Raw genomic sequence first — 55,998 nt, forward strand, 5'->3', positions numbered from 1 at the left:
ATCGGCCGTCACGTCCTGGCCCATCTCCTGCCCGCCCGGCGAGTCCGCACCAAAGACCGCATCGTCAAACGCGCGATCTCCAAATACAACGCACGTGGACCCGCCATCGACCGGACCACCTACAAAGCCACCATCAGCACCGCCATGATCCCGGCCAGTCCTTGACGCCGTTACCCCAGCCCTAACTGAACGGCGTTGCCCCTAGACGTCCAGGGCGGAGATACCCCCTCACGACCTGGACCGCGCGGCCGGGCGATGTCCCACTCCTCCGTCAGGGACATCGCCCGGCCCATGCGCTTCCGGCGACCGTCAGGACGCCTCTCCGGCCAGCCGCAGGGCCTCCTCGACCAGCGTCTCCACGATCCGCGACTCGGGGACGGTGCGGACCACCTCGCCCCTGACGAAGATCTGCCCCTTGCCGTTGCCCGAGGCCACCCCCAGGTCCGCCTCCCTGGCCTCGCCCGGCCCGTTGACCACGCAGCCCATCACCGCCACCCGCAGCGGATGGGGGAATCCGTCGAGCGCCGCGGTGACCCGTTCGGCCAGCCCGTACACGTCCACCTGGGCCCGTCCGCACGACGGGCAGGAGACGATCTCCAGCCTGCGCCGCCGCAGCCCCAGTGACTCCAGGATCCCGATCCCGACCTTGACCTCCTCCACCGGCGGCGCGGACAGCGAGACGCGGATCGTGTCGCCGATGCCCTCGTCGAGCAGGATCCCGAACGCCACCGCCGACTTGATCGTGCCCTGCATGAGCGGCCCGGCCTCGGTGACGCCGAGGTGCAGCGGGTAGTCGCAACTGCGGGCCAGCATCCGGTAGGCCGCCGTCATCACCTGCGGGTCGTGGTGCTTGACGGAGAGCTTGATGTCGCGGAAGCCGTGCTCCTCGAACAGCGAGCACTCCCACAACGCCGACTCCACCAGCGCGGCCGGCGTGGCCCTGCCGTGCTTGGCCAGCAGCCGGGGGTCGAGCGAACCGGCGTTCACCCCGATGCGGATCGACACCCCCGCGCCGGACGCGGCCCGCGTGATCTCGCCCACCTTGTCATCGAACTTCTTGATGTTCCCGGGATTGACCCGGACCGCCGCGCACCCCGCCTCGATGGCGGCGAAGACGTACCGCGGCTGGAAGTGGATGTCGGCGACGACCGGGATCTGCGACCTGCGCGCGATCTCCGGCAGCGCGTCGGCGTCGTCCTGGGTCGGCACCGCGACGCGGACGATCTGGCAGCCCGCCGCCGTCAGCTCGGCGATCTGCTGCAACGTGGCGTCGACGTCGGCCGTCACCGTCGTCGTCATCGACTGCACCGAGACGGGCGCGTCGCCCCCCACCGGCACGGACCCCACCATGACCTGCCTGGACGCCCTGCGCGCCCGATGTCGCACCGGCAGTCCGAGATCTACAGCGGCCACCTGTCCAGCTCCCTTCGAACGGTGTGCGCGATGCCCTGACCGGTGAGCCCGGCCTCGGCGAGCAACCCGGCCCGGCTCCCGTGCGCGACGAACTCGCGCGGCAGGCCGAGGTTGACGATGTGCTGCCGGGGCCCGCACTCCTGCCGGAGCAGGGCGCCGGCCCCGCAGGCGGCCAGGCCGTCCTCGACGGTCACCACCAGCCGGGCGGCCCCGGCCGGCCCGCGCAGACCGGCCGGGACCGGGATCACCCAGCGGGGGTCGACCACGGTCACGCCGATCCCGGCGGCCGACAACATGGCCGCCGCGCCCAGGCACGGCCCGGCCATCGGCCCGACCGCCACCAGCAGCACGTCGGGACCGCCCGCGAAGAGCACGTCGACGTCGCCGAGCCGCCCCACGCGCGGCAGCTCGGGACCGGCGGCCGCCTTGGGGAAGCGCAGCGCGGTGGGCCCGGGGCGCTCGACCGCCTCCTCCAGCAGCTCGCACAGCCGGCGGGCGTCGCGCGGCGCGGCCACCCGCATGCCGGGCACCATGGCCAGCGCCGCCAGGTCCCACATGCCGTGGTGGCTGGGCCCGTCGGGGCCGGTGAGCCCGGCCCGGTCGAGCACGAGCGTCACCGGCAGCCCGTGCAGGGCGACGTCCATCAGCACCTGGTCGAGAGCGCGCCCGAGGAACGTCGCGTAGACGGCGACCACGGGGTGCAGGCCCGCCATGGCCATGCCCGCCGCCGAGGCCAGCGCGTGCTGCTCGGCGATGCCGACGTCGAACATGCGGCCGGGGAAGCGCCGCCCGAAGCAGGCCAGCCCGGTCGGCCCCGGCATCGCGGCGGTGACGGCCACCAGGTCGTCGCGGCGCTCGCCGAGCACGCACAGGTGGCGGGCGAACGCGTCGGTCCAGGTGGCGGCGCCGGCCGCGAGGGGGCGGCCGGTGGCCGGATCGGTGGCCGGGATCGCGTGCAGGTGCTCGTCGTGGTCGCGCTCGGCCGGGTCGTAGCCGCGGCCCTTGCGGGTGACGCAGTGGACCACGACGGGGGCGCGCAGCTCGCGGGCGGCGCGCAGGACCGCTTCGAGCGCGGCGATGTCGTGGCCGTCGACCGGGCCCAGGTAGCGCAGGCCGAGCTGCTCGAAGACGGTCACGTCGGCGGCCGTGCGCAGGCGGGCGAGGTGGTCGGCTATGCCGCCGTGGGTGGGGGCGTAGGAGCGGCCGTTGTCGTTGAGCACGACGACGACCGGCCGGTGGCGGGCGGCGCCCAGGTTGTTGAGCGCCTCCCAGGCCGGCCCGCCGGTGAGCGCGCCGTCGCCGACCACGGCGACCACCGCCCGGCCGGCGTCGCCGGTCAGCAGGCGCGCCTTGGCCAGTCCGTCGGCGTAGGCGAGCGCGGCGGAGGCGTGGGAGTTGTCGACGTGGTCGTGCACGGACTCCTCCCGGCTCGGATAGCCGCTGAGGCCGCCGCGGCAGCGCAGGGCGTCGAAGGAGTCGCGCCGCCCGGTGAGGATCTTGTGGACGTACGCCTGGTGCCCGGTGTCGAAGACGATGGCGTCGCCGGGCGAGTCGAAGACGCGGTGGAGGGCGATCGTGAGCTCGACGACGCCGAGGTTGGAGCCGAGGTGCCCGCCGCGGGCGCTCACCTTCTCGACCAGGAAGTCGCGGATCTCGCGGGCGAGGCCGGGCAGCAGCTCGGCGGGCAGGGCGCGGAGGTCTTGGGGAGTGGAAACGTACGGCAACAGGGTCGTCATGACATCCCCTGACGGTGTTGCGATGAGCCAAAAGAAATAGTTGAAAGGCCCAAGACACTTTACACGCTCTGTATTCAAGTAGTAACTATTGGTAGTGCGTCCCGACCAGAAGGAGCCGAGCGGATGCCGGTGAGCTTCACTCAGCACTACCTCGGATCGCGGATCGAGCGACGCCTCGCCGACTTCCTTGAGACATGGCGTTCGCCCGTCTCCGATCCCGACGTGCAGACGGCCTACCGGCTGCTGACCGAGTTCATCCTCGGCGGCGGCAAACGCATCCGCCCCCTGCTGTGCTACTGGGGCTGGCGGGGCGCGGGCGGCGCCGACTGCGACGAGATCGTCAGCGCCGCGGCGGCCCTGGAGCTGTGCCACGCCGGGCTGCTCATCCACGACGACATCATGGACGGCAGCGAGCTGCGCCGGGGCCGGGCGACCATCCACCGCAACCTCGCCGACCTCCACGACGGCCCGTCCGCGGAGGCGTTCGGGCACGCGGGCGGCATCCTGCTCGGCACGCTCAGCCTGGCCTGGTCCGACACCCTGCTGTCGTCGTGCGGCGTCGAGCCCGTCCGCCTGCGGGCCGCCCACCACCTCTTCGACGCCATGCGCACCGAGGTCATCAGCGGCCAGTACCTCGACATCCTCGCCCAGCTCCGCGCCGGCGCGAGCGTGCCGGAGGCGCTCACGGTGATCCGCTACAAGACGGCCAAGTACACCGTCGAGCGGCCGTTGCAGATCGGCGGCGCCCTGGCCGGCGCCGCACCCGAGCTCCTCGACGCCTTCTCCCGGTTCGGCGTGCCGCTCGGCGAGGCGTTCCAGCTGCGCGACGACGTGCTGGGCACGTTCGGCTCGGCGGCCGAGACCGGCAAGTCGGCGCTCGACGACCTGCGCGAGGGCAAGCACACGGTGATGATCGCGCACGCCATGGCGCACGCCTCGCCCGCGCAGCTCGGCTACCTGCGCGCCTGGCACGGCAACCCGGCGCTCACCGAGGAGCAGGCCGCCGGGCTGCGCACCATCCTCATCGACACCGGCGCGCTCGACCAGGTCGAGTCGATGATCGACGAACGCGTGGGCGAGGCCACGGCCGCCCTGGCCCGGGCGCCGATCGGGCCCGAGGCCGGCAGTGCGCTGTCCGTCCTGGCCGACCAGCTCGCGCACCGTACCAAGTAGGGGGCTCTCCGATGGGACGCGTACTGCTCGCGGCCCCGCGCGGTTACTGCGCGGGCGTCGAACGGGCCATCTTCTCCGTGGAGGAGGCGCTGCGGCGCTTCGGGCCACCGGTCTACGTGCGCAAACAGATCGTGCACAACACGTTCGTGGTGGCCGACCTCACCGAGCGCGGGGCGGTCTTCGTCGACGAGCTCGACGAGGTGCCGGACGGCGCGCTGGTGATCTTCTCGGCCCACGGCGTCTCCCCCGCGGTCCGGCAGGAGGCCGGGGGCCGCGGCCTGCGCACGATCGACGCCACCTGCCCCCTGGTCACCAAGGTGCACAAGGAGGCGGTGCGGCTGGCCGAGGCCGGCCACGAGATCGTGCTCATCGGCCACGCCGAGCACGAGGAGGTCGAGGGCACCCTCGGCGAGGCGCCCGGCCGCATCCACGTCGTCGATCCGGCCAGGCCCCACGAGGTCACCGCGAGCGGCGCGGCGCGCATGACCTGGCTGTCGCAGACCACCCTCTCGGTCGACGAGACCATGGGCGCCGTCGCCGAGCTGCGCGACCGGTTCCCCCAGCTGGCCGACCCGCCGAGCGACGACATCTGCTACGCCAGCCAGAACCGCCAGGAGGCGATCACCCGCATCGCCCCCCGCTGCGACCTGGTCATCGTCGTCGGCTCGGCCAACTCCTCCAACTCCCGGCGGCTGGTCGAGGTCGCGCTGCACGCCGGCGCCCCCGCCGCCCACCTGGTCGACCGGGCCGGCGACGCCGACCCGCGATGGCTCGGCGGCGTCGGCACGGTCGGGGTCAGCTCCGGCGCGTCCGTACCCGACGTGCTGGTCGAGGACCTGCTCGGCTGGCTCGCCGGCCACGGCTACACCGACGTGGAGCCCGTGACCGTGACCGAGGAGACGCTCACCTTCTCCCTCCCCCTGGAACTCCGTTCCTCCCGCAACCCCGGCTAGACCCCACACCGAGATTGGCGGTGCACCATGACAGAAACCACCGACTCCAGCGCGCCCTTGAACGGCAACGGGCAGCTCAGCCTCAGTACCGAGGCCGCCAAACAGCTCGCGACCACCACCAAGACACCTCCGCAGATGCAGGAGATCACCTCCAGGTGGCTGCTGCGGCTGCTGCCGTGGGTGCAGTGCTCCGGTGGCGTGTTCCGGGTCAACAGGCGCCTGACGTACACGCTCGGCGACGGGCGCATCACGTTCTCCACGACCGGCTCCGACGTGCGGGTCATCCCGGCCGAGCTGACCGAGCTGCCCATGCTGCGCGGCTTCGACGACATGGAGGTGCTCGAAGCGCTGGCCGACCGCTTCCAGCAGCGCGAGATCGAGCCGGGCGAGGCCATCGTCAGGGAGGACGATCCGGCCGACCAGCTCGTGCTGATCGCCCACGGCCGGGTCGGCAAGGTCGGGCAGGGCGCCTACGGCGACGAGCAGAACCTCGGCGTCCTGGCCGACGGCGACCACTTCGGCGAGCAGGCGCTGACCGGCGGCGGCACCTACGACTTCACCGCCACGGCCAAGACGCACACCACCGTGCTCACCCTGTCCAGGCAGACCTTCGAGCAGCTGGCCGAGCAGTCCCCGGCGCTGCGCGAGCACATCCAGAGCCGGCAGGCGGCCGGCGACCACGCCCAGAACGCCTACGGCGAGGCCGCGATCGACATGGCCTCCGGCCACTCCGGCGAGGTCGCGCTGCCCGGCACGTTCGTGGACTACGAGCAGTCCCCCCGCGAGTACGAGCTGAGCGTCGCCCAGACGGTCCTGCGGGTGCACAGCCGGGTCTCCGACCTGTACAACCAGCCGATGAGCCAGCTCGACCAGCAGCTCCGCCTCACGATCGAGGCCCTGCGCGAGCGCCAGGAGCACGAGCTGATCAACAACCGGGAGTTCGGCCTGCTGCACAACGCCGACTTCAGCCAGCGCATCCGCACCCGTTCCGGCCCGCCCACGCCCGACGACCTCGACGACCTGCTGGCCGTCGTCTGGAAGGAGCCGGCCTTCTTCCTCGCGCACCCGCAGGCCATCGCCGCGTTCGGCAGGGAGTGCAGCAAGCGCGGCCTCTACCCGCAGGCCAGCGAGGTCAACGGCCACCGCATCCCGGCCTGGCGCGGCGTGCCGATCTTCCCGTGCAGCAAGATCCCGGTCACCGGCAAGCGCACCACGTCGTTCCTGCTCATGCGGACGGGCCAGGAGAACCAGGGCGTCGTCGGCCTGCACCAGACCGGCATCCCCGACGAGTACCAGCCGAGCCTGTCGGTGCGCTTCATGAACATCAACGAGAAGGCGATCATCTCCTACCTGGTCAGCGCCTACTACTCGGCCGCCGTCCTGGTGCCCGACGCGCTCGGCGTCCTGGAGGACGTCGAGCTCGGCAGGAACGGCTAGCAGCCCCTTCGTCCGTCCGGTCCAAGAATTGGTGGTGTTTGTGTTGACGGAGTCGGATCAGCGGCTGAGCCTGGATACCGCCGCGGCGCGGAAACTCGCCACGACGACCAAGACGCCTCCGCAGATGCAGGAGATCTCCTCCCGCTGGTTGCTGCGGATGCTTCCGTGGGTGGACACCGCCGGCACCTATCGGGTGAACCGGCGGCTCACCTACATGGTCGGCGGTGGCCGGGTGAGCTTCTCGCGCACCGGCGCCCGGGTGCGGGTGGTGCCGCCGAGCCTGACCGAGCTGCCGCCGCTGCACGGGCTCGACGACGACCGCCTGCTCGACACCCTCGCGGGGCTGTTCGAGCAGCGGGAGTACGCCCGCGGCGACACGATCGCGCGGGCCGGACGGCCGGCTGACGAGATCATCCTGGTCGCCGACGGCCGGGTCACCCGGTTCCAGCCGGGCGACTACGGCAACCGCCTGGTGCTCGGCACCCTCGGCGAGGGCGACCACGCCGGGACCGAGCCGCCGGGCGAGCGGGCCGTACGGCACGACACGCTGGAGGCCGGCACCAGGTGCACGGTGCTGGCCCTGCCGTGGGAGGAGCTGCGCGCGCTGGCCGAGAGCACGCCCGCCCTGCGCGACCGGCTCGACCGCCACCGCGCCCGGCGGGCGGCCCCCCAGACCAAGCACGGCGAGGCGGCCATCGAGCTGTCGGCCGGCCACCGGGGCGAGCACACGCTGCCGGGCACGTTCGTGGACTACGACCCGGGCCCGCGCGAGTACGAGCTGAGCGTCTCGCAGACCGTGCTGCGCGTGCACACCCGGGTCGCGGACCTGTTCGGCGACCCGATGGACCAGACCGAGCAGCAGCTCAGGCTCACCGTCCAGGCGGTGCGCGAGTCGCAGGAGCGCGAGCTGGTCAACAACCGCGACTTCGGCCTGCTGCACAACGTCGACCTGAGCCAGCGCATCCGCACGCTGACCGGTCCGCCCACCCCCGACGACCTGGACGACCTGGTCAGCCGGCGCAAGAAGTCGCGGTTCTTCCTGGCCCATCCGCGGGCCATCGCGGCCTTCGGCCGGCAGTGCAGCGCGCGGGGCGTCTATCCCGACACCGCCGAGATCGAGGGCGTGCCCGTGCAGTCGTGGCGAGGGGTGCCCATCCTGCCGTGCGACAAGATCCCGATCAGCCGGGCGGGCACCACCTCGATCCTGTGCATGCGCACCGGCGAGAAGGACCAGGGCGTCGTGGGCCTGTTCCAGACCGGCGTGCCCGACGAGCGGGAGCCGGGGCTCAGCGTGAAGCTCACCGGCATCGACCGGAAGGCCGTCATGTCGTACCTGGTCAGCGCCTACTACTCGTGCGCGGTGCTGGTGCCCGACGCGCTCGGGGTGCTGGAGGACGTGGAGGTAGCGAGCTGATGGCTCAGCCGTTCGAACTGCCCGACTTCTACATGCCGTACCCGGCGCGGCTCAACCCGCATCTGGAGGAGGCCCGTACGCACTCCAAGCTGTGGGCGCGCGAGATGGGCATGCTGGAGGGATCGGGCGTCTGGGAGGAGGCCGACCTCGACGGCCACGACTACTCCCTGATGTGCGCCTACACCCACCCCGACTGCGACGGCGCCGAGCTGTGCCTGATCACCGACTGGTACGTCTGGGTGTTCTTCTTCGACGACCACTTCCTCGACGTCTTCAAGCGCTCCGGCGACATCCAGGGCGGCAAGCGGCACCTCGACCGGCTTCCGCGGTTCATGCCGATGGGCGCCGACCTGTCCATGCCGGAGCCGGCCAACCCGGTCGAGGCGGGCCTGGCCGACCTGTGGCTGCGCACGGTGCCGGGCATGTCGGCCGACTGGCGGCGGCGGTTCGCCGAGAGCACCCGCCACCTGCTCAACGAGTCGATCTGGGAGCTGTCCAACATCAACGAGGGCCGGATCGCCAACCCGGTCGAGTACATCGAGATGCGCCGCAAGGTGGGCGGCGCGCCCTGGTCGGCGGGGCTGGTCGAGCACGCGGTGCGGGCCGAGATCCCCGCCCGGCTGGCCGGCGCCAGGCCGCTGCGGGTGCTGAAGGACAGCTTCTCCGACGCCGTGCACCTGCGCAACGACCTGTTCTCCTACGAGCGCGAGGTCAGGGACGAGGGCGAGCTGAGCAACGGCGTGCTGGTGCTGGAGACGTTCCTCGGGTGCACGACGCAGGAGGCCGCCGACGCCGTCAACGACCTGCTCACCTCGCGCATGCAGCAGTTCGAGCACACCGCGCTGGGCGAGCTGGGCCCGCTCTTCGTCGAGCACGCCGTCGATCCGCTGTCGGCGGCGGGCGTGCTGGCCTACGTCAAGGGGCTGCAGGACTGGCAGTCCGGCGGGCACGAGTGGCACCTGCGGTCGAGCCGCTACATGAACAAGGGCGCGAAGACGGCCCGGCCGCTCGGCGCGAAGTCGCTGGTCGCCGGCACGGGGGCCAAGCGGCTGCGCAACTTCGCCCACACCGGGCGGCAGCGCGTCGGCCCCTCGCAGATCCCCGAGCTGTACATGCCCTTCGAGCTGCGCCTGTCCCCCCACCTCGACGGGGCCCGGCGCAACGCGTTGACCTGGTGCGCGTCCATGGGCCTGCTGGAGGCCCAGCCGGGCGTCGTGGGCTCGGCGGTCTGGGACGCCGAGAAGCTGGCCGACTACGACCTGCCGTTGTGCGCGGCGGGCCTGCATCCCGACGCCACCCCCGAGGAGCTGGACCTGGCCTCGCACTGGTTGTGCTGGGGCACCTACGGCGACGACTACTTCCCCGTGGTCTTCGGCCGGTCGGGCAACCTGGCGGCGGCCAAGGTCACGGTGTCCAGGCTCGCGGCGTTCATGCCGCTGGACGGCACGCCTGCGCCGCCGCCCGTGAGCGCGCTCGAACGCGGCCTGGCCGACCTGTGGGCGCGTACGGCGGGGCCGATGCCGGCCGGCGCCCGCGCGCAGCTGCGGCGGTCGGTCGTGACGATGTGCGAGGGCTGGCTCTGGGAGCTGGGCAACGAGGCGGCCCGGCACATCCCCGACCCGGTGGACTACCTGGAGATGCGCCGGCTCACCTTCGGCTCGGAGCTGACGATGAGCCTGTGCCGGCTGCGGCACGCGTACGCGCTGCCCGAGGCGCTGTACGAGAGCGGCCCGATGCGGGCGCTGGAGAACGCGGTCATGGACTGCGGGATGTTGCTGAACGACATCTTCTCGTACCAGAAGGAGATCGAGTTCGAGGGCGAGCTGCACAACTGCGTCCTGGTGGTCCAGAACTTCTTCGACTGCGACTACCCGGCCGCGCTCGGCATCGTCAACGACCTGCTGACCTCGCGGATGAAGCAGTTCCAGCACATCGCCGCACACGAGTTGCCGATCCTGTGCGACGACCTCGGGCTCGACTGCGCGGCGCGGCAGGCGCTCGACGCGTTCCTGGCCGACTGCCGCCACTGGCTGACCGGCATTCTCAACTGGCACCGCGGCTGTCTCCGCTACGACGAGCCGTCCCTGCGCCGGCACCACCGGCCGCCGGCCTTCCGGCTGTCCGGCCCCCACGGGCTCGGCACGTCGGCGGCGACCCTGGTCTACAGCGGCACGTCGTACGGGCGCGGGGCGTAGAACCAGCCCATCATGCGCAGCAGACGTCGCAGGTGCGGCGTGACGTTGCGCAGCCGGATCCACCGTTCGTCCGGGGGCAGCGCGGGCAGCGCCAGCACCCGCAGCCCGGACAGGTCGACGAAGGTCAGCTCGCCGGTGTCGACCACGATGTACGTGCTGCCCCCGCGCGAGTCGGACAGCGTGCTGGCGAGCGCGGGGCTGTTGGTCACGTCGACCTCGCCGGACAGGGCGACGGCCGGGGCTCCGGGGACGACCCGCAGCGTGATGCTGAGCTGCCCGTCCTGATAGAGCAGCCGCTCTTCGAGATCGTTCACGACGTGCGCACCCCCCAACAGCTATGGACAGGGGGTTGCCGGTGGGATGACCGTCAAGCTTCCTCCCGGCCGTGGTGGCCGCCCTGAGGAGGTCGCGGTTCCTTCGCCGCGCTGACGATTAACCCGAACCCAGATTACACGAAGTATGTTTCGCTATGTAATGTTCAGGAGAAAATGACCGAATTGCAGCCGAATAATGAAGGGTTGCACCGATCTCCGCAGACGCACGAAGCCGGCCCAGCACGCAGGGCTGGGCCGGCTTCGGACCGTCCTCACGGCGGGGCCCGCACGCGTCCCGCCGCGGCCGATCCGGGGGCGTTCGGCAAGGTGCCGCCACGAGGGGTCGTGGCTGCCGGAACGCCTTCGGGTCAGCCTGACGGGCGCGCGGACGGGCCGCCGCCGGTCAGCGGTCTCAGTTGTTGTCGCCGTAGTTGCTCTGGGCGTCCAGGACGTTGAGCTCGATGTCCTGGAGGTGCAGGGCGGTGAGGACGTCGATGTACTTGACGGAGTCGTTGAGGACGTCGTTGGCCAGCGTCAGGTCGTCCAGGATGGACAGCTGGCTCAGGATGGCCTTGCCGCCGTTGTAGGCGTTGGGGCCGACGTCGGCCGAGGCGCTCGTGGCGGTGAACCCGAACAGCGCGCCGGCGATGGCTGCACCGGTGAGAATGCGACGCATCATTTTTTACTTCCCTTTCATCGGAATCGGCGCAGCGGTGCGCGTCATCATTTATTACCCGCCTCCCGAGTGGCAGGAATTTCGCGAATAACGATCTCGTGGGGCTGCGGCAGGCCGCAAGGAAAATATGCTAAGCCAAAGTCAAGTACCCGCACTTATTCCTTGGCCGTCGATCGGGCGAAAGACATCCCGAAATGCCCCGAAATAATGTGACTCGTCGGGCACGGCAGGTTGTTTTATCCCCATACTCCCGGAGCAGGTAATCGGGAGAAGTCGCTTGAAACGCCGTGCCGTAACGGCGGCGCGGCCGGCCACGCGGGGGTGCCGAATATGCCATGAACGGACTACTGCGATTGTTGGCTGTTGCATTGGCGCACACCATTGTGTGCGTTTCCCATTCGATGCCCGCGCAGGGCGCCGCAGGCTGCCATCCGCACGGGTGCCGGGCGCAGGCACCGGCCGTCCGGTCGGCGGCGGGCTCGATCGCGCTGCGGGCGGCGATAGAGATGATCGGCGTCCCGTACTCGTGGGGCGGCGGCGGTCCGGGCGGCCCCGGATTCGGAATCGGCAAAGGGGCCAGGACCTGGGGATTCGACTGCTCGGGCCTCACCGAGTACGCGTGGGCCCGGGCCGGCGTGGCCATCGGGACGACGACGTACGAGCAGTGGCGGTCCGGGATCCGGATACCGCGGGAGGAGATCCAGCCCGGGGACCTGGTGTTCTACGACAGCGACGTCGACACCCCCGGCCCCGAGCACGTGGCGCTCGCGGTGGACGGCACGCAGATCGTGCACGCGCCCTACAGCGGTGAATCCGTACGGCTCGACGCGCTGGAACGGCCGCGCTTCCTGGGCGTCGTACGCCCGAGCCCGAGCCGTTCCGACGCCTAGGCCGAGCCCGACGGGCCGAGTTCGCCGGCCGGGCCCGCGCGGAGCCGGGTGCGCCTACGCGTGAGCCCCGCGGCCCAGGTCGTCCTGCAGTGATCGACCTGGGCCGCGAGGCGTTCAGAGCTCGGTGCGCACCAAGCCCGTGCCGTGGCCTCGCGAAATGCCACGGCCCGTACTTTCGGTCCACCTCAAGGCACCAGGAAGGCGACCTTGGCCGGGCGGATCCGCGAATTCTCCTGCGGGTCGCCGATCGTCTTCCTGCCTACGCCACGCGAGGAGGCTCAGTTGTTGTCGCCGTACTTGTCCTGGTTGTTGAGGACGTTGGCCTCGATGTCGTTCAGGTGCAGCAGGGTGAGGATGTCGATGTACTTGATGGAGTCGTTGGCGACATCGTTCAGCGCCGTCAGGTCGTCGAGGATGCTCAGCTGGCTCAGGATGCTCTGCCCGTTGTTGTACGGGTTGGGGCCGACGTCCGCGGACGCGGCGGAGGCGGAGAAGCCGAGAGCGGTGACCGCGATAGCTGCACCGGCCAGAATGCGACGGATCATGTTTGCTTTCCTCCATGGATCGGCGCTGAATTTGTGCGCCATGGTCGTTTGTGCAGGGCTGTGAGGTGCCGCAAATAACCATCGCGGCAGGCAGCGAAAATCGCAACTCGGAATGCCCTAACGAAGGTCAAGGGGACGCCTCGATTTCTTGGCACTCGGTTTCCGCGCTCATCGACGGGGCACTGCATATATCCCGGTCGGGCTGCCCGGTGAACGGGATTCTTTTGGCCTTCCGGCGGCGATGTTGGGGCGTTCGTGCCCGGCCGTTCAGGCAACGATCACCCGAAACTTGAGGAACGACCTACGACGCCGGGGCCCGAGTTCGGCGAATTTGGCGACCAGGTGAGTGGTTATCCAGCTGATCGCCTCGGAGGTGCTGTTCCGCTATTACCGGACGACGGTCGCGCCAGATGTCCCGCTGACCTGCGAGAACGCCCCCGAACCAAAACCGCCCCCTCCCGTCAAAGGACAGGGAGGGGGCGGGACGCGCGCGGAAGAGGCCGGGTCAGGGGGTGATCAGGTGGTCGAGGGCGGCGGTCAGGCGGTGGAGGGCGGCCAGGGATTCGCGGGCGGCGTCGAGGCCGAGCACGTCCACCAGGCGGTCGGCGAACTCGCGGTGGCCCGGGACGATCCCGGCGATCGCCTCGCGGCCCGCCTCCGTCGGCTGGAGGAGCTTGGCGCGGCGGTGGGCGGGGTTGGGCCGGTATTCGGCCAGCCCCCTCTCCACCAGCAGGTCCGCGATGCGCTGCACACCCTGGCGGGTCATGCCCATCACCCGGGCGATCCCCGCCACCGGCAGCGGCTCCCCCAGGACGGCGCCCAGCACCTGCCACCAGGCCGCCGTCATGCCCGCCGGCTTGGCCAGCTCCTCCGCCACGTGCAGGAACTGGCCGTTGAGCCGGAACGACGCCAGGGCCAGACCGGACAGCAGCTCGGCCGCCACGCTCTCACCGCCGTCACCGCTCCCACCTCGCCCGCCACCGCTCCCGTCGCGGCGGGCAAGGGGGTCTCCGGGGTCGGGGCTGCCGCCGGGGGTCATGCGGCCATCAGCACCTCGAACGCCGAGGCGTCGCTCTCGCCGAACAGGCGGTACCAGGCGTCGAGGACGTCGGGCCGGTAGACGTCGAGCCGGCGGAAGATCTCCCGGGCGAAGGCGACGGGCTCGGTCGGGCCGGCGGTGACGAGGTCGCCGTCGAGCACGGCGTCCGTCTCCTGGTAGTGCCCGGCTCCGGCGTAGCCCTGCTGGGCCCCCAGGTACGGCAGCGCCGCGCTGGTGTGGCCGCGGTCGTCGAGCAGGCCCTCGCGGGCGAGGCCGGCCGTGGCGCCGCAGATGGCCGCCACCGGCACCCCCGCCTCCAGGAACTCGCGCGCCTTGCGGGCGAACGGCGCCAGCTCGTCACCCGCGTCCCACAGGTCGGCCCCCGGCAGGATGAGCAGCGAGCTGCCCTCGGGCGTGAGCCGGTCGAGCGCGAGGCCCGGGGTGACCCGCAGGCCGCCCATGCTGACGACGGGCTCGCCGGTCAGGCCGACGTTGACGATCTCGTACGCCCCCGGCTCGCGCTGGAAGCGCTCGCTGCGCAGATGGGCGGTCGCGTGCCCGGTCTCCCAGTCGGCGAAGGTGTCGTAGACGGCGTGGTGGATGATTCCCTTCATGACAACATACTGTCATTTCGACAGCATGTTGTCAATGGAGAACCGTGCGAGGATAGGCGCCATGGCACAGATCGTCGGCGGAGGACGGCCGGTCAACGACGCCGAACGGCGCGTGATCTCCTACTTGCGCGACCACGCCCCCGCCGACTGGCTGCTGCTGCACAACGTCGAGGTCCCGCGCGGCGACGACGTGTTCGAGGTCGACCTGCTCGTGCTGACCGCCCACTCGCTCGTGGTCGTCGACGTCAAGGGCACCCGCGGCCGCATCGAGGTGTCCGGCACCCGCTGGTACCCGCCGCGCCGGGAGGCGTTCGGCTCTCCGGTGACCAAGCTGCGGGGCACCGCCAAGGCGCTCAAGGGCCTGCTGGTGTCCAGGGCCACCCAGCTCGAACGCGTCTACGTCGACAGCCTGGTCGTGCTCACCTCGCCCGACGCCGAGCTGGTCGACCAGGCCGGCCGCGACGCCCCCAACGTCACCGACCTGCCCGGCCTGGTGGCCACGCTGGGCGACGTCTCGCGGGTAAGGCGGGGGTGCAGCCCCGACGTGCGCCCCTACCTGACGGCGGTGCTCGACGCGCTCAACCACACCGTGCGCCGCAGCACCGCGCCGCCCAGGTTCGGCAACTGGGAGGTCGAGGAGCAGCTCGGCGGCGACGCCAAGGTCACCGAATACCGCGCGTTCAACGCCACGCTGCCGGGCAGCGAGACCGTGCTGCTGCGGGTCTACCAGGCCGACCCGCTGGCCGACCACGAGGCGCGGGCCGCCGAGCGTCAGCGCATCGCCAACGCCTACCAGTCGCTGGCCCGCATCCCGCCCCATCCGTGCGTCGTGCGCTCGCGCGACTTCTTCGCCATCGACGACGAGAGCCGGTTCGTGCTGGTGCTCGACGACGTCCACGGCGAGGCGCTGCACCTGTCGCTGGGCAAGGGGGCCCGGCTGGGCGTGATCCAGGACCTGCTGCGCGGGCTCGCGCACGCGCACGCCAACGGCGTCGTCCACCGGGCGCTCACGCCCGGGTGCGTGCTGGTCACCGACGACGGGCACGCGGTGCTGACCGGCTTCGACTACGCCAAGCCGGGGCCGCGCAACTACACGGTCGCCCACGAGCTGGGCAACGTGCTCGACGCCCATTACGTGGCGCCCGAGTGCCAGGAGCGTCCCGACCGGATGACCACCGCGTCCGACGTCTACGCGGCGGGGGCCATCGCCTACCAGCTGCTCACCGGGCAGCTCCCGACCAGCTCCGACGCCCACGGTCCCGACGTCCCCGAGGTCGTGCGCCGGATGCTCGACCACTCCCCGGCCAAGCGGCCGAGCGCCGCCGAGGCGCTCGACGCGCTGCAGGGCGTGCCGTTGCAGCAGTCGCGGCTGCGGCGGCTGGTCCGCCGTCTGGTCTCCGGTCCCTGACGTCCTCCTCAGGCCGGCAGGCTGCGGCGCAGGGCGCTGGCGTGCCTGAGGTAGTCGAGGGCCAGGCCGGTGCGCCCGGCCGAGCGGTGCAGCTCGCCGAGCAGCTGGGTGGCCGACGCCTCGCCGCTGCGGTCGCCGAGCTCCTGGAAGACCTCCAGCGAGCGTTCGAGGCCGGTCGAGGCGCGGGTCAGGTCGCCGCGCGCCGCCTGGAGGCCCGCGAGGCTCTGCAGCGCGTAAGCCCCGCAGTGGCGGTCGCCGAGCGACTCGAAGATCTCCAGGGCGTGCCGGTGGAACGACATCGCCTGGTGCAGCCGGCCCATCTGGAGGCACACGCAGCCCTCGCGGTGGGCGTCCCCCAGTTCCTGGGCCAGCCGCATGGCCTCGCCCAGCGACTCCGCCGCCTGGACGAGGTCGCCCGAGGTCAGGCAGGCCCGGCCGATGGCCTGCCGGGCGAACGCCTCGCCGTGCCGGTCCTCGGAGGCGACGAACATGGCCAGCGCCCGGCGCAGATACCCGAGCGACTGGAGGTGCCGGCCGCGGAACTGGTTCACGGCGCCGAGCCCGCAGACCGAGGTCGCCTCGGCCCTGACGTCTCCTATTTCGTGAAATATCTGGCGGGAGAGGGCGAAGCCCTCGGCGGACTCCTCGTACCGGTCCTGGTAGAGGCTGACCTGGGCCAGGCCCCTGAGCATGGCGGCCTCGCCGTACCGGTCGCCGGCGGCGCGGGCGGCGGCCAGGGCGGCGGTGTGCGTACGGCGCCAGGTGCCGAGGTGGCAGTGCAGGTCGAGGTAGGGCACCATGGCGGCGGCCAGCCCCCAGGCCGACTCGGCCAGGCCCAGCTCGGCCGCCAGGTCCACGGCTCCGGCCAGCGCCTCGTGCTCCGACTCGAACCAGGTGATCGGGTCGGCGGTGAGCCGGTCGAGCGTGCGCGCGGGCAGCCGCCACCTGGCCGCCCTGGCCGCGGTGAGGCTGAAGACGGTGGTGGGCAGGCGGGCCATGGCGTGCTCGGTGGTGACCGTCCAGGCCGCCAGCACCCTGGCCAGCGCGCCGCGGTCGGGGCCGCGGTCGCGGGCGTGCCTGCCGACGAGGTCGGGCACGCGGTAGCGCGGCTGGCCGACGTCGTCGGTGCCGACCGGGTCCAGCAGGTGGGCGTCCACGAGCAGGTCGGTGACGTCGTGGGCGCCGTGCCGGCCGAGCGCCGCGTCCACCACCCAGCCCGGCTGCGCCCCGGCGGCGGGCCCGAGGACGCCGAGCGCGCTCAGGGCACGGGCCGCCTCCGCGGGCAGCCTGCGGTATCCGGCGTCGAGGCAGGCCCGCACCTCCTTCAGCTCGGCCAGCCAGTCCTCCTCAAGCCGCTCGCGCAGCACCGACAGCGACCAGCCGGGCCGGGCCGCCAGCCGGGCTCCGGCGGCCCTGACCGCCAGGGGCGACCCGCCGCACAGCGTGACGACGGCCAGGGCGTCGGCCGGTTCGCGGGCCACCCGCCCGGCCCCGGCGACGCCGCCGAGCAGCGCCAGCGACTCCTCCGGCGACAGCTCGCCGAGCTCGACGCGCAGCGCGCCGGGCAGCTCGGTGATCCGCCGCCTGGTGGTCACGATCACGGCGCTGTCGTTGCCGGGGAGCAGGGGGCGTACCTGGGCGGCGTCGCGGGCGTCGTCCAGCAGGACCAGCATCGGGCGTTCGGCCAGCAGCGACCGCAGCAGCGCCGACCGCTCGCCGGGCGTCGGCGGCGCGCCGGTCACGCCGAGCGCCCGCAGCGCCTCGGCCAGCAGCTCGCCCGGCGCCCTGCCGCCGAGCTCCAGGTAGAGCTGCCCGGCGGGGAAGGCCGGGCGCAGGCGGTGGGCGGCGTGCACGGCCAGGGCCGACTTCCCCACGCCGGGCGGGCCGGAGATCACCGCGACCGAGAACGTCCCGGCCAGCGCGGCCAGGGGGGCGGCCCGGCCGATGAAGTCCGGCAGGTCGGGCGGGAGCTGCCGGGGCACGGCCGGCGCCACCCGGCCCTCGTCGGCCAGGATCAGCTCGTACGCGCCGCGCAGCTCGGCCCCCGGCTCGACGCCGAGCTCGTCCACGAGCTGGTCGCGGACCGCCGCGTACGTGCGCAGCGCCTCGGCCTTGCGCCCCCCGCGGTGCAGGGCGAGCAGCAGCCGGCCCCACAGGTCCTCCCGGTAGGGATGCTCGACCAGCAGGCCGCGCAGCTCGTCGGCGGCGCCGTCGTGGTCGCCGGCCTTGAGGCGCCGCTCGATCAGCGACTCGGCGGCCCGCAGCCGCAGCCGGTGGAGGTGCTCGATCCGGCGGTCCCAGACCGGGCTGCCCGGCAGGTCGCTCAGCGGCGCGCCGCGCCAGAGCGCGAGGGCCGCGCCGTACTCGCCGCGACGGGCCAGCTCCTCGAACAGTCGCAGGTCGAGCGCGCCGTCGGCGACGTCGATCGTGTAGCCGGCCCCGGCGGCGCGCAGGCCGACCGGGCCGAGCTGGGACCGCAGCGAGCTGACGTAGGTGCGCACGTTGGCCAGCGCCGAACGCGGCGGGCGCCCCGGCCAGAGCACCTCGGCGAGCCGGTCGGCGCCGACCACCTGCCCTGCCTCCAGCAGCAACGTGGCCAGCAGCATGCGGGGTTTGCCGCCGGAGATCCGTAGGGGACGGCCGGCGGAGCGGATCTCCAGCGGGCCGAGGACGTGGAAGGTGACCGTCATGACAGCATCAGCCCCTTTACGGGAGATCTGACAGCTCTTTGTATCGGTTCTGGATGATTCTTGTGCGGCCAATGCGGACTCTGGTGTCACAGATCCCACTGGAAAGGATCACCCCATGAAGCTCAGCCGATCAATGGTCGCCGGCCTGGCATTGTTATTCGGCCTCGGCACGACGACCCCCGCCTTCGCCGACCCGGAGCCGGAGTCCGCGCAGGCGCAGCTCCTCGCGACGAACTTCCAGATGCCGTTCCCCTGCGGCCAGACCTGGACCGGCAACTCCAGCGCGAGCAGCGCCCACCAGTCGTGGGAGATCGACTTCAACAGGGGCAGCACCGCCGACGCCGACCTCGGCGACCCGGTCGTGGCCGCCGCCTCGGGAACGGTGGTGATCTCGGCGCACCAGGGCTCGACCAACGGCTACGGCAACCTCGTCAAGATCGACCACGGCGGTGGCTGGTCCACCTACTACGCCCACCTGAACACCCGGCTGGTCAGCGCCGGCCAGTCCGTCTCGCAGGGCCAGCAGGTCGGCACGGTCGGCAACACCAGCAAGCCGGGCAACAACATCAGCCCCCACCTGCACTACGAGGTGCGCCTGGGCACCAGCTACCCGTCGAACATCCAGAAGGCCGTCTTCAACGGCGTCACCTTCGGCTACCCGGTGCAGACGCTGAGCTCGAAGAACTGCGGCGGGTCCAGCAACCCGTACACGCCGCAGGAGGCGTGCGGCGCCGGCTACGACGTGATCGACTCGGCCGGGCTCGGCACCGACGGGACCGTCTACCTGCTCTACAACGGCTCCAACGGCAACAACTGCGTGGTCACCATGAAGGCGAAGTCGCTCGGCACGGCGACCGCGACGACCGCCTACCTGGAGGTGCAGGGCAGTACCAGGAAGACCGACTCCGGCAACTACGGGTACTACGCCGGCCCGGTCTACGCCGCCGCCGCGAACACGTGCGTCAAGTGGGGCGGCAAGGCCGGCGCCTCGGCCTACGACAGCCCGTTCGAGCACTGCGGCTGAGGCGGCTCAGGCAGGCGTGATCGTGTCGAGGACGTCGATCACGTACAGCATGGGCCTGTCCCCCGGGGAGCCCACGGCCAGCCGGCTGCCGACCTGGCTGCCGACCAGCGCCTCCAGCCAGGCGGGCGGCACCGAGCCGGGCCTGAGCGTGAAGGCGCTGGGACCGCCCTTCCGGTAGGACGAGTCCACCACCGTGCGGGACGGCCAGGACGCGGCCACGTACTGGATGACCACCTTGGAACCGGCCGTGACGTCCCGTCCCGAACCGTCGATGAGGGTACGGGGCGGGGAGTCCGGCCGCAGGTCGGACGGGATCGCCGGCAGCGCCCGCCCGACGAGCCGCGCGTCGGGCGGGTAGCCGCCGAGGATGTCGAAGACCACCACCAGCGTGTCGGCCGGCGAGACGCCGGTCAGCGGCACGTTCGGGCCCAGAGCCTCGGAGGCCGGGCTGACCAGCATCACCCGGCTGCCGGCCGGCCTGTCGATGAGCGAGGCCCGCCAGGTCTCGGAGACCTGCCTGCCGTCGAAGACGACCGTGGTGGGCTGGTTGCCGTCGTAGGTGCTGAGATACGGCTTGTTTCCCGACCATCGCCGGATGTCCACGTCGGCGAGCACGACGTCCCCCGGGACCGTACGCCGGCCGTTGCCCATGGAGAGCACCGTGATCCGCGGCGTGCGCCCCGGCTTCCCCCGAGGTATGGCGACGACGGGCTTGCTGCCGAACGCGCCCGTCACGACGGGCTGCGAGCCGTCCTCGGCGACGCCACACGAGGTGGCCAGCATGAGTACGGCAGGCCAGAGCAGGCGCACGATTTCCCCCAAGATGCCAGATCCGAAGGGGTTACTTGCCGCAATAGCCAAAAGGAAAGCTGCGGGTCTCGCCATCTCACGACAAAGGGCGCGGGAGACTGGACCGCGTGAGCAAGCCCAACCTGGCCCGCAGGGTCGCAGAAGCAGCCGAGATCGCGTTGACCAACCGCCACTACGTGACGTTCATCGACGTCGTGACCGGGTTGCGCTGGCTGCGGTCCCGGCACGTGGACCTCTGGCGGCAGGGCCGCGCCGGCACGCTGGCCGAACTGGCCGCGGTGGACGAGGAGCGGCTGCTCGTCACGGCCGGGCTGCTGCGGGAATGGGCCCTGGCCAAGGGGCTGCGGCCGGTGGAGACGCCGTACGTGGCCGGCACCCGCGACCGGCGCGACCTGCGTTTCACCTCCGGCCACGGGCAGGACGCCTTCCGCGTCCACTGGCTCTCGCCCGATCTGAGCGAGGCCCGGGTGCGGCGGCTGACCGAGCGGCAGAGCAAGGTCCCCGACCTGGTGGCCGTGGTCTCGGAGGACCCGTGGACGTGCGCGTCCTGCGGCGACACCGGGCCGTACCTGATCATGGAGGACGACCGGCCCCACTGCCTGAGCTGCGCCGACCTGGACCACCTGGTGTTCCTGCCGGCGGGGAACGCGGCGCTCAGCCGGCGGGCCAAGCAGGAGAGCGGGCTGTCGGCCGTGGTCGTCCGCTACAACCGGCGGCGCAAGGTCTACCAGCGCCAGGGCGTGCTGGTCGAGGAGGGCGCGCTGGCCGCGGCCGAGGAGCGCTGCCTGGCTGACGAGGAGGCGCGGCTGCGCCGCCGCGAGCGCGACCAGGTGCGCAGGGCCGAGCAGGACGTCGCCTTCCAGGCGGCGATGGCGGCCGAGATCGCCCGGCTGTTCCCGGGCTGCCCGGCCGAGCGGGCCCGCGAGATCGCCGAGCACGCCGGCCGGCGCGGCAGCGGCCGGGTGGGCAGGACGGCGGCGGCCAGGGCGCTCGACGAGAACGCCATCACGCTGGCGGTGATCGCGTCGGTCCGGCACCTCGACACCGACTACGACCGCCTGCTCATGTCCGGCGTCCCCCGGATGGAGGCCAGGGACCGGATCAGGGACGCCATCGAGGCCAGGCTCACGGAGTTCCGGCGACCGCCCCGATGACCGCGCGGGCCCGCCTTCGGTACCGTCCATCCATGGACGACTGGCACACCGTACGTGCGGAACTGCGGGCCTTCGCGCTGGGCCTGCCCGAGACCCACGAGGACCATCCGTGGGGCGAGACGGTCATCAAGGTCAACAAGAAGGTCTTCCTGTTCCTCGGCCTGGACGAGCAGACGGAGAAGTGGGCCCCGACGTTCGGCGTGAAGCTGTTGTCGGAGGCGCACGGCCACGCGCTGACCGTCGAGGGCGCGGCCCCCAGCGGGTACGGCCTGGGCAGGGCCGGCTGGGTGACCGTGCCGTTCCTGTCGGCGCTGCCCGAGACCGACGTGCTGCTCGACTGGGTCGAGGAGAGCTACCGGGCCATCGCCCCGAAGCGGGCGGTCAAGCTACTGGACGGCCAGCCGTAGCGCGAAGGCGACCAGCAGCACGCCGGTCACCCGCTCGACCCTGGCGCGCACCCGCGGCCTGCGCAGCAGGCCGCTCACCCGGTCGATGATCACGTTGTAGAGGCTGAACCAGAGCACGTACAGCACGGCGATGATCCCCGACAGCAGCAGGGCCCGTCCCAGGGTGTCGCCGTGGCCGGGCAGGAACTGCGGCAGCCAGGTCACGAAGAGCAGCAGCACCTTGGGGTTGAGCAGGTTCGACAGCAGCCCCCTGCGCACGTGCACGAGCGGCGAGCCGGTCGGGGGTGCGGCGCCCTCCACGGCCTTGGCCCGGTTCCGGCTCGACAGCAGGGCGTGCACCCCGAGCCAGAGCAGGTAGCAGATGCCGAGGGCGCGCACCACGGTGAAGGCGGTGGGCGAGGCGGCCAGCAGCGCCGACAGGCCGACCGCGGCGGCCGCGGCGTGCACGGACAGGCCCAGCAGGCCGCCGAGCATGGTCAGCAGGCCGGCCACGCGGCCGTGGGCGAGGGAGTTGCGCATGATCAGGGCCGCGTCGGGGCCGGGGATCATGATCATGATCAGCGTCGTGACCGCGAAGGTCAGCAGCATGGCGGGGGTCTCCCGGAGCTGGGGGCGCGCTCCCGCCCGACCCGCCGGGTGTGCGGAGGTCGCACGGTCACGCGGGCGAACATCGTCAGTGCCTTGTGGGCACCGGTCATGATATCTGGATCAGTTTGCCGAAACACGCCAGGAAAGGCGATAAGGGACCTCTGTGACGAAAGCCACCGCGAGGTCCCTGATCTGTCCCGGCGAAGGCCCCCTCTATTCGGCGAAGGCCGCCAGTGCGATGCCGAGGCCGCGTTCGTTCTGGCCCTGGGCCTTGGCGTCGGTGGAGTTGAGCGAGTAGACCACGACGCGGCTCAGGTCCTGGGTGGCGCCGATGCCGGTGGAGCTGCCGTAGCGGGCGCCGGTCTTGCCGTACGCGACGATGCCGCCGGGCAGCACCAGCTCGGTCAGGCCCGAGGTGTAGTGGGCCGGCTCGTCGTCGGTGCCGTACATGGTCACCTTCGGCACGGTGAACATCGGCTTCAGCTGCTCGGCGGGCACGAGCCGGCCCCCGAACAGCGCCTTGGTGAACTTCTCCAGGTCGGCGGCGGTGGTGATGAGGTCGCCCGAGGCCCAGGTGGAGGTGACCTCCATCTCGGTGACGTCCACGACGTACGCGTCGCCGTAGGGGAAGGAGTCGGGGAAGCCCTTGGGGACGACCTGGTAGCCCTGGTTGTGCCGGCCGTGGATCTTGACGGACCTGCCGGGGAAGTAGCTCTGGTTCATGCCGGCCGGGCGCAGGATCCGGGCGCCGACCTCCTGCTCGTACGACCTGCCGGTGACCTTCTCGATCACCAGGCCCTCGACGAAGGTGTTGATGTTGAGATAGTGCTGCTTGGTCCCCGGGGTGAACTCGATCGGGTTGAGCACGGCCTGGCGGACGTACTCCCGCGGGGTGATCGTCTTGAAGCGGTCGGCGTAGACCCGCTCGAAGCCGCCCTCCGACTTCGGCGCGGGCAGGCCGCTGGTGTGGTTGAGCACCTGGGCCAGCTTGACCGGCGGGTAGTCGGCGGGCAGCAGCCCCGGCAGGTAGTCCTGGACCGTGCGGTCGAGGGAGACCTTGCCCTCGGCCACGAGTTGGAGCACGACCGCCGTGGTGAGCACCTTGGTCACGCTGCCCGCCCGGAACCTGGCCCCCTCCCTGGCCGGGTGCTTCCCGCGCAGATCGGTCACGCCGGAGACGCCGTGCCAGGAGCCGGCCGAGCCGCTGACCCTGACCTCGGCCGCGGTGGCGTCGGCCGCGGGCAGCCCGGCGATGCTCTTGCGCAACGCGGTCTCGTTGATCGGCGGCACCTGGACGGCGGCGGCGGCGCTGTGGGCGCCCACCTCCGCATGGGCGAGGGCGGGAGCGCTCACGGTCAGGGCGGACAGGGCGGACAGGGCCAGGACGGCGGCGGCGAGACGGGTGCGCTTCATGGGGATCTCTCCAGGTCACATCGGCTTTCGATGGGACAATCCTGGCCGGGGACCCCCTGGCGGCGGATCGCCGACGACGGCGATCTTCCGGCTCGCTCTCAGGAGGGAGGGGACTCGCCCGATCAGGTGACCGCGAGCCGCCGGGCGTACCGCTCGTCCCGCCACAGCTCCTTGTCCAGCACCTCCAGCAGCGTGGTGGCCGCGTCGTGGACGTCGGCGTAGCCGATGTAGAGCGGCGCGAAGCCGAACCGCAGGACGTCCGGCGCGCGGAAGTCGCCGTGCACCCCCCGGTCGATGAGGGCCCGCATGACCGGGTAGCCGTCGGGGTGGTGGAAGCAGACCTGGCTGCCGCGCGCGTCCGGCTCGGCGGGCGAGACCAGCTTGAGCGCGTCGCCGACCAGGTCGACGAAGAGCGAGGTCAGGGCGAGGCTCTTGGCCCGCACCTGCGCCATCGGCACCCGCTCCCAGATGTCCAGCGCCGCCTCCAGCGCGGCGAAGGACACCACGTGCGGCGTGCTGACCGCGAAGCGCCGGATGCCCTCGGCCGGGCGGTAGCCGGTCTCGAAGGCGAACGGCTCGGCGTGGCCGTGCCAGCCGGACAGCACGTTCTCGGCGGTGGCGTGGTGGCGCGGGTTGACGTAGAGGAAGGCGGGCGCGCCGGGTCCGGCGTTGAGGTACTTGTACGTGCACCCGACCGCGAAGTCGGCCTGCGACACGTCCACCTCCATGGCGCCCACGCTGTGGCACACGTCCCAGACCATGAGCGCCCCGGCCGCCTGGACCTGGGCGGTCACCGAGGGCACGGGCCGCCGGGCGCCGGTGCGGTAGTCCACTTCCGACAGCAGCACCACGGCCGCGTCGTCGAACCGGCCCTCGGCGTAGTCGCGCACCTCGTAGTCGCCGAGCAGCCGGGCCAGGCCCTGGGCGATGTAGTGGTCGGTGGGGAAGTTCCGCGGGTCGGAGACGATCACCTTGCGGCCGGGGCGCAGCCGTACGGCGGCGGCCAGCGCCTGGTAGGCGGCGATCGTGGTGGTGTTGCCCACGACGACCTGGCCGGGGCCGGCCCCGATCAGCGGCGCGAGCCGGTCGCCGGCGGTCAGCGGCTGGTCGTACCAGCCGGCCGCGTTCCAGCCGCCGACCAGCTGGCCGCCCCACTCGTCCTCGACCGTGCGGCGCACCCGTTCCGCGGCGCGGCGGGGCATCGCGCCGAGCGAGTTGCCCACGAGGTAGACGACCCCTTCGGGCAGGACGAACTCGTCCTTGAACGGCCGCAGCGGATCGTCGGCGTCGAGGGCGAGGCAGGCGTCGCGGTCCAGCACCGGTTGTGCTCCTTACGGGGGTGAGATGGTGGCGATTATCCGGTTTACACCATTCTGGTACTCGCGGACGTACCAGTTCTGCACCGGATTGTGGGCCGCGTCCAGGCGGAGCGATCCTCGTGGGCCGTCCAGCTCTTCCACCCCGGCCAGCGCCTTCGTCAGGTCGCCGCCCGCGGCCGCCGCCCGGTCGATCAGCCGCATCGCGTCCCAGCTCTGCAGCGCGACCGCGGACGGGTTGCGCCCGGTGCGCGCCCGCCACCCCGCCACGAACGCGGCGTTGGCCGGGTTCCGCAGCGCGGGCGACCAGAGCCCGACGCTGACCATGCCCTCGGCGTCCCGGCCGACCGCGCGCAGGACGTCCTCGTCGGCCAGGTTCTGGCAGGCCAGCAGCTTGATCCTGGCATCGTAGCCGAACCGCTTGAACGCCTTGACGAACGCGACCGCCTCCCCGCCCGCGTAGAAGGCGTACAGAAGCCGCGCCTCGCGCGGTATGCGCGCCAGGTACGGCTCCAGGTCGGCCTGCCCGCCGAACGGCGTCAGGATGCGCTTGAGCGGCCCGGCGCCGTATCCCTCGGCGAAGCCGGTCAGGGTCTCGGCGCCCGCGGAGTAGTCGGAGGCCATGAGCACCACGTCCTGGCCGGCGTAGTGCTCGGCGGCGTACCGGCCGGCCGCGTAGCCGTGGGCGCGGTTGGTGTAGGACACCCGGAAGACGCCGGGCCCGCCGAGCTGGTCGGCGCCCGCGTTCGCGATCACCACCGGGGTGCCGGCCGCCTCCTTGACCACCGAGACGGCGACCGGGGAGGCGAGCAGGCCGGTGAGCACGTCGGCCCCGCCGTCGATCAGCTTCCTGGCCTGCTCGGCGCCGATCTCCGGGCTGCCGGCGTCGTCGGCCACGACCAGCCGGGCCGGCCGGCCGCCGAGCAGGCCGTGGTGGTCGTCCAGGTAGAGCCGCATGGCGGTCTCCATGTCGTCGCCGAGGGTGGCGTACACGCCGGTCTGCGAGATGATCGCGCCGACCCGTACGGGCTCGTCCTCCGCGGCGAGGGGCACCGAGCCGCCGCAGCCGGCGACCATCAGCGCGACCAGCCCCAGCACGGCAACGCGCATGGGAGCCCCCTTCAGCCCTCGCCCGACGCCCCGGGCACGCGCGGCGCGCGGGCGTCGGTGGCCAGCTAGCCCTTGCCGGGGTGCAGCGCGCCGCACCGGTCACACGTGCGGGCCTTCTCGTCGCCGTAGAACGCCTCGAAGACCGGCGGCAGGTCCTTGACGATGTCGCGCACCTGGAGCTCGACCTCGTGGACCTTGGCGCCGCACTCCGCGCAGTACCACTGGAACTTCTCCAGCTCGCCCTCGGGCCGGATGCGCTCCACCACCAGCCCGACGGACCCGGCCTCCGGGCGCTGCGGCGAGTGCGGCATGCGCGCCGGCAGCAGCCACATCTGCCCCTCCCGGACGTGCACGGTCTCGGGGCCGTTCTCGGTCACCACGTTGACGTGCATGTTGCCGCGCACCTGGTAGAACAGCTCCTCGTACGGATCGACGTGGAAGTCGGTCCTGGAGTTGGGCCCGCCGACCACCATCACGATGAAGTCGCCGGCCCCCTCGAAGACCACCTTGTTGCCGACCGGCGGCTTGAGCAGGTGGGCGTGCTCGTCGATCCACTTGGTGAAGTCGATGGGGGGAATCATGGTCGCTCCTGTGGATGGTAGGCGACGGCCTGCATCTCGATGAGCAGGTGCGGGTGCGGGAGCTGGTGCACCGCCACCGTGGTCCTGGTCGGACCCTCCTCGTCGAAGAATTCGGCGTACACCTCGTTGTAGCCCTTGAAGTCGTTCATGTTTACCAGGTACGTGGTGATCTGTACGAGATCCGCGAGCGAGCCTCCGGCGGCCGTGAGCAGGTCGCCGACGTTCTCGATGACCGCCCGCGTCTGGGCGCGGATGTCCAGGTCGGTGACGCCGAACCGGTCGGCGCGGGCGCCCGCGAAGGTGCCGTCGGGCCTACGGGAGCTGGTGCCGGAGACGTACAGGAAGTCGCCCGCCCGCTTGACGTGCGGGAACCGTCCCCGGGGCACGGCCTTGCCGGGGACGCGGATGGCCTCGCGGCTCACGTGCCGAACACCGCCCGCACCGATCCGAGGCCCTCGATCCTGGCCTCGAACACGTTCCCGGCCTCGACCGGCACGACCGGGCCCAGCGCGCCGGTCAGGACGACGTCCCCGGCGCGCAGCGGCCGGCCGGTGGCGGCCAGCGCGCCGGCCAGCCAGAGTGCGGCGTTCAGCGGGTTGCCCATGCACGCGGCTCCGGACCCGGCCGAGACCTCCTCGCCGTCGCGGGTCATCGTCATCGCCGCCGCGCCGAGGTCGAGGTCGGTCAGCCGCTTCGGCGTGGCGCCCAGGACGTACGCGCCGGAGGAGGCGTTGTCGGCGACCGTGTCGGTGATCGTGATGTCCCAGTCGGCGATGCGCGAGTCGGCGATCTCGATGGCGGGCAGCGCGAACTCCACCGCCCTGATCACGTCCACCAGCGTGAACGGCCCCTCGGTCAGGTCCTTGCCGAACACGAGCGCGACCTCGGCCTCGGCGCGCGGCTGCAGGAACCGCTGCACCTTGATGGGCCGTCCGTCGAGCTCGGCCATGTCGGCGAAGAGCATGCCGTGGTCGGGCTGGTCGATGCCGAACTTCCGCTGCAGCAGCGGGTTGGTGGCGCCGATCTTCCGGCCGACCGGCCGCCGGCCCTCCGCCAGCGCCCGCCGGGTGTTGATGTCCTGCACCGCGTAGGCGTCGGTGACCGTGGTGATGAGATCCCTGAGCGGCGCACAGGGCTTGCCGGTACGCGCGGCCTCGACGAGCCGCTCGGCGGCCTGACCCCGGGTGTCGACGGCCAGGGACCATTCGTCATGCATCGGGTTGCTCCAGTTTGATGGTGATCGTGGTGGGCTCGGAGTAGAAGTCGAGCGACTGCGTGCCGCCCTCCCTGCCGATGCCCGACAGCTTCACGCCGCCGAACGGGGTGCGCAGGTCGCGCAGGTACCAGGTGTTGACCCAGACCAGCCCCGCCTCCAGGCGCTGGGCCACGCGATGGGCGCGATCGAGGTTGGTGGTCCAGAGGGTGGCGGCCAGGCCGTACTCGCTGCTGTTGGCCAGGTCGATCGCCTCGGCCTCGCTGTCGAAAGGAGCCACGTGGCACACGGGACCGAAGATCTCCTCTCGATTGAAGCGGGACCACTCCGACAACCCTGTCATTACCGTTGGTTCCACGAAATATCCGGAATCGCGGTGGTCGCCGAACGTCGGGACGCCGCCCCCCGTGAGCACCTTGGCCCCCTCCGAGCGGGCCAGGGCGTAGTAGGACAGCACCTTCTCCCGATGCCCGGCCGAGATCATCGGCTGTGGCTCGACCTCCTGGGCGCGCGAGGCCAGCAGGCCGCAGAAGTCCTCGAAGATCGGCCGCTCGACGTAGAGCCGCTCGGTGCACAGGCACACCTGGCCGCCGTTGGTGAAGACGGACTTCACCGTGCCCTCGACGGCCCGGCCCAGGTCGCAGTCCTCGAAGATCAGACCGGCGTTCTTGCCGCCCAGCTCGAACGAGATCGGCTTGACCCGGTCGGCGGCGGTCTTCATGATCTGCGTCCCGGTCGCGGTCGAGCCGGTGAACGTCACGCCGTCCACGCCCGGGTGCTCGACGAGGAGCTGGCCCGCCGGGCCGTGCCCGAAGATGATGTTGACCACGCCCGGGGGCAGGCCGGCCTCGGCGCAGATCTCGGCGAAGACCGCGGCCGAGCCGGGCGTGTGCTCCGACGGCTTGACGACCACGGTGTTGCCGGCGACGAGGGCGGGGGCCAGCTTCCACGTCATGAGCAGGAACGGCAGGTTCCACGGCACGATCACGGCGACCACGCCGAGCGGCCTGCGCACGGTGTAGCTGAGCACGCCGGCGAGGTGGAAGGCGTCGTCGGGGCGCTGGGAGGCGATCTCGGCGAACGCGCGGAAGTTCGCGATGCCGCGCGGCACGTCGAGCGTGCGGGTCTGGCCGAGCGGCTTGCCGGTGTCGGCGATCTCGGCCGTGACCAGATCGTCGAAGCGGACCTCGATGCCCTCGGCGAGGCGGCGCAGCCATCCGGCCCGCTCGGCCACCGGCAGCCCCGCCCAGTCGCGCGCCGCCTCCCTGGCCGCGCGCACCGCCCGGTCGACCACCTCCGGATCGGCCTCGTGCACCTGCCTGATCACCCCGCCCGTCACCGGGTCGTGGACCGGGAACGCATTGCCCGCCGCCACCGGCAGCCCGCCGATGAAATGGGTCAGCACAGCAGCCTCCTCTAGCCTCACTCCCGGTATAGATCGTCGGGCGACGGTGAGACAACAGTCCGGCGGGGGCGGGAACCGCGCGGGCCCGTCAGGGCTCGGTGGCGCCGGTGACACTGAGCCACCCCTCGGCCGGACCCCTGGCGGACCTGTCCATACAGACATCTTCCGGTACCCCTCGGCGGCCCGGGATGATGACCAAATGGCGCGCACATGGGAATTGTGGGGAAATATCATTATCGCTGGGGTTTTTGCGCTTCCAGTGGCCTTCCTGGTGATCATCCTGCTCGCCCGCCGCCGGGCCCGCGCCGGGCATCCGGCGCCGCTGCGCACCTCGCTCGCCGACGTCGGCGTCGTCGTGGGGACCGCGCCGTGGATCTGGATGATCCTCACGCCGTCCACCGGCCGGTCGGGGGTCGGCCTCGTCCCGTTCATGGACCTCGCCGATCTCGCCGGAGCCTCGTGGGAGACGGTGACGGTGCAGGTCGGGGGCAATCTGCTGGTGTTCGCCGCACTGGGCGCCCTGCTGCCCGTACGGACCGCCGCGCTGGCCTCCTACAGCCGGGTTGCGGCCGTCGCGGCGGCCTTTTCGGTCACGGTCGAGTTCCTCCAGTACGCCCTGCGACTGGGCCGGTTCTCCTCCGTGGACGACGTGATCATGAACACTGCGGGCGCGCTGCTCGCCGCGTCGGTTACTCGCCGCTGGTGGGCCCCGCGAATAGCGGCCGGGACCGTTCCACGATAACGGTCTGCATAAACGTCCTCGCATTCATCACACAGGCACGATCAGCTCAAAAGAAGCTCGGGACCAACCTCTGTATCTGTGCGATCGTGGACAAGACGGGGCAAGTTCTCTGGAGACGCCACAACCTGGTTGGTGACAGAGGGTGATCGAAACGTGTCTGAATCCCCGGTACCCCACGAGCCCCCTATTTATCGCCGCATCGCCGACGGCCTCCGCGCCCGGATCCTGTCCGGCGAACTGCGCGACGGGGACCGCCTACCGGGCGAGAACGCGCTCATGGCCGACTACGCAATCGCACGCGCCACCGCCAGGCAGGCGCTTGCCGTACTGATCAACGAAGGGCTGGCGGTGCCCAAACGAGGTTCGGGGGTCTACGTGCGCCTGTTCAAACCGATCCGCAGACACGGCTCGCGCCGCCTGTCACGAGAGCAGTGGGGTCAGGGGCGTGCCATCTGGGACGCCGACACCCGAGGCCGTCCCTTCACCGTGGACCAGGTGGAGGTGGTGCTGGAGCGCGCATCGGAGGAGGTGGCGGGCGTCCTGGAGAGCGGCGAGGTATGGGTGCGTCGGCGCCGCTACTCCGTGGACGGCCGGCCCGTGCAACTGGCGACCTCCTCCTTCCCCGCCCGCCTGGTCCAGGGCAGCGCCATCACCCTGCCCGACACCGGGCCGGGCGGCGTCTACGCCAGACTCGGCGACCTGGGCCTGCCCCCGGCCCACTTCACCGAGGAGGTGCGGGCCCGCATGCCCGGCCCCCGCGAGACCGGGCTGCTCGACCTGCCCGGCGGAACCCCCGTCATCGTCATCGCCCGCACCGCGTACACGGCGGGCGGCAGGCCCGTCGAGCTCAATGAGATGGTCCTGGACTCGGCGGCATACGTACTCCAGTACGACTTCGACGCCTAGTTCAACCCGATCTGTCAAGCGATAGGTTGACCTGTCCATCACGATCATTGATTTCTCTAGAGAGGTCCCTCATCTTCTAAGGAGATGGAACCGTACAGGAGATGGAACCTTCGCCTGGGGCCCGGGAGAGGTGCGCGGATGTCCGTTGACCGGCATCTTGCCGAGATCGCCCGGGAGTACCCCAGGTGGACCATCTGGCGGAGCGACGCGGGCCGCTGGTGGGCCACGCGGCACCATCCGCTCGACGCGGCGCAGCGCGCGGCCGGATGTGCGATGACCATCGACGCGGACGACCCGGACGGCCTGCGCGACCAGCTCCGGGACCAGGAGGAACGGACCGGCCGGCAGCCCCGCTGGTGGGCCGGCCCCGCTCCTCCCTGACGCGGGCCGTGGACCGTTCCGCGGCTCGCACGCGAGCAGCCCGGTGCCGGGTCCAGCGTCTCGGCGGCCCCGGCACCGGGCCCCCAACGGGGCCACGAACGCGGAAGTCTCCGACCCTATCGGGGGCGGGGGCTTCCGCTCCCCGCCCCTTCACCCTCTAGGTGTGGTACTCGCCCAGCCGCAGGATGTGCACGTCGGTGTCGTCGGAGACGCTCTCCTTCGGCTTCTCCTCGTCCTCCTCGACGATGACCCGCACGTCGTCCTGCACGGACTGCTGCGGGGCCGGCTGTGGAGCCGGCGCGGCCTCGATGGCGGGCTCCGGCGCGGGCGCCGGGACGGCCACCGGCTGCTGAGCGGCCACCGGCGCGGGCGGCAGCGCCGTCTCCGGCACGAGCTGCCCGGCCGCCGCCTCGGTGCGCATGAGGTCGCCGAGCACCGAGCCGATCTCGGTCAGCCGCCGCACGACCTCGGTGTGGGTGTTGGTCAGGTACTCCACCCGGCGACCGGCGTGCTCGTCGAGCGAGGCCGTGCGCTGACGCGCCGCCGCCAGCATCGACTCGGCCTCCGCGTGCGCCCCCGCCACCAGCTGCTCGGCCTGCGCGTGGGCGGCCGCCATCATGCGCTCCGCCTCGGCCTGCGCCCCGCCGAGCACCCGCTCGGCCTCGGCGTGCGCGTCGCGCAGCAGGCCCTCGGCCTCGCTGCGGGCCGACCCGAGCTGCTCCTCGGCGTCCGCGCCCGCCTGGGCCAGCATGCGCTCGGCCGCCTGCGTGGCCTCGGCCACCCGCCGCTCGGCCTCCGCCTGCGCCGAGGTCAGCATCTTGTCGGACGTCTCGCGCGACGTCGTCACCAGCCGCTCGGCCTCGGCCCTGGCGCTCTCCCGCACGGCGGTCGCCTCGGCCTCCGCGTCGGCGCGCTTGGCCGCGGCCTCCTCCTCGCCCAGCTTGAGGATCTGCGCGAGCCTCGGGCTGAGGTCCTCGTAGCTCTGGGGCGCCTCGACCATCCGCCGCCTGGCCTCCGCCAGCTCGACCCGGCCCTGCTCCGCCTGGTCGATCGCCCGCGCCAGCCGCTCTTCCAGATCACGGACCTGGTTCCGGGTACGGATCATGTAGTCGTGCACCTGCCGGCGGTTGTAGCCGCGCATCACGACTTCGAAGGTGTCCTCTTGCATCAGATCGGGAATGCTCTCGTGCTGGTTTGTCATGGGGGTTACCTAAGGGTTTGCGTGAGGCGGGGGAAAACTGCGGGTTGTGAGGGTCTGACGACGAGACGTCAGGAAACGACTTTCCTGCCATCTGCCCACGTCCGCAACCGGAACGCCACACCTGGGGCGGGAATTACGATTGGACGAATGTACATAGCAGCGTTGGACGACGGGGCAGTGCCGGACATCCACCCGGAGGCGTACATCGCGCCCGGCGCCGTCGTGGTCGGGAGTGTGCGGGTGGGCCGGGCGTCCAGCATCTGGTACGGCTCCGTTCTCCGAGGTGACGACGAGCGGATCGAGATCGGCGAGGAGTGCAACGTACAGGATCTGTGCTGCCTGCACGCCGACGCGGGCCAGCCCGCGATCCTGGAGGACCGGGTCAGCCTGGGCCACAAGGCCATGGTCCACGGCGCGCACGTCGAGACCGGCGCGCTGGTCGGCATCGGCGCGATCGTGCTCGGCGGCGCCCGGGTGGGCGCGGGCACGCTGGTCGCAGCGGGAGCGCTGGTCGGGCCGGGCAAGAAGATCCCGTCCGGGGTGCTGGTCGCCGGCGTGCCCGGAAAAATCGTGCGCGAGCTCACCGACGACGACCGGGCCTCCTTCGCCCGCACCCCGGACAACTACATGGCCAAGGCGGTCAGGCACCGGCAGGCGTCAGCAGTTTGATCAGGACCTGGTCCGACACCGAGGCGGTGTTGAGCGGGTCGGCGTACTCCGGCAGCTCGGGGCGGAGGAAACGGACGAAGTCGACGGTCAGCTTGAGATCGGGGGCGCCCTTGATCTGCTTGGCGTTGGCCTTGGCGGCGTCCTTCTTCAGCGCGCCGTAGCTGTCCCAGTCGGTGTAGGCGGTGACACCCCATTGCAGCACCTCGGGGAGGTTCGAGGGCCAGCGTCTGGCGACCTTCCAGGCGCCGCCGTCCTCCTTGTAGAGCGCGACGGCGACCCGGCCCAGCCTGGCCAGGACGAGGTCCACCCAGCCGTCCTTGACCGCCACCTCCAGCGGCTTGGAGCTGCCGTCCTGGGTGAACTTGGCCTCGACCTGCCCGGCCGCGTCGGCGGTGCCGGTGGTGACGGACATCCACACGGGCTTGTCGTACGTGCCGGGCTGGCGGGCCATGAGCCCGCCGAGCGAGAACTTGCGCGCCGGCCTGCCGCCCTTCTTGCCGGTGACCTTGACCCGGGCGTGCATGACGATGTCCCCGGCCAGCTCCTGGTAGACGAAGGGGCCGCGGAAGCCGTCGTACCAGGTGGAGGTCTTCGGCTCCAGGTAGAGGGCGCCCTTGGCGGTCTTGTTCACGTCGAGCTTGGCGATCCTGTCGACGTCCTTCTCGGTGTCGCTCAGCTTGCTCCACACGGCCAGTTCCGCGGCGTCGGCGAACTCGCTGGAGGCCGATCCGACCTCGCCGCCGGGCGCAGGCGCCTGGGCGTTCTGGACGGTGAGCACGCCGGGACCGGTGGGAGTGGGCGGCGCCGCGGCGGTCCCGCAGCCGCTCACCACACCCGCCACAGCCAACACCCCTGCCACCTTTGCCCTCATAGCGGACATTCTGCCGTGAAATGCCGACGGATGACGTCGGGCGGCCCAGTACGATGACGGCCGTGCGCCCCTGGGATGCGTTCACCTCGGCAGAGGCGGAGGTCCGCGCGATGGTCGCGGACCCGCGCTGGCAGGGCCTGTCCGTGCCCGACCGCGCGCACGTCCTGGCGGCCAGGGTCCTGGTGACCCAGGACGGCGACCGCTGGCTCTACGGCGCGTACGCGCGCTGGCACCTGCACGACCCCGGCGACGGCCGCTGGCACCCCGCGCCGCCGCCCAGGGGCGAACGGGCGCGCAAGGTGGGGCACGCCACGGCCGCGCTGCCGGACCAGGTGGTGCCCACCGGGCCCGACTTCGCCGCCGAGCCCGGCTCGACCCAGGCGTTCATCGGCCCCGACGTGCTGCCGGTGGTGACCGGGCAGATCGCGGAGATGGTCCGCGGCGCCGGGCGCAAGTCGGAGCTGGACTACCCGCTGACCGCCTTCGGGGAGATCTTCGCCGCCGACGTGCCGAGCACGGTCGCCGCCGTCTGGGGGACGATCATGTGGTGCGCGTACGCGCCGGCCTTCGACGGCAACGAACGCCTGATCACCCTGTTCGGCGAGTACCTGCGCCGCTCGCTGCCCGGCGACGAATGGGTGCGCTGGCTGCCCGCGCCGCCGCTGCTCGACCTGGTCACGCTGGTGTCCGAGCGCACCCGCGCCGGCCGTCCGCGGGCCGCGCTCCGGCTGGCCGCGCTGATCGCCGACACCGCCCAGGTGCTGCTGTCCGACATCCGGTTCAGGCCGCGGGCGCTGGCGCTGCTCACGATGGTGGAGCCGGTGCTGCGCCGGCCCGGCCGCGACGACGCCACGGCCGCGCGGGGCGACGACGCCGTGCGCCGGGCCTGGCTCGACCGCTGCCCGCCGCGGCTGGCGCTGGCCCTGCTGCCGGAGACCGATCCGGACGCGTACTTCGCCCACTCGGTGTACGACCTGGTCGAGGCGCTGGGCTTCGTGGCGGACGCGTCCGGGGCGGCGGCGGCGTACCTGGCCGATCTGTCGGACTCCAGGAGGATGTTGCCCGAGCGGCTGAACCACCGGTTGCGGCGGGCGTACGTGGAGTTGGAGCGTGCCGGGCTGACGGGCACGTCGGCGGCCGAGCGCACCGAGCCGGAGGGCTTCGCCGCGCGTCCGGGCGGTGCGCCCGTGCCGCAGGCGGCGGTGGTGACGCCGCCCGACCGGGAGAGCAAGGCGGCCGTGCTGGGCGCCGCGTACGCCACGTGCCTGGCGTGGGGCCGGCTGACCGGCGCCAAGGTGCCGCAGCACGGCCTGGCCGGCCAGAGCGCGCTGGTCCGTGAGCTGATCCACGAACGGGACGACCACCACATCGGTCACCCCTAACGCACTATTACCGTTATTTCACCCTTACTCCGCCTATATCCCGCTATCACTTCAGTCACCGGGCAATTCGCTGAATTGTGATCTCGACTTCGGGAAATGATCCCTGTGGGGCCCCCGTGACGCCGAAAGGAATGACTCCGATGGGCCATGTCGCGAGAAGGTCCCCCGCCGTAACCTCGTAGAGGGTGTGGGCTGCGGAAGGAAGGACGACGCGGTGGGGCACGACGACCTGGACTCTCGGGTCCACGACCGTGTCGCGTTGGACGAGATTGCGCTCTACGCCGAGGTGCTCACTGCCGTGGCTGTCAGCGAACGGCGGCTGACCTTGGACGAACTCGACGACGCGCTCGGATTGCGGACTTCGGCGAGTCGCTGAAGACCATCGAAAATTACCTGTCCCGGGCTCCTGTGGGGTCCGGGACAGTGGTTCCCGGCTATTACAGGTAACTAGTCAATCGAGGGTGTGCCTCTCCTACGTATGGAGGAGACGACCCCCTACGACTTGACCAGGCGGGCGATGGCGGCCGACGCCTCCTTCACCTTCGCCTCGGCCTCCGGGCCGCCCGTGTTGATCGCGTCGGCGACGCAGTGGGAGATGTGCTCCTCCAGCAGCCCGAGCGCCACGGCCTGAAGGGCCCGCGTGGCCGCGGAGACCTGGGTGAGCACGTCGATGCAGTAGGCATCGTCGTCGACCATGCGCTGCAGGCCCCTGATCTGGCCCTCGATTCGCCGGAGGCGCGTCAGATATGCCTGCTTGTCTCCGCTGTACCCATGCATGCTTCTACGGTACCCGTAACCCGTATGAGCTAGCGGAGATCTGACAGCAGCTTCTCCCACTGTTCGGCGACTTCCTCGGCCGAATGGCGGACGGCGGTGTCGAGGGCGCCCGCCGCGAGCGAGCGCCGGCGGCGCTCGTCGTCGATGAGCGCGAGCAGCGCGCCCGCGAAGTGCTGCGCCTCGCTCTCGCTCTCGGGCACCAGCACGCCGTTGTAGCCGGTCGCCACGAACTCCCTGGGGCCCCTGGCGCCCTCGAAGGCCACAACCGGCACCCCGCACCCCATGGCCTCCAGCACGGTCATGCCCAGGTCTTCGCTGCGGGAGGGGTTGGCCACGATCGACGCCTTGGCGAACTCCCCCGCCAGGTCGGGCGTGACGCCCATGAAGTAGACGTGGTTGTGCAGGTTGAGCTCGTTCACCAGCGACCGCAGCCGCCGCTCCTCGGGGCCGCCGCCGTACAGCCGCAGCCGCCAGTCGGGACGCTTGTCCGCCACGATCGCGAACGCCCTGATCAGCCGGTCGTACGCCTTGACCGACACCCACCGGCCCCCGGCCGCCACGATCCGGTTGTCCATCCGCGAACGCGGCCACGGGCCGCCCGGCAGCGCGTCCGGCACGGAGTGGACGGCGGACCCGTCGCCGAGCAGCCTGCCCCACTCCTCCTGGGCCGACTCCGTGGCCGTCACGACCGCGTCGAGGCGCGGGTAGAGCCGCTGCACCGGCCCGGGGACGGCGGGCCGCCCCCACTCCCTGGCGATCTTGAGGGTTTCACGTGGAGCATGCCGCGCCACCTGGACGCCGATGCCCGGCCTGGTGGTGATCAGCACGTCGGACCTGAGCCCGCGCAGCAGCCGCCAGAGCGCCATCTCGGTGCGCATCTGGCCGCGCGGCAGCAGGTGGCGCACCCCCGGACGGGCGTCGACCAGGCTGCGCATGGCCACCTTGGAGCCGATGGGGAAAAACGGCTTCTCCTTCTGCCGCCGGACGCTGATGACCTCGACCTCGTGCCGCTCGGACAGGGCGGTGGCGAGGTTGAGCGTCGCGCGCACGTCGCCGCGCATGCCGTAGGCCGAGGCGAGCACCAGGCTGACCTTCATCCGCCCACCTCGATGCGCAGCTCGTCGTCGGCGGTGTAACAGGGCCGGACGGGCACGCCGTCGATCTCGGCCGACGGATAGTGCAGCCGTCTTCGTTTGCCGTCGACGTCGTCGAGCCAGGCGCCCAGCCGCAGCGGCGTGGGCACGCCCTCGACCTCCAGCGCGGGCTCCCAGGTGCCGGCCGTGTCGGGGTCGGCCTCGACCACGTTCACCAGCGACACCGCCGCGTGGAAGCGCACCCCCTGGACGGTGGCGTTGGCCGACACCCGTTCCCTGGTCGGCCTGCGGTCGAGGGTGAGCGTGGCCTCGCGGCGCGCGTCGTCGTCCTCCAGCCCGGTGTACGCCAGCAGCCCCGTCACCTCGAACCGGCCCTCCCTGAACCAGATCGCCCGCACCTCGGCCACCGGCTCGGCGTCGGCTATCTTCAGGGCCAGAAACCCGTTCCGCGTCCGGTACGACCGGTAGGCCAGCGTCCGCCGGCACAGCGCGTACGCGTCGAGGTGGTCGAGGGAGAACCCCGGGTCGACGCTGCGCAGCCTGCTGCGGCTGCCCTCGTGCCGCAGGTAGGCGTCCCAGCGGCCGGCGGTCAGCTCCAGCGGCGCCAGCGAGACGGCCAGCGTGGCCTCCCGCGTCCGGCTTCCCGTGCGGCCCAGGCGCACGTCGCGCTCGACCCCCGTGGCGCGATGGCGCAGCACGAGCTCGGTGCCGTCACGCAGGGGCTCATCGATGGCGAGTCGCAGGGAGAGCACGTCGGCCAGGGTGACTTCGGCGTCCGTGACCACGACGCGCATCACTAGCCCCCTCCCCGTCGAATAAGGCCATGCGACGTTGAGGTTACCGTGATTTTCCCGTTATGTGGATGGGAGATTTCCAGCGAGGAGGCCCGTGACGTGCGGAACTCCTCTACAGAGCCTGTAGAGGAGTCCGACTTTTCGTGGTCAGGAAGCGCCCTTGACCGATTTGATCAACAGCTGCGCGACGTCCACGACTTCCAGCGATTCCTTGGCCTCGCCGTTGTTCTTCTTCTCGTTGATCGCGTCGCCGAGCATCACCATGCAGAACGGGCACGCGGTCGAGACGGTGTCGGGATTCGTGGTGAGCGCCTCGTCGACCCGCTCGGTGTTGATGCGCTTGCCGATGCGCTCCTCCATCCACATGCGCGCGCCGCCCGCGCCGCAGCAGAAGCCGCGGTCCTTGTGGCGGTGCATCTCCTGGGTCTGCACGCCGGGCACCTTCGACATGATGTCGCGGGGCTGGGAGTAGACCTTGTTGTGGCGGCCGAGGAAGCACGGGTCGTGGTAGGTGATCTTCTCCTCGATCGGCGTGACCGGGGTGAGCAGGCCCTCGTCCACCAGCTTCGACAGCAGCTGCGTGTGGTGCACGACCTCGTAGGTGCCGCCGAGCTGCGGATATTCGTTGGCCAGGGTGTTGAAGCAGTGGGGGCAGGTCGCGACGATCTTCTTGACGCCGGCCTCGTTCAGCGTCTCGATGTTCTGCTGGGCGAGCATGTTGAACAGGTACTCCATGCCCAGGCGGCGGGCCGGGTCACCGGTGCACGCCTCCATCGGGCCGAGCACCGCGAACTTCACGCCCGCGATGTGCAGCAGCTCGGCGACCGCCTTGGTGGTCTTCTTGGCGCGGTCCTCCAGGGCGCCCGCGCAGCCCACCCAGAACAGGTACTCGGCGTCCTCGGGCATCTTCTCCTCGACCAGCTCGACCTCGAAGTCGAGCTCCTCGATCCAGTCGGCCCGCTTCATCTCGGACATGCCCCACGGGTTGCCCTTGTTCTCCAGGTTCTTCACCATCACCCCCGCCTCGGACGGGAACGACGACTCCACCATGACCTGGTAGCGGCGCATGTCGAGGATGTGGTCGATGTGCTCGATGTCCACCGGGCACTGCTCGACGCAGGCGCCGCAGTTGGTGCACGACCACAGCACGTCGGGGTGGATGACGCCGTCCTCGCCGACGAGCGGCTTCTCCAGCAGCGCCAGCACGTCGGTGTCGGCGTGCTCGGTGCTGGCGGCCATCAGGTACGGGGCCACCTTGAAGGCGTGGTCGCGCTGGTCGAGGATGAGCATCTTCGGCGAGAGCGGCTTGTCGGTGTTCCAGGCCGGACACTGCGACTGGCAGCGGCCGCACTCGGTGCAGGAGTAGAAGTCGAGGAAGCCCTTCCAGGTGGTGTCGCCGATCTTGCCGCGGCCCAGGCGCTCGGCGTCGAGCTCCTCGTCCTCGAAGTCGACGAGCTTGCCGTCGACGCGCAGCTCGGACGCGGCGCCGAGCCCGTTGGGACGCCGGGAGAACAGCACGTTGAGCGGCGCGGTGAAGATGTGCAGGTGCTTGGAGTTCACCACGATGACCAGGAACACCAGCATGAAGCCGATGTGCAGGAGCAGCGCGATCTCCTCCAGCAGCGGGCTGGCCGGCAGCGCGTCGCCGAGCGCCAGCGAGACGAACGCGCCGGAGGAATAGGGGAAGTTGCCGTTGGCCGCCGAGGCGCCGCGGGCCAGGAACAGCGTCCAGATGATGTTGAAGATCATGAACAGGACGAGCCACGCGCCGCCGAGGTGCGAGCCGGAGAAGCGCGACTTGCGGCCCAGCGTCTTGGGCGAGTTCTTGACCCGGATGATCGCGAAGGCGACCAGGCCGAGCAGACACGCGACGGCGATGAAGTCCTGGAGGAAGCCGAGCACGCCCCAGGTGCCGATGAGCGGGATGTGGAAGTCGGGCTCACCGGTGATCGCGCCCTGGATGATCGCGCCGTACGCCTCGATGTAGACGGTCAGCAGGATGAAGAACGCCCACATGACGAAGAAGTGGGCTGTGCCGGACGGCGTCCACTTCAGCAGCTTCTTCTGGCCGAAGACCTCGACGAGCTGGGCCTTGAGCTCGTCGGCGGCGTGCTCCTTGGCGTACTCGACGCGTTCGGGCGCGGGCGGCCCGGAGGTCGCCAGCCTGAACAGGAACAACACCCTGCGGCCGGCGACGGCCACCGCCAGGACGGTCATGACCAGCCCGATGATCGCTACCCAGAGCACGGGGTCCTCCCACAGACGACGATGGCTGCCAGCATACGGACACGTGTTTCCAGGAAGCTTACCGGCCAGTAACTTCCCGGGATGACATCCATACCCTATGGTCAGTGCCCTATACAGAACAATGCTCTACGCCGTGAAGTACCTCTGTATGGTCGGGGCGATCAGCTCGACGAGCTCCTCCGGATCGGCGCTGGCCAGCGGCTCCAATTTGATCACGTGGCGGCCCATGATCACGCCGTACATCTGGCCAAAAGCTGCCTCGATGCGTAGGTGCGGAACACCAAGGCGGTCGGCCACCTGGAAGAGCAGCGCGTTCGTGATGAACTCCCGGAACATCGCCGCCGCCTGCTCGTTCGTGAGCGCCGAGCGCATCAGGGCGATCATCGGCTCGCGGGTCTCCGGCTCGGCGGTCACCCGCAGGATCATCCGCACCAGCCGCTCGCCGATCTCCTCGCGCGGGCCGTCCAGCAACAGCGGGATGACCTCGTCGGGGGTGATCGGCAGCTGCATGGCCGCCGCGAACATGCCCTCCTTGGTCTCGAAGTAGTGGTGGACCAGAGCGGGGTCGACCTTGGCCTCCCGCGCGATCCCGCGCACCGTGGCCTTGTCGAAGCCCTTCTCGGCGAACACCCGCCGCGCCGCCGTCAGGATCTCGCCGCGCGTGTCGGCCGACCCGGGCCTGCGGCCGGGACGGCGTCGTACGTTGCTCATGGCCGCGTCCCGCCGGTCACCGGCCCACCGCCAGGTACACCCGCATCGGCACCGACAGCACGCCCTCGGGGAATGCCCTCCTGAGCTCCGCGCGCTGCCGCCCGACCAGCTCGTCGGCCGCGTCCGGCGACAGCGCCGCCATGTACGAGTGGGAGCGCAGGTCGAGCAGGAAGTCCTCGATGCCGACCAGCCTCGTCCACGGGATCCAGCGCTCCTGGACCACCTCGAAGGCCGCGGCGATCGGCGGCACCGACCACTCCTCGACCGCCGGCCCCCAGTACGTGGGCACCGCCTCGGCCAGCCGCGCCTCGTAGGCGGCCAGCCACTCGGCCTGCGCCGCGTGGTGCAGGTTCCAGCAGCCCACGATCGCGCCGCCGGGCCGCAGCACCCGCCTGGCCTCGGCGATCGAGACGACGGGGTCGAGCCAGTGCCACGACTGGGCGTACGTCACCAGGTCGGCCACCCCGTCGGCCAGCGGCAGCGCGTTGCCGTCGGCGATCACCGCGGCGACCGCCGGCGGCTCGCCGTCGATCCGCGTGACCAGCCGGGCCAGCATCTCCGCCCCCGGATCGACCGCGATCACCTGGGAGCCGCGGGCACGCAGCGCGTGCGTCAGGATGCCGGTGCCCGCGCCCACGTCGATCGCGGTGGCGCCGTCGAGCTCGATCCCGGTCACCTCGGTGAGCGCGCGGTACATCTCGTCGGGATAGGACGGGCGGCCCGCGTCGTAGGCGTCGGCCACGCTGTCGAAGACCCGCGCGAGGTCTCTGGTCGGCCCCACGTTCCTGGTCGGCCCCACGTTCATCGGGACGCCGCCAGGTGCAGGCGGGCGAAGGCGAGCGCCTCGGCCAGGTCGTCGACGCGCTCGGTGCGGCTGGCCGCCTTGCGGGTGTTGATCTCCAGCACCACCAGGCCGCCGTAGCCCGAGTTCGCCAGGCGTTCCAGCATCTGGGCGCACGGCTGGTTGCCCCTGCCGGGGACCAGGTGCTCGTCCTTGTTGGTCACGCCCATGCCGTCGGCCAGGTGGAGGTGGGCGAGCCGGTCGCCGAGCTTGGTGGCCATCTCCATGGCGTCGGAGCCGGACACCGCGGTGTGCGACAGGTCGAGGGTGACCTGCGGGAAGTCGTAGTCGATCGGGTTCCAGTCGGGCGAGTACGGCACCACGTCGTTGCCCCTGGCGCGCAGCGGGAACATGTTCTCGACCGCGAACGTGACATCGGTCTCGTCACGCATGCGGGCCAGGCCGTTCTCGAAGTCGCGGGCGTAGTCGCGCTGCCAGCGGAACGGCGGGTGCACCACGACGGTCGAGGCGCCGAGGCGCTCAGCCGCCTTCTGCGCCCTGACCAGCTTGGCCCAGGGGTCTCTGCCCCACACCCGCTGCGTCACGAGCAGGCAGGGCGCGTGGATCGCCAGGACGGGCACCTGGTAGTGCTCGGACAGCCGCTCGATCACGTCGATGTCCTGGCTCACCGGATCGGCGCCGACCATGATCTCGACACCGTCGTAGCCCAGGCGCGCGGCCAGTTCGAACGCGTCGGGAGTGCGTTCTGGATATACCGAGGCGGTGGACAATGCGATCTTCGCATTGGGCACGCGGATGACATCAGCCACGTTGCCAGCCTAAGCCGGAGAAGCGCCTCTGGCGCGTGAGCCCCACCAGATAGCCCTACCCAACCCCCCATCCCACCTCAAAGACACTCCCTCGAACCCCGCTACGGTTGGGCCCATGCCACGGATAGCCAGAGGCGCGATCCCCAGCCCGAACATCTGGAACGCTCCCCAGGTCTACGAGCTGGAGAACCGCGCCGTGGACCCCGAAGGCGCGGCCGACGCCGCGATGCGCGAGCTGCGCCCCTGGGCCGGCGCCACCGTGCTCGACATCGGCTGCGGCACCGGCTTCCACCTGCCCGTCCTGGCCGCCGACGCGGGCGCCGTGATCGGCGTCGAACCGCACGGCGACCTGGCCGGCCTGGCCCGCCGCCGCTGCGCGAACCTGCCCAACGTCTCGGTGCACGCCGCCGCCGCCCAGGACCTCCCGCTGCCCGACGCCAGCGTCGACGTGGCCATGGCCCGCTGGGCCTACTTCTTCGGCCCCGGCTGCGAGCCCGGCCTGCGCGAGCTGTCCCGCGTTGTACGCCGCGGCGGCGCCGCGTTCGTCATCGACCTCGACGCCACCCGCGGCTCGTTCGGCCGCTGGTTCTCCCGCACGGTGCCGACGTACTCGGCGCGCGAGGTGGAGGCGTTCTGGGTCCGTCAGGGCTGGCAGCGGCGGCCGCTCGATCTAACGATGACCTTCGAGCGCCGGGCCGACCTGGAGGCCGTGCTGCGCATCGAGTTCGCCCCCGAGGTGGCCGAGCAGGCCGTCGCGGAGACCCCCGGCCTGGAGATCTTCTACCCGAACGTGCTCCGCTGGCGCTACTTCTGAGCTCATGGCCTCACTGCGTTCGGCGGGCTCGGTCGCCAAACGCCGCCGCCTTCCCCCGCTCTGGTCGCTCCGCTCCCGCCGCTCCTCCAGGCGACGGCACTCCCTCGCGCGCGGGCTTGACATTGACGTCGGCGTCAACGTTTACCGTGGTGGCATGCGCATCGGGGAGCTGGCGGAACGCACCGGGGTGAGCACCCGTTCACTCCGCTACTACGAGCAGCACGGCCTGCTCTCGGCCAGACGCGGCCCCAACGGCTACCGCGAGTACGCCGAGGAGGACGTCAAGCTGGTGGCCGAGATCCGGTCGCTGCTCTCGGTCGGATTCACGCTGGAGGACACCCGTCCCTTCGTCGACTGCCTGCGCTCGGGCCACAGCTCGGGCGGTTCGTGCCGGGAGTCCGTCGAGGTCTACCAGCGCAAGATCATGCAGATCGACGAGGAGATCCGGGTGCTGCTCGCCCGCCGCGCCGAGGTCGCCGCCCAGCTCGCCCAGTCGTGTCCCGGCTGTTTCGTAAGGGGAGACAAATGATCACGTTGACCACCGACAACTTCGAGGAGCAGGTGCTCAAGAGCGACAAGCCGGTGCTGGTCGACTTCTGGGCCGAGTGGTGCCCGCCGTGCCGCATGGTGGCCCCAGTCCTGGACGAGATCGAGGCCGAGCACGGCCTGGCCATCGGCAAGCTCAACACCGACGAGAACCCCGAGATCATGTCCCGCTACGGCGTGATGGGCCTGCCCACGCTGCTGCTGTTCGAGAACGGCGAGCCCGTCAGGCAGATCGTCGGCGCCCGGCCCAAGCGCCTGCTGGTGCAGGAACTGGGCCTCACGCGGTAGTCGAGGATTGTCGGCACGGGCCGCTAGCCTGCTCGACATGGCCAAGACAGCGCAGAAGCCCGGTTACCGCTGTGCCGAGTGCGGCTGGCGCACCAGCAAGTGGGTCGGCCGGTGCGGCGAGTGCCAGGCGTGGGGCACTGTCGACGAGGAGGGCGCGCGCGCCGGGGTCAACGTCGTCCAGGGCGGCGCGACCACCGGGCCCGCGCTGCCCATCGGCCAGGTCAAGGCCGAGGTGGCCGCGGCCCGCACCACCGGGGTGAGCGAGCTCGACCGGGTGCTCGGCGGCGGCCTGGTGCCCGGCGCGGTGGTGCTGCTGGCCGGCGAGCCCGGCATCGGCAAGTCCACGCTGCTGCTGGAGGCCGCGGCCCGCATCGCCGAGCGCACCACCGTCCTCTACGTGACGGGCGAGGAGTCGGCGGCCCAGGTGCGCCTGCGGGCCGACCGCATCGGCGCCATCCAGGACAACCTCTACCTCGCCGCCGAGACCGAGCTGTCGGCGCTGATCACCCACGTCGACAAGGTCGAGCCCAGCCTGCTGGTGGTCGACTCGGTCCAGACGGTCGGCTCGGCCCAGACCACCGGCGTGCCGGGCGGCGTGACCCAGGTGCGCGAGGTGGCCGCCAACCTGGTGCGCATGGCCAAGGAGCGCAACCTCGCCACGGTCCTCGTGGGCCACGTCACCAAAGAGGGCTCGATCGCCGGCCCCCGCACCCTCGAACACCTGGTCGACGTCGTGCTCAACTTCGAGGGCGACCGCCACTCCAGGCTGCGCATGGTCCGCGCGATCAAGAACAGGTTCGGCCCCACCGACGAGGTCGGCTGCTTCGACCTGCACGAGCGCGGCATCGAGGGCATCACCGACCCGAGCGGGCTGTTCGTCTCGCGGCGCAGCGAGCCGGTCGCCGGCACCTGCGTCACCGTCACCGTCGAGGGCACCCGCCCGCTGCCTGCCGAGGTGCAGGCGCTCGTGGCCCGCACCGAGGCCCAGCAGCCGCGGCGCACGTCCTCGGGGCTCGACACCTACCGCGTCCAGATGATCCTCGCCGTGCTGGAGCGCCGGCTCAACGCCCGGCTCGGCGGCTGCGACGTGTTCACCGCCACCGTGGGCGGCATCAAGCTGGCCGATCCGGCCGTCGACCTGGCGGTCATGCTCGCCGTCGCGAGCGCCGCGGGCGACAAGCCGCTGCCGCCCGGTCTGGTGGCGCTCGGCGAGGTGGGCCTGGCGGGCGAGTTGCGCCCGGTCAAAGACGTGCGCAGGCGGCTGACAGAGGCGTCCAGGCTGGGGTTCAAGCGGGCGCTCGTGCCCGCCGGATCCCTGGAGACGGGCGCCGGGAAGCGCAACGGGCAGCGGGCTCTGGTGCCCGTCGGCCCCGTGGCGTTCGCCCCCGGGTTCGAGGTCGTCCAGGCCGAGAACGTCTGGGACGCACTCACGCACGTCACATAGCACGGCTAAGCTGGGCGTGACCAATCGACACGGGGGTCAGGTGGACAGGAGTCTTGACGACCGCCGTCGCGACGCTTTGGCCGCCGTGGCGCCGGGCACTCCGCTGCGCGACGGCCTGGAGCGCATCCTGCGCGGGCAGACCGGCGGCCTGATCGTGCTCGGCCACAACAGGACCGTCGAAGAGGTCTGCAGCGGCGGCTTCGAGCTCGACGTCGAGTTCTCGGCCACCCGCCTGCGCGAGCTGGCCAAGATGGACGGCGCGATCGTGGTGAGCAACGACCAGAAGATCGTGCGCGCGGCCGTGCACCTCGTCCCCGATCCCGCGATCCCCACCGACGAGTCGGGCACCCGCCACCGCACCGCCCAGCGCGTGGCCAGGCAGACGGGCCTGCCCATCATCGCGATCAGCAAGTCCATGCGGATCATCGCCCTCTACCTCGACGGCATCCGCTACGTGCTGGAGGAGTCCGCGGCCATCCTGTCCAAGGCCAACCAGGCCCTGGCCACCCTTGAGCGCTACAAGCACCGGCTCGACGAGGTCTCCGGCACCCTGTCGGCGCTGGAGATCGAAGACCTCGTCACCGTGCGCGACGTGTCGGCGGTGGCCCAGCGCCTGGAGATGGTCCGGCGCATCTCCGACGAGATCAAGGGCTACGTGGTCGAGCTCGGCACCGACGGCCGTCTGCTGTCGCTGCAGCTCGACGAGCTGGTGGCGGGCGTCGACTCCGAGCGCGAGCTGGTCGTGCGCGACTACCTGCCGGCCCCCGCGAGCCGCCGCCAGAAGCGCCTGGTCGAGGCCCTGCACGACCTCGACCACCTGTCGGGCGCCGAGCTGCTCGACCTGTCGGCCGTGGCGCACGTGCTGGGCCACGGCGGCGCCGAGCGGCTCGACAGCCCGGTGAGCCCGCGCGGCTTCCGGCTGCTGGCCAAGGTGCCCCGGCTGCCCGCCACGGTGGTCGACCGGCTGGTCAACCACTTCGGCGGCCTGCAGAAGCTGCTGGCCGCCAGCATCGACGACCTGCAGGAGGTGGGCGGCGTCGGGGAGTCGCGCGCCCGCAGCGTCCGCGAGGGCCTGTCCCGCCTGGCGGAGTCGTCGATCCTCGAACGTTACGTCTGAGGCCGGCCGCTCACCGCAGGTGGAAGACGCCCTTGCCGCTGCGGAGCGCGCCCATGCGGGCGGTGGCCACGTACGTGCCGGGCAGGGCGGAGGCCGGGGACGAGCGGCAGTCGGTGCTCGACCGGCGCCGGTCCCACTCCAGGGTGCGCACGTACGGGATCCCGCGCTGCAGCTCCCTGACCTCGGTGCCCACCCCGCTGACGCAGTCGGCGGTGGACCAGATGCGGTCGGCGCCCGAGGTGATGCGGATCTCCATGGCCCGCGGCCCGACGTCGGCCGTGCACATCACCGGCCCGGTGTTGACCAGCGTGACGATGAAGGTCGGACGCGACGCGCCGGTGTAGATCGGCTCCTTGCCGCCCTGGAGGCTCAGCACCAGGCTGTCCTGCGGGCACGGCTCCCCCGGCCGCCTCGGCTTGACGGCCGGGCTCTCCTTGGGCGCGGGGGTGGGCGACGGGCTGGCCGTCCCCATGGCGAGCGTGCGCAGGCCCGCGAGCAGCGGATCGGTGGCCGGCGTCGCGCTCGGTGAGCTCTGCGCGCTGGACGAGCGTTCCGGCCCGGAGCCCCCGCTGGAGCACGCCCACGCCACCACGGCCACCACGACGAGCACGGCCACCAGCACGCTCATGCGACGCCGCCAGTAGACGTCACCGCCGTCGCCACCCATCGAATCCGGATCCATAGGCACAGCATGGTAATTGATCGGCTACCAACAGTGACGACACGCCGAACGAGCCCGTCTACGAATACGCTTGACCGCGTGGTTGAGCCGAACCTCCTGCACGCCCCCGTTCTGGAGTGGTACGAGGACAACGCCCGAGACCTCCCCTGGCGCGCCGACGACGCGACCCCGTGGGGAGTGCTGGTCAGCGAGATCATGCTGCAGCAGACCCCGGTCGTCCGCGTCCTGCCGGTGTGGCTGGAGTGGATGGCCCGCTGGCCCACGCCCAAGTCGCTGGCCGCCGAGCCGCCGGGCGAGGCCGTACGGCAGTGGGGCCGGCTCGGTTATCCGCGCCGGGCGCTGCGCCTGCACGCCTGCGCCCGCGCCATCGCCGACGAGCACGGCGGCGAGGTGCCCGCCGACCACGCGACGCTGCTGGCCCTGCCGGGCATCGGGGAGTACACCGCCGCCGCGGTCGCCAGCTTCGCGTACGGCGGCCGGCACGCCGTCCTGGACACCAACGTGCGGCGGGTGTTCGCGCGGGCCGTACGGGCCGAGGAGTACCCGCCCACGGCCACCTCGGCGGCCGAGCGGCGGCTGGCCGAGGCGCTGCTGCCGGAGCTGGGCGCGGCCCGCTGGGGCGTGGCCGTGATGGAGCTGGGCGCGCTGGTCTGCACGGCCCGCGCGCCGCGCTGCGCCGACTGCCCGATCGCCGACCTGTGCGCGTGGCGATTGGCCGGCAAACCACCCCACACCGGTCCCGCCCGCAAGGGCCAGACGTACGCCGGCACCGACCGCCAGTGCCGCGGCCGCCTGCTCGCGGTGCTCCGCGCGGCCCACGGCCCGGTGCCGAAGGCGGCCCTCGACGTGGTGTGGGACGACGCGACCCAGCGCGAACGCGCCCTCGACGGCCTGGTCGCCGACGGCCTGGCCGAGGTGCTCGACGACGGCACGTACCGGCTGCCGCACTCCTGAGCGCCCGCTAGGCCATCCACGGGGGCACGGTGCGGTCCGTGCCCTTCGGGGCGAGGTCGCAGGCGTCGGGCGCGGACTCGCCGCCGGGGTTGTAGACCTCCACGCCCGGCGGCGCGACCACGATCGAGACGAACCCGTGCTCGGGGTCGGCGAACATCTGCCGGCTCACGTCGGCCGGCAGGACCATGGTGTCGCCCGCCCCGACCTCGAACCGCTCGCCGCCCAGCTCGACGACCGCGCCGCCGGCCAGCCAGGTCCACACCAGCTCGCGGTCGGCGGCGTGCACCGGGCCCTCCATGCCGGGGTTGGCGTCCACCCGCCACATGACCTGCCCGGCCCCGCCCTGGGTGGGCGAGGCGAGCGTGGTCATCAAGGCGTTGGGCGTACGGACTTCACGGGCGTCGGCGGACATGACGACAGGCATCACACGAACTCCTTCTTCTCGGCTGGGCACAGCCCCGCGCCGCGCCCGTTCCTGATGACGATCACGCGATCCACGGCGGCGTGCCGACGTCGGTGCCGTCGGGCATGAGGGCCCTGGCGCCGCCGGCGGCGGTGACGACGGCCGTGAAGCCGGCGTGCTCGTCGGCCACCACCCTGCGCAGGACATGAGCGGGCATGACGACGGTGTCACCCGCGCCCACCGCGAACCGTTCATCGCCCAGCTCGACGGTGGCACCGCCCGCGAGCCAGCTCCACACCTGCTCGGTGTCGATGTCGTGCTGGGGCCCCGCCACACCCGGCTTCGCGTCGACCCGCCAGAGCGCGCACGAGGCACCGCCCTGCGTCGGCGAGGCGAAGGTGGTCATGACCCCGCTCTGCGTCTCGGAACGCCGGGAATCCGCGGCACGAATGACAGACACGCTCTGACCCCTTAAGATAGGCAACTACGTTGTCTATATAGTTAACCAGGTTGTCTATCTTGTCAAGCGACACCCCAGGCTTCGAACTGCCTCTACGACTTCTGCTGGCCTTCCGCACGCTCATCGACGAGCTGCACGCCGAGCTGGCCCGCCAGGGCCATCCGGAACTCCGTCCGAACCACGGGTTCGTCATGCAGGCGATCGGCACGCGCGGCACGACCGCCGTCGACCTGGGCCGTACCCTGGGCGTGTCGAAGCAGGCCGCGGGCAAGACGATCGAGACCCTCGAACGCGCCGGCTACGTCGAGCGCACCAGGGACGACTTCGACACCCGGCGCAAGATCGTGCGCCTCACGCCCCGCGGCGTCGACGCGCTCGACCGCTCGGCCCGCATCTTCGACGAGCTGCGCGCCCGATGGGCCGCGGAGCTGGGCGAGGACCGCCTGCGGGCCCTGGAGTCGGACCTGCGCAGGATGACGCCGGCGAACATGTGGCGGCTGGACACGCCAGGCTGGTTCGCCGGCCTCTGAGTGGATCAGCCGAGCCGGAACCGGCGCGCCGGCCTCTGAGTGGATCGGCCGAGCCGGAACCGGCGCGCCGGCCTCTGAGTGGATCAGCCGAGCCGGAACCGGCGCGCAGGCTCCACCGGCCCCGGCCTCTTGATCAGGCGGCCAGCTGCAGGCCGAGGCTGGTCAGGTTCGTACGGGCCCAGGCCAGTTCCTCGGCCAGCAGCGACACCAGCGCGCCCGGCCCCTTCGCGCGCCCCGGCACGAACAGGTTGTGCGTCTCGACCTCGATGTGCGCGCTCCCGCTGACCGCGCCGGACAACATCGCGGTCAGCGTGTCGTGCAGCACCGCGCCGGTGCTCGGCGTCTCGCCCGTGTGGTTGTGCACGTGCCCCAGCTTGACGACGGGCGCACCGGCCTCCGCCAGGCCCTTCAGCGCCGCGCCGGGCTCCTCGGCCCCGCAGGCGAGGTGACAGGCGTCCAGGCACACGCCCAGGTGCTCGGAGTCGATGCCGCCCACGCGTTCCAGCGCCTGCTCGGTCGTCTCCAGGACGCACCCCGGCCACGGCTCGAAGCCGACCCTGATGGTCTTCCCGGTCACGCTGTAGATGCCGCGAAGCTCGCGGGCCAGCCGCTCCAGGCGGCGCGTGGCGATGGCGTGCAGGTCGGCGGGCCAGTCGCGGCGCCAGCCGATCGGGATCGTCGAGATGCTGCCGAACCGTACGTCGTCGGGCAGCAGGAAGGCCAGGATCTTGGCCAGCGCCATGGTGTAGCGGTAGCGCTCGGGCTTGGCCCAGTCGGGGCCGGGGACCTCCTGGTTGCGTCCGCCGGTGCCGTTGAGGCTGACGACCTCCAGGCCGCGCTCCTCCAGGGAGCGGCGCAGCCGTACGAGCTCGATGCGGTCGGCCGTGAGGTGGTCGGCGACGCCGGGCGACAACCACAGCCCGATGCCCATCCGCTCCACACCCAGCCTCTTGCGCACCGGCACCGCGTAGCGGGTCAGGTGCGCGATCAGGTTCTCCAGGTCCTCGGCAGGGTGGATACCTGCGTTGTAGGCGAGGTGAACGAGCGTTCCGTCGTTGTGACGCAGGCGCATCGGTTCCTCCACGGCTTGCTTGAGTGTTCCCGTCGCCCGCCTCAGACGCGCGAACCCTGTGTGAGCATGCCTGCTTCCGGGTGACGCACGCGTCCGCCCTGAGTCGATTCCTTACTACTCCCCAGGGAGCAGCTCCGACTCTAGGAACACGCTCTTGCGGATCACTTGGATGAGACTTGGCGATGCTCTACGCAGTGTAGTACTACTACCGGTGGCGGCGTACCCACCCATCCAACAATTAAGCAACAACCCACCCAGCCCCCTCATCGACGTCCGAACGTGCCCCGAACCAGGGACACGCGCCGCGCACCGGAACCAGCCACGTACGGCCTCAGTTCCCGCCGTTGCAGGGCCCTCAGCCGCGTACAGCGCCGGGGCCCACCGGGCCCGCCGTAAACCGGAGCCAACAACGGCGCCGCAGAGAACCAGCGCCCAGAGAAGGACGCCGCAGAATGCTGGCGCCCCGAAGACGTGCGGCGCTGCGCCCGGTCGGAGACCGGGGCCGGGCGTCGGCGATCGACGGTCAGTGGTCGGGCGCCGGTGATCGGCGGTCGCTGGTCGGTAGTCGGCGATCGGGCGCCGGGCGTCGGCCATCGGGGGCCGAGGGCCGGGGACCGAGGGCCGGCGATCGGCGGTCAGTGGACGAGGGGCAGTGGTCGGGACCGGCGATCGGCGGTCGCTGGTCGCTAGCCGGCGGCCGGGCGCCGGGCGCCGGGCGCCGGGTCGGCGGTCGGCGATCCGCGGTCAGGGGTCAGGGGTCAGGGGTCAGGGGTCAGGGGTCAGGGGTCAACGATCGGCGGTCGGCCGTCGGGCGCCGGGGGCCGGGAGCCGGGGGCCGGGGGCTGGCGGTCGGGGCCGGCGGTCAGTGGACGGCGATCGGGGATCGGGGATCGGGGATCGGCCGTCGACCGGGACGCCGGGGGCCGGACGCCGGGGGCCGGACGTCGGGGGCCGGGGGCCGGACGCCGGGGGCCAGGGGTCGGGCGTCGGGGGCCGGGGGCCGGACGCCGGGGGCCAGGGGTCGGGCGTCGGGGGCCGGGCGTCGGGCGTCGGGCGTCGGGCGTCGGGCGTCGGGCGTCGGGCGTCGGGGGATGGAACGCGAAAACCCCCGCCGGGGCGGGGGTTTTCGGTGGTGGTCGGTCAGTGCTGGATCGGCGCGGCGATCGCCGCCGCCGAGTCCGGGACCGTCGAGGCGGACTCGCCCTTGAAGACGAACGTGGCGTTGTCGCCTTCGCCCTCGATCGTCACCTTCACGACCTGCCCCGGACGGAGCTCGCCGTAGAGGATCTTCTCGGACAGGGAGTCCTCCAGCTCGCGCTGGATCGTACGGCGCAGCGGCCGGGCGCCCATGACCGGGTCGTAACCGCGGTCGGCGAGCAGCTGCTTGGCCTCCGGCGAGACCTCGAGACCCATGTCGCGGTCCTTCAGCCTGGCGTCGACCTGGGCGAGCATCAGATCGACGATCTTGATGATCTCGTTCGGCGTCAGCTGGTGGAAGACCACGATGTCGTCGACACGGTTGAGGAACTCGGGCCGGAAGTGCTGCTTGAGCTCCTCCTGGACCTTCGCCTTCATCCGCTCGTAGTTGGACTCGGTGTCGTTGGACTTCGCGAACCCGACCCCGATGCCCTTGGAGATGTCACGGGTGCCGAGGTTGGTGGTCATGATGATGACCGTGTTCTTGAAGTCGACCACGCGGCCCTGGGCGTCGGTCAGGCGACCGTCTTCCAGGATCTGCAGCAGCGAGTTGAAGATGTCGGGGTGGGCCTTCTCGATCTCGTCGAACAGGACCACGGAGAACGGCTTGCGCCGCACCTTCTCGGTGAGCTGACCGCCCTCCTCGTAGCCGACGTAGCCGGGAGGCGAGCCGAACAGCCTGGAGACGGTGTGCTTCTCCATGAACTCCGACATGTCCAGGCTGATCAGAGCGTCTTCGTCGCCGAAGAGGAACTCCGCCAGAGCCTTGGACAGCTCGGTCTTACCGACACCGGACGGGCCCGCGAAGATGAACGAGCCACCGGGACGGCGCGGGTCCTTCAGACCGGCGCGGGTACGCCGGATGGACCGCGACAGACCCTTGATGGCGTCGTCCTGGCCGATGATCCGCTTGTGGAGCTCGTCCTCCATGCGGAGCAGGCGCTGGGACTCCTCCTCGGTCAGCTTGAAGACCGGGATGCCGGTGGCGGTCGCCAGGACCTCGGCGATGAGCTCCTGGGTGACCTCGGCCACGACGTCCATGTCGCCGGCCTTCCACTCCTTCTCCCGCCGCTCGCGCTTGAGCTGGAGCTGCTTCTCCTGGTCGCGCAGCGCAGCGGCCTTCTCGAAGTCCTGCGCGTCGATCGCGGACTCCTTGTCGCGGCGGACGTTGGCGATCTTCTCGTCGTACTCGCGCAGGTCCGGCGGAGCGGTCATCCGGCGGATGCGCATCCGGGAACCGGCCTCGTCGATGAGGTCGATCGCCTTGTCGGGCAGGTAGCGGTCGCTGATGTAGCGGTCGGCCAGCTGCGCGGCGGCCACCAGGGCGTCGTCGGTGATGGAGACGCGGTGGTGGGCCTCGTAGCGGTCGCGCAGACCCTTGAGGATCTCGATCGTGTGGCTGAGAGAGGGCTCGGCCACCTGGATCGGCTGGAAGCGGCGCTCCAGCGCGGCGTCCTTCTCGAGGTACTTGCGGTACTCGTCGAGGGTGGTGGCGCCGATCGTCTGCAGCTCGCCACGGGCCAGCATCGGCTTGAGGATGCTGGCGGCGTCGATCGCGCCCTCGGCGGCGCCCGCGCCGACGAGCGTGTGCAGCTCGTCGATGAACAGGATGATGTCGCCGCGCGTGCGGATCTCCTTGAGCACCTTCTTCAGGCGCTCTTCGAAGTCACCGCGGTAGCGGGAGCCGGCGACCAGGGCGCCGAGGTCAAGCGTGTAGAGCTGCTTGTCCTTCAGCGTCTCGGGCACCTCGCCCCTGACGATCTTCTGCGACAGGCCCTCGACGACGGCGGTCTTGCCGACGCCGGGCTCGCCGATCAGCACCGGGTTGTTCTTGGTCCTCCGGGAGAGGACCTGCATGACCCGCTCGATCTCCTTCTCACGGCCGATGACCGGGTCGAGCTTGCCCTCACGGGCCGCCTGGGTCAGGTTGCGGCCGAACTGGTCGAGCACCAGGGACGTGGACGGCGCCGACTCCTGGGGACCGCCCGCGGCGGCCGGCTCCTTGCCCTGGTAACCGTGGAGCAACTGGATGACCTGCTGCCGGACACGGTTGAGATCAGCTCCAAGCTTGACCAGCACCTGGGCGGCCACACCCTCACCCTCGCGGATGAGCCCGAGCAGGATGTGCTCGGTGCCGATGTAGTTGTGACCCAGCTGCAAAGCCTCACGGAGCGACAGCTCGAGGACCTTCTTGGCCCGCGGGGTGAACGGAATGTGCCCCGACGGAGCCGACTGGCCCTGGCCGATGATCTCCTCGACCTGCTGGCGCACACCCTCAAGGCTGATGCCGAGGCTCTCCAGAGCCTTGGCGGCTACGCCCTCACCTTCATGGATCAAACCAAGAAGAATGTGCTCAGTGCCGATGTAGTTGTGGTTGAGCATCCTGGCCTCTTCTTGGGCCAAGACGACAACACGCCTCGCTCGGTCGGTGAACCTCTCGAACATCTCGTCGCTCCTCACAGAGCGGTCAGTCAGGCCGGTAAATCCGGTCCCGTCATCCCGCATGCTAGCCCTGGCTCGGCGAACCGTGCCCACTGCCGCTGACACGCTCTATAGCAGAGACGTTCCCCGAGAGCAGGGCGTTCACCCTCTATCCAACTACTGTTCGGGGGTGACGTGTTCCCGATACGCCGCAAGCGAACGATGTTTAGGCGCTTCCCGGAAGCGCCTGGAATTCGACGCCCGCGGCCCAGGGCGGACCAACACGGATCGGCCGTCGGACGCCGGGGCGAAGCCGGCCTTGGGGTGCCCGCCGGCCACGCATCTCCGATGCCCGCGCCCGTATCTGTTACGTAATCATCGTATGTGCTGCTCCAAACCGCGTCCAAGCGCGGGCGCTACGCCCTGAGCACAACTCGGCACGCAACGCACGTCACACGTATTCCCCATCGGGTCAGCCGGGTTACCGGTCGACGGTGCGCACGAGGGTCCCGCGACGGGACAATGCGCGGCACACGGGAGAGGCCGCCGGTTTTCCATCGTGCCCCACCAGCCGCAGGCCGACGTTTTGCCGGTCATCCATGGCCCGCCCCACCGAGAAGCCTGAAGAGAGGCCCGAAGAGAGGCTCGAACAAGCACCGACAAGCCCTGAGAACCCCGCACAAGGCCGCAAGAAGACGGAAGTACCCGGTACCGGAACAGGGCTCGCGACGGCGCTTCCGGAAGCACCGGCTGCCCGATTGTGCGGCGGAGCGTCACCGCTTTGCGCGTACGCCGCGGGAGCCGGGAAGGGGAACATTGCGGCGGGTGACGGCATTGGCCCGTTCCGGCCGCGGGTGACGAACACGGTGACGAACAGTGCGGCGAACACGGCGGCGAACACGCGGCGAGCCCGGCGGCGCCCGGGAATTGACACGGACGCCGGCCGCAAAGCCCGGCACGTTCCACTCACGCGCGGCCGCCTTGTCCGGCGACACGAGCGAGCAATACGCCCACATTTGGGCGAATTAGAAGATCAACAAGTGGTCCGGGGATTCACGAACTCCCCACAAAAACGATCATGCGCTTATGGCGCTCGCCGGGGTCCTAGGCGAACGGCATAAGCGCATGGTCAGGAGATGGCTCTCTCGACGAGGCTCAGTGAGCCG

The 55,998-nt window shown here is 71.2% G+C and carries 55 protein-coding genes (1 of these 55 only partly in view); 23 read left to right on the plus strand and 32 right to left on the minus strand.

The window, feature by feature from the left end; genetic code table 11:
- Window positions 1-309: 309 nt before the first annotated feature.
- Both ispG and ACWCSD_RS02095 read right to left on the minus strand, forming a co-directional pair.
- Entirely contained in the window at window positions 310-1,413 is a 1,104-nt protein-coding gene (gene ispG, locus ACWCSD_RS02090) for a flavodoxin-dependent (E)-4-hydroxy-3-methylbut-2-enyl-diphosphate synthase (protein WP_449912495.1), read from the minus strand.
- On the minus strand, window positions 1,401-3,149 hold the full coding sequence (locus tag ACWCSD_RS02095) for a 1-deoxy-D-xylulose-5-phosphate synthase (protein WP_449912497.1): 1,749 nt from the start codon (window positions 3,147-3,149) through the stop codon (window positions 1,401-1,403). Before ACWCSD_RS02095 ends, ispG begins: the two co-directional genes overlap by 13 nt.
- A 129-nt stretch (window positions 3,150-3,278) precedes the next feature.
- Between ACWCSD_RS02095 and ACWCSD_RS02100 the strand changes: the two genes are divergently transcribed.
- Genes ACWCSD_RS02100 through ACWCSD_RS02120 form a run of 5 tightly spaced genes read left to right on the plus strand, consistent with a single transcriptional unit; the run spans window position 3,279 to window position 10,321 of the window.
- Window positions 3,279-4,322: a polyprenyl synthetase family protein gene (locus ACWCSD_RS02100; protein ID WP_449912499.1), complete on the plus strand. Its 1,044-nt coding sequence runs from the start codon at window positions 3,279-3,281 to the stop codon at window positions 4,320-4,322.
- 11 nt (window positions 4,323-4,333) lie between these two features.
- Entirely contained in the window at window positions 4,334-5,275 is a 942-nt protein-coding gene (locus tag ACWCSD_RS02105; RefSeq protein ID WP_397155503.1) for a 4-hydroxy-3-methylbut-2-enyl diphosphate reductase, read from the plus strand.
- Between the two features lie 27 nt (window positions 5,276-5,302).
- Window positions 5,303-6,712 (plus strand): family 2B encapsulin nanocompartment shell protein, encoded by a 1,410-nt coding sequence (locus ACWCSD_RS02110; RefSeq protein ID WP_387671445.1) that lies wholly within the window; start codon window positions 5,303-5,305, stop codon window positions 6,710-6,712.
- Window positions 6,713-6,755: 43 nt separating this feature from the next.
- Window positions 6,756-8,126 (plus strand): family 2B encapsulin nanocompartment shell protein, encoded by a 1,371-nt coding sequence (locus tag ACWCSD_RS02115; RefSeq protein ID WP_449912503.1) that lies wholly within the window; start codon window positions 6,756-6,758, stop codon window positions 8,124-8,126.
- Entirely contained in the window at window positions 8,126-10,321 is a 2,196-nt protein-coding gene (locus ACWCSD_RS02120; protein ID WP_449912505.1) for a terpene synthase family protein, read from the plus strand. Before ACWCSD_RS02115 ends, ACWCSD_RS02120 begins: the two co-directional genes overlap by 1 nt.
- On the opposite strand, the gene ACWCSD_RS02125 is transcribed toward ACWCSD_RS02120, so the two are convergent.
- Both ACWCSD_RS02125 and ACWCSD_RS02130 read right to left on the minus strand, forming a co-directional pair.
- Entirely contained in the window at window positions 10,288-10,635 is a 348-nt protein-coding gene (locus ACWCSD_RS02125) for an STAS domain-containing protein (protein WP_358291638.1), read from the minus strand. The genes ACWCSD_RS02120 and ACWCSD_RS02125 overlap by 34 nt on opposite strands.
- Window positions 10,636-11,047: 412 nt before the next feature.
- On the minus strand, window positions 11,048-11,314 hold the full coding sequence (locus ACWCSD_RS02130) for a hypothetical protein (RefSeq protein ID WP_352322994.1): 267 nt from the start codon (window positions 11,312-11,314) through the stop codon (window positions 11,048-11,050).
- Between the two features lie 398 nt (window positions 11,315-11,712).
- Between ACWCSD_RS02130 and ACWCSD_RS02135 the strand changes: the two genes are divergently transcribed.
- Window positions 11,713-12,201 (plus strand): C40 family peptidase, encoded by a 489-nt coding sequence (locus ACWCSD_RS02135; protein ID WP_397155498.1) that lies wholly within the window; start codon window positions 11,713-11,715, stop codon window positions 12,199-12,201.
- A 278-nt stretch (window positions 12,202-12,479) separates the two neighbouring features.
- Here the strand turns inward: ACWCSD_RS02135 and ACWCSD_RS02140 are convergent, their stop codons facing one another.
- From ACWCSD_RS02140 to ACWCSD_RS02150, 3 genes are all read right to left on the minus strand, one after another.
- On the minus strand, window positions 12,480-12,746 hold the full coding sequence (locus ACWCSD_RS02140; protein ID WP_352322992.1) for a hypothetical protein: 267 nt from the start codon (window positions 12,744-12,746) through the stop codon (window positions 12,480-12,482).
- Between the two features lie 505 nt (window positions 12,747-13,251).
- Entirely contained in the window at window positions 13,252-13,785 is a 534-nt protein-coding gene (locus ACWCSD_RS02145) for a MarR family winged helix-turn-helix transcriptional regulator (RefSeq protein ID WP_397155495.1), read from the minus strand.
- Window positions 13,782-14,399, minus strand: a complete 618-nt coding sequence (locus tag ACWCSD_RS02150) for a type 1 glutamine amidotransferase family protein (protein ID WP_397155493.1) — start codon at window positions 14,397-14,399, stop codon at window positions 13,782-13,784. Before ACWCSD_RS02150 ends, ACWCSD_RS02145 begins: the two co-directional genes overlap by 4 nt.
- Before the next feature lie 61 nt (window positions 14,400-14,460).
- Between ACWCSD_RS02150 and mads6 the strand changes: the two genes are divergently transcribed.
- The gene (mads6, locus tag ACWCSD_RS02155; protein ID WP_387671456.1) at window positions 14,461-15,807 is read left to right on the plus strand and encodes a methylation-associated defense system protein kinase MAD6; all 1,347 of its coding nucleotides are present in this window, start codon (window positions 14,461-14,463) and stop codon (window positions 15,805-15,807) included.
- A gap of 8 nt (window positions 15,808-15,815) precedes the next feature.
- On the opposite strand, the gene ACWCSD_RS02160 is transcribed toward mads6, so the two are convergent.
- Entirely contained in the window at window positions 15,816-18,497 is a 2,682-nt protein-coding gene (locus tag ACWCSD_RS02160) for a BTAD domain-containing putative transcriptional regulator (RefSeq protein ID WP_449912510.1), read from the minus strand.
- A gap of 115 nt (window positions 18,498-18,612) precedes the next feature.
- On the opposite strand from ACWCSD_RS02160, the gene ACWCSD_RS02165 reads away from it, so the two are divergent.
- Window positions 18,613-19,521 (plus strand): M23 family metallopeptidase, encoded by a 909-nt coding sequence (locus ACWCSD_RS02165; protein ID WP_397155489.1) that lies wholly within the window; start codon window positions 18,613-18,615, stop codon window positions 19,519-19,521.
- Between the two features lie 6 nt (window positions 19,522-19,527).
- Here the strand turns inward: ACWCSD_RS02165 and ACWCSD_RS02170 are convergent, their stop codons facing one another.
- Window positions 19,528-20,331: an FKBP-type peptidyl-prolyl cis-trans isomerase gene (locus ACWCSD_RS02170; RefSeq protein ID WP_397155487.1), complete on the minus strand. Its 804-nt coding sequence runs from the start codon at window positions 20,329-20,331 to the stop codon at window positions 19,528-19,530.
- Between the two features lie 107 nt (window positions 20,332-20,438).
- Between ACWCSD_RS02170 and ACWCSD_RS02175 the strand changes: the two genes are divergently transcribed.
- A complete protein-coding gene (locus tag ACWCSD_RS02175; RefSeq protein WP_449912513.1) occupies window positions 20,439-21,485 on the plus strand; it encodes a DUF2293 domain-containing protein in 1,047 nt (348 codons plus the stop codon).
- Between the two features lie 32 nt (window positions 21,486-21,517).
- Window positions 21,518-21,892, plus strand: coding sequence for an MmcQ/YjbR family DNA-binding protein (locus tag ACWCSD_RS02180; RefSeq protein ID WP_358291625.1), 375 nt, complete (start codon window positions 21,518-21,520; stop codon window positions 21,890-21,892).
- Here ACWCSD_RS02180 and ACWCSD_RS02185 read toward each other — a convergent pair.
- From ACWCSD_RS02185 to ACWCSD_RS02220, 8 genes are all read right to left on the minus strand, one after another.
- A complete protein-coding gene (locus ACWCSD_RS02185) occupies window positions 21,872-22,480 on the minus strand; it encodes a LysE family translocator (protein ID WP_449912516.1) in 609 nt (202 codons plus the stop codon). The two genes, ACWCSD_RS02180 and ACWCSD_RS02185, sit on opposite strands and share 21 nt — an antisense overlap.
- Window positions 22,481-22,693: 213 nt before the next feature.
- Window positions 22,694-23,893, minus strand: coding sequence for a serine hydrolase domain-containing protein (locus tag ACWCSD_RS02190; protein WP_449912518.1), 1,200 nt, complete (start codon window positions 23,891-23,893; stop codon window positions 22,694-22,696).
- A gap of 122 nt (window positions 23,894-24,015) precedes the next feature.
- The gene (gene kynU / locus ACWCSD_RS02195; protein ID WP_397155479.1) at window positions 24,016-25,212 is read right to left on the minus strand and encodes a kynureninase; all 1,197 of its coding nucleotides are present in this window, start codon (window positions 25,210-25,212) and stop codon (window positions 24,016-24,018) included.
- A 12-nt stretch (window positions 25,213-25,224) separates the two neighbouring features.
- A complete protein-coding gene (locus ACWCSD_RS02200) occupies window positions 25,225-26,319 on the minus strand; it encodes an ABC transporter substrate-binding protein (protein WP_449912520.1) in 1,095 nt (364 codons plus the stop codon).
- Window positions 26,320-26,384: 65 nt separating this feature from the next.
- A complete protein-coding gene (locus ACWCSD_RS02205; protein WP_352322979.1) occupies window positions 26,385-26,900 on the minus strand; it encodes a 3-hydroxyanthranilate 3,4-dioxygenase in 516 nt (171 codons plus the stop codon).
- A complete protein-coding gene (locus ACWCSD_RS02210) occupies window positions 26,897-27,322 on the minus strand; it encodes a RidA family protein (protein WP_397155475.1) in 426 nt (141 codons plus the stop codon). Before ACWCSD_RS02210 ends, ACWCSD_RS02205 begins: the two co-directional genes overlap by 4 nt.
- Entirely contained in the window at window positions 27,319-28,116 is a 798-nt protein-coding gene (locus ACWCSD_RS02215) for a 2-keto-4-pentenoate hydratase (RefSeq protein WP_397155473.1), read from the minus strand. Before ACWCSD_RS02215 ends, ACWCSD_RS02210 begins: the two co-directional genes overlap by 4 nt.
- Window positions 28,109-29,518, minus strand: a complete 1,410-nt coding sequence (locus ACWCSD_RS02220) for an aldehyde dehydrogenase family protein (RefSeq protein ID WP_449912523.1) — start codon at window positions 29,516-29,518, stop codon at window positions 28,109-28,111. The genes ACWCSD_RS02215 and ACWCSD_RS02220 overlap by 8 nt, the downstream gene beginning before the upstream one ends.
- Before the next feature lie 259 nt (window positions 29,519-29,777).
- Between ACWCSD_RS02220 and ACWCSD_RS02225 the strand changes: the two genes are divergently transcribed.
- The 3 genes from ACWCSD_RS02225 to ACWCSD_RS02235 all read left to right on the plus strand — a co-directional run bounded on the left by ACWCSD_RS02225 (window position 29,778) and on the right by ACWCSD_RS02235 (window position 31,547).
- Window positions 29,778-30,260, plus strand: a complete 483-nt coding sequence (locus tag ACWCSD_RS02225; RefSeq protein WP_449912525.1) for a VanZ family protein — start codon at window positions 29,778-29,780, stop codon at window positions 30,258-30,260.
- Window positions 30,261-30,413: 153 nt separating this feature from the next.
- Entirely contained in the window at window positions 30,414-31,166 is a 753-nt protein-coding gene (locus ACWCSD_RS02230; RefSeq protein ID WP_358291615.1) for a GntR family transcriptional regulator, read from the plus strand.
- Between the two features lie 138 nt (window positions 31,167-31,304).
- Window positions 31,305-31,547 (plus strand): hypothetical protein, encoded by a 243-nt coding sequence (locus ACWCSD_RS02235; protein WP_352322973.1) that lies wholly within the window; start codon window positions 31,305-31,307, stop codon window positions 31,545-31,547.
- Window positions 31,548-31,704: 157 nt separating this feature from the next.
- On the opposite strand, the gene ACWCSD_RS02240 is transcribed toward ACWCSD_RS02235, so the two are convergent.
- Complete coding sequence (locus ACWCSD_RS02240) at window positions 31,705-32,748, minus strand: hypothetical protein (protein WP_449912528.1); 1,044 nt, start codon at window positions 32,746-32,748, stop codon at window positions 31,705-31,707.
- A gap of 147 nt (window positions 32,749-32,895) precedes the next feature.
- Here ACWCSD_RS02240 and ACWCSD_RS02245 point away from each other — a divergent pair, with 147 nt between their 5' ends.
- Window positions 32,896-33,417 carry a gamma carbonic anhydrase family protein gene (locus tag ACWCSD_RS02245; protein ID WP_358291613.1) on the plus strand — a complete coding sequence of 174 codons (522 nt, stop codon included), beginning with the start codon at window positions 32,896-32,898 and terminating at the stop codon, window positions 33,415-33,417.
- Here ACWCSD_RS02245 and ACWCSD_RS02250 read toward each other — a convergent pair.
- Window positions 33,389-34,267, minus strand: a complete 879-nt coding sequence (locus ACWCSD_RS02250; protein ID WP_397155464.1) for a hypothetical protein — start codon at window positions 34,265-34,267, stop codon at window positions 33,389-33,391. The two genes, ACWCSD_RS02245 and ACWCSD_RS02250, sit on opposite strands and share 29 nt — an antisense overlap.
- Window positions 34,268-34,341: 74 nt before the next feature.
- Here ACWCSD_RS02250 and ACWCSD_RS02255 point away from each other — a divergent pair, with 74 nt between their 5' ends.
- Entirely contained in the window at window positions 34,342-35,670 is a 1,329-nt protein-coding gene (locus tag ACWCSD_RS02255; protein WP_449912564.1) for a hypothetical protein, read from the plus strand.
- A 214-nt stretch (window positions 35,671-35,884) separates the two neighbouring features.
- Entirely contained in the window at window positions 35,885-36,046 is a 162-nt protein-coding gene (locus ACWCSD_RS02260; protein ID WP_020540796.1) for a hypothetical protein, read from the plus strand.
- Window positions 36,047-36,165: 119 nt separating this feature from the next.
- On the opposite strand, the gene ACWCSD_RS02265 is transcribed toward ACWCSD_RS02260, so the two are convergent.
- The 7 genes from ACWCSD_RS02265 to ACWCSD_RS02295 all read right to left on the minus strand — a co-directional run bounded on the left by ACWCSD_RS02265 (window position 36,166) and on the right by ACWCSD_RS02295 (window position 42,904).
- On the minus strand, window positions 36,166-36,447 hold the full coding sequence (locus ACWCSD_RS02265; RefSeq protein ID WP_352327377.1) for a metal-sensitive transcriptional regulator: 282 nt from the start codon (window positions 36,445-36,447) through the stop codon (window positions 36,166-36,168).
- A gap of 29 nt (window positions 36,448-36,476) precedes the next feature.
- Entirely contained in the window at window positions 36,477-37,544 is a 1,068-nt protein-coding gene (locus tag ACWCSD_RS02270; protein ID WP_357975264.1) for a glycosyltransferase, read from the minus strand.
- Window positions 37,541-38,335: a hypothetical protein gene (locus ACWCSD_RS02275; protein WP_397155462.1), complete on the minus strand. Its 795-nt coding sequence runs from the start codon at window positions 38,333-38,335 to the stop codon at window positions 37,541-37,543. The genes ACWCSD_RS02270 and ACWCSD_RS02275 overlap by 4 nt, the downstream gene beginning before the upstream one ends.
- A 147-nt stretch (window positions 38,336-38,482) precedes the next feature.
- A complete protein-coding gene (locus tag ACWCSD_RS02280) occupies window positions 38,483-40,582 on the minus strand; it encodes a (Fe-S)-binding protein (protein WP_352358624.1) in 2,100 nt (699 codons plus the stop codon).
- Window positions 40,583-40,708: 126 nt separating this feature from the next.
- The gene (locus ACWCSD_RS02285) at window positions 40,709-41,293 is read right to left on the minus strand and encodes a TetR/AcrR family transcriptional regulator (RefSeq protein ID WP_358291609.1); all 585 of its coding nucleotides are present in this window, start codon (window positions 41,291-41,293) and stop codon (window positions 40,709-40,711) included.
- A gap of 16 nt (window positions 41,294-41,309) precedes the next feature.
- Window positions 41,310-42,098 carry a class I SAM-dependent methyltransferase gene (locus ACWCSD_RS02290; RefSeq protein WP_397155459.1) on the minus strand — a complete coding sequence of 263 codons (789 nt, stop codon included), beginning with the start codon at window positions 42,096-42,098 and terminating at the stop codon, window positions 41,310-41,312.
- Window positions 42,095-42,904 carry a sugar phosphate isomerase/epimerase family protein gene (locus tag ACWCSD_RS02295; protein ID WP_358291607.1) on the minus strand — a complete coding sequence of 270 codons (810 nt, stop codon included), beginning with the start codon at window positions 42,902-42,904 and terminating at the stop codon, window positions 42,095-42,097. The genes ACWCSD_RS02290 and ACWCSD_RS02295 overlap by 4 nt, the downstream gene beginning before the upstream one ends.
- Window positions 42,905-43,019: 115 nt before the next feature.
- Between ACWCSD_RS02295 and ACWCSD_RS02300 the strand changes: the two genes are divergently transcribed.
- The 5 genes from ACWCSD_RS02300 to disA all read left to right on the plus strand — a co-directional run bounded on the left by ACWCSD_RS02300 (window position 43,020) and on the right by disA (window position 47,113).
- The gene (locus ACWCSD_RS02300; RefSeq protein WP_449912535.1) at window positions 43,020-43,718 is read left to right on the plus strand and encodes a class I SAM-dependent methyltransferase; all 699 of its coding nucleotides are present in this window, start codon (window positions 43,020-43,022) and stop codon (window positions 43,716-43,718) included.
- Window positions 43,719-43,872: 154 nt separating this feature from the next.
- Window positions 43,873-44,247 (plus strand): MerR family transcriptional regulator, encoded by a 375-nt coding sequence (locus ACWCSD_RS02305; RefSeq protein ID WP_352358614.1) that lies wholly within the window; start codon window positions 43,873-43,875, stop codon window positions 44,245-44,247.
- Window positions 44,244-44,552, plus strand: a complete 309-nt coding sequence (gene trxA / locus ACWCSD_RS02310; protein WP_352325882.1) for a thioredoxin — start codon at window positions 44,244-44,246, stop codon at window positions 44,550-44,552. Before ACWCSD_RS02305 ends, trxA begins: the two co-directional genes overlap by 4 nt.
- Before the next feature lie 37 nt (window positions 44,553-44,589).
- Window positions 44,590-45,996 carry a DNA repair protein RadA gene (radA, locus tag ACWCSD_RS02315; RefSeq protein WP_358291604.1) on the plus strand — a complete coding sequence of 469 codons (1,407 nt, stop codon included), beginning with the start codon at window positions 44,590-44,592 and terminating at the stop codon, window positions 45,994-45,996.
- A 40-nt stretch (window positions 45,997-46,036) separates the two neighbouring features.
- Window positions 46,037-47,113 carry a DNA integrity scanning diadenylate cyclase DisA gene (gene disA, locus ACWCSD_RS02320; protein ID WP_352358608.1) on the plus strand — a complete coding sequence of 359 codons (1,077 nt, stop codon included), beginning with the start codon at window positions 46,037-46,039 and terminating at the stop codon, window positions 47,111-47,113.
- 10 nt (window positions 47,114-47,123) lie between these two features.
- On the opposite strand, the gene ACWCSD_RS02325 is transcribed toward disA, so the two are convergent.
- Window positions 47,124-47,795, minus strand: coding sequence for a hypothetical protein (locus ACWCSD_RS02325; protein ID WP_449912540.1), 672 nt, complete (start codon window positions 47,793-47,795; stop codon window positions 47,124-47,126).
- 78 nt (window positions 47,796-47,873) lie between these two features.
- Here ACWCSD_RS02325 and ACWCSD_RS02330 point away from each other — a divergent pair, with 78 nt between their 5' ends.
- Entirely contained in the window at window positions 47,874-48,749 is an 876-nt protein-coding gene (locus ACWCSD_RS02330; protein ID WP_449912542.1) for an A/G-specific adenine glycosylase, read from the plus strand.
- 7 nt (window positions 48,750-48,756) lie between these two features.
- Here ACWCSD_RS02330 and ACWCSD_RS02335 read toward each other — a convergent pair whose 3' ends face one another.
- Together ACWCSD_RS02335 and ACWCSD_RS02340 are read right to left on the minus strand one after the other, a co-directional pair.
- A complete protein-coding gene (locus tag ACWCSD_RS02335) occupies window positions 48,757-49,173 on the minus strand; it encodes a cupin domain-containing protein (RefSeq protein ID WP_387671497.1) in 417 nt (138 codons plus the stop codon).
- 61 nt (window positions 49,174-49,234) lie between these two features.
- Window positions 49,235-49,612: a cupin domain-containing protein gene (locus ACWCSD_RS02340; RefSeq protein WP_449912544.1), complete on the minus strand. Its 378-nt coding sequence runs from the start codon at window positions 49,610-49,612 to the stop codon at window positions 49,235-49,237.
- Window positions 49,613-49,671: 59 nt separating this feature from the next.
- On the opposite strand from ACWCSD_RS02340, the gene ACWCSD_RS02345 reads away from it, so the two are divergent.
- On the plus strand, window positions 49,672-50,142 hold the full coding sequence (locus ACWCSD_RS02345) for a MarR family winged helix-turn-helix transcriptional regulator (protein ID WP_387671501.1): 471 nt from the start codon (window positions 49,672-49,674) through the stop codon (window positions 50,140-50,142).
- Window positions 50,143-50,275: 133 nt separating this feature from the next.
- Here the strand turns inward: ACWCSD_RS02345 and ACWCSD_RS02350 are convergent, their stop codons facing one another.
- From ACWCSD_RS02350 to ACWCSD_RS02360, 3 genes are all read right to left on the minus strand, one after another.
- Complete coding sequence (locus ACWCSD_RS02350; protein ID WP_357702269.1) at window positions 50,276-51,214, minus strand: sugar phosphate isomerase/epimerase family protein; 939 nt, start codon at window positions 51,212-51,214, stop codon at window positions 50,276-50,278.
- Window positions 51,215-52,354: 1,140 nt separating this feature from the next.
- Window positions 52,355-54,856 (minus strand): ATP-dependent Clp protease ATP-binding subunit, encoded by a 2,502-nt coding sequence (locus tag ACWCSD_RS02355; RefSeq protein WP_352358595.1) that lies wholly within the window; start codon window positions 54,854-54,856, stop codon window positions 52,355-52,357.
- A 1,131-nt stretch (window positions 54,857-55,987) separates the two neighbouring features.
- Window positions 55,988-55,998 carry the 3' end of a histone-like nucleoid-structuring protein Lsr2 gene (locus ACWCSD_RS02360; protein WP_125641669.1) on the minus strand. 322 nt of this gene lie beyond the right edge of the window, so only the last 11 of its 333 coding nucleotides appear in the window; its start codon lies beyond the right edge, outside the window; the stop codon is at window positions 55,988-55,990.

This window comes from Nonomuraea sp. NPDC001684, from assembly GCF_053596515.1.

Coding starts and splice junctions, on each gene's coding strand:
- ACWCSD_RS02095 (WP_449912497.1), bottom strand. CDS start 3,149: ATGACGACCCTGTTGCCGTACGTTTCCACTCCCCAAGACCTCCGCGCC.
- ACWCSD_RS02105 (WP_397155503.1), top strand. CDS start 4,334: ATGGGACGCGTACTGCTCGCGGCCCCGCGCGGTTACTGCGCGGGCGTC.
- ACWCSD_RS02110 (WP_387671445.1), top strand. CDS start 5,303: ATGACAGAAACCACCGACTCCAGCGCGCCCTTGAACGGCAACGGGCAG.
- ACWCSD_RS02120 (WP_449912505.1), top strand. CDS start 8,126: ATGGCTCAGCCGTTCGAACTGCCCGACTTCTACATGCCGTACCCGGCG.
- ACWCSD_RS02130 (WP_352322994.1), bottom strand. CDS start 11,314: ATGATGCGTCGCATTCTCACCGGTGCAGCCATCGCCGGCGCGCTGTTC.
- ACWCSD_RS02135 (WP_397155498.1), top strand. CDS start 11,713: ATGCCCGCGCAGGGCGCCGCAGGCTGCCATCCGCACGGGTGCCGGGCG.
- ACWCSD_RS02140 (WP_352322992.1), bottom strand. CDS start 12,746: ATGATCCGTCGCATTCTGGCCGGTGCAGCTATCGCGGTCACCGCTCTC.
- ACWCSD_RS02145 (WP_397155495.1), bottom strand. CDS start 13,785: ATGACCCCCGGCGGCAGCCCCGACCCCGGAGACCCCCTTGCCCGCCGC.
- ACWCSD_RS02150 (WP_397155493.1), bottom strand. CDS start 14,399: ATGAAGGGAATCATCCACCACGCCGTCTACGACACCTTCGCCGACTGG.
- mads6 (WP_387671456.1), top strand. CDS start 14,461: ATGGCACAGATCGTCGGCGGAGGACGGCCGGTCAACGACGCCGAACGG.
- ACWCSD_RS02160 (WP_449912510.1), bottom strand. CDS start 18,497: ATGACGGTCACCTTCCACGTCCTCGGCCCGCTGGAGATCCGCTCCGCC.
- ACWCSD_RS02165 (WP_397155489.1), top strand. CDS start 18,613: ATGAAGCTCAGCCGATCAATGGTCGCCGGCCTGGCATTGTTATTCGGC.
- ACWCSD_RS02180 (WP_358291625.1), top strand. CDS start 21,518: ATGGACGACTGGCACACCGTACGTGCGGAACTGCGGGCCTTCGCGCTG.
- ACWCSD_RS02185 (WP_449912516.1), bottom strand. CDS start 22,480: ATGCTGCTGACCTTCGCGGTCACGACGCTGATCATGATCATGATCCCC.
- ACWCSD_RS02190 (WP_449912518.1), bottom strand. CDS start 23,893: ATGAAGCGCACCCGTCTCGCCGCCGCCGTCCTGGCCCTGTCCGCCCTG.
- ACWCSD_RS02200 (WP_449912520.1), bottom strand. CDS start 26,319: ATGCGCGTTGCCGTGCTGGGGCTGGTCGCGCTGATGGTCGCCGGCTGC.
- ACWCSD_RS02205 (WP_352322979.1), bottom strand. CDS start 26,900: ATGATTCCCCCCATCGACTTCACCAAGTGGATCGACGAGCACGCCCAC.
- ACWCSD_RS02215 (WP_397155473.1), bottom strand. CDS start 28,116: ATGCATGACGAATGGTCCCTGGCCGTCGACACCCGGGGTCAGGCCGCC.
- ACWCSD_RS02235 (WP_352322973.1), top strand. CDS start 31,305: ATGTCCGTTGACCGGCATCTTGCCGAGATCGCCCGGGAGTACCCCAGG.
- ACWCSD_RS02240 (WP_449912528.1), bottom strand. CDS start 32,748: ATGACAAACCAGCACGAGAGCATTCCCGATCTGATGCAAGAGGACACC.
- ACWCSD_RS02245 (WP_358291613.1), top strand. CDS start 32,896: ATGTACATAGCAGCGTTGGACGACGGGGCAGTGCCGGACATCCACCCG.
- ACWCSD_RS02255 (WP_449912564.1), top strand. CDS start 34,342: ATGACGGCCGTGCGCCCCTGGGATGCGTTCACCTCGGCAGAGGCGGAG.
- ACWCSD_RS02265 (WP_352327377.1), bottom strand. CDS start 36,447: ATGCATGGGTACAGCGGAGACAAGCAGGCATATCTGACGCGCCTCCGG.
- ACWCSD_RS02270 (WP_357975264.1), bottom strand. CDS start 37,544: ATGAAGGTCAGCCTGGTGCTCGCCTCGGCCTACGGCATGCGCGGCGAC.
- ACWCSD_RS02275 (WP_397155462.1), bottom strand. CDS start 38,335: ATGCGCGTCGTGGTCACGGACGCCGAAGTCACCCTGGCCGACGTGCTC.
- ACWCSD_RS02285 (WP_358291609.1), bottom strand. CDS start 41,293: ATGAGCAACGTACGACGCCGTCCCGGCCGCAGGCCCGGGTCGGCCGAC.
- ACWCSD_RS02290 (WP_397155459.1), bottom strand. CDS start 42,098: ATGAACGTGGGGCCGACCAGGAACGTGGGGCCGACCAGAGACCTCGCG.
- ACWCSD_RS02300 (WP_449912535.1), top strand. CDS start 43,020: ATGCCACGGATAGCCAGAGGCGCGATCCCCAGCCCGAACATCTGGAAC.
- ACWCSD_RS02305 (WP_352358614.1), top strand. CDS start 43,873: ATGCGCATCGGGGAGCTGGCGGAACGCACCGGGGTGAGCACCCGTTCA.
- trxA (WP_352325882.1), top strand. CDS start 44,244: ATGATCACGTTGACCACCGACAACTTCGAGGAGCAGGTGCTCAAGAGC.
- radA (WP_358291604.1), top strand. CDS start 44,590: ATGGCCAAGACAGCGCAGAAGCCCGGTTACCGCTGTGCCGAGTGCGGC.
- ACWCSD_RS02325 (WP_449912540.1), bottom strand. CDS start 47,795: ATGGATCCGGATTCGATGGGTGGCGACGGCGGTGACGTCTACTGGCGG.
- ACWCSD_RS02335 (WP_387671497.1), bottom strand. CDS start 49,173: ATGCCTGTCGTCATGTCCGCCGACGCCCGTGAAGTCCGTACGCCCAAC.
- ACWCSD_RS02350 (WP_357702269.1), bottom strand. CDS start 51,214: ATGCGCCTGCGTCACAACGACGGAACGCTCGTTCACCTCGCCTACAAC.
- ACWCSD_RS02355 (WP_352358595.1), bottom strand. CDS start 54,856: ATGTTCGAGAGGTTCACCGACCGAGCGAGGCGTGTTGTCGTCTTGGCC.